Below are 57,671 nucleotides of genomic sequence, written 5' to 3'. Positions count from 1 at the left end.
TCAGACCCATGGGGGATGCTGGTGGGTCCGACACCTCTGACCGGGAGATGCTGAGATGCGCAATGACGAACTCGCCGCGGCCCAGGCGTACGTCCGACTGCTGGAGGCCACCCGCGCTGCGCTCGCGGATCCCGACGACGGCCCCTTGTACGTGCCCTTGCTCGCCTCTCCGATCGCCGAGGCGGACGGTGCGCTCCAGCAGGCCGGCCTCTGCGGCAACGAGTCCCGGTTCTTCGACCTGGTGAGCTCGCTGCAACCGGGCATGTCCGTCGGCGGTCGCTGAACCGGGCGGGCCTTGCGGGCGCCACCACGATCGCAGGGTGCTCGGCAGCCGGACGAGGCCGGCCGGGCTCGCACCGGCCGGCCCCTCGCGGGCTCTCTTCACCTCGCCGCCCCGATGCGCCACCATGCACCGAACGGCTCGTCAGGCCGGGCACTTCCACGATGAATTGATTCAACCGGCCAAGAGAACCCGACCAGCGCCTTGACTGGAAGCTCTTGGCAAACCTAGCGTACGGTCCAGATGAAACGATTCATACATCCGAACGGTCTCCGGTCGCTGGATGACTCTGCTTACGAGGTGTTCATGTCTGATGTGTCGGCCGTCAAGGCAGCTCTGAAGTCCCAGGTCATCGAGACGCCCTCGTGGGGGTACGGGAACTCCGGGACACGTTTCAAGGTGTTCGCACAACCGGGTGTGCCACGCGACCCGTTCGAGAAGATGGAGGACGCGGCGCAGGTGCACGCGTTCACGGGTGTGGCACCGAAGGTGTCGTTGCACATTCCGTGGGACAGGGTCGAGGACTACGCGGCCCTGACCCGGCACGCCGAGGGGCTCGGGCTGCGGATCGGGGCGATCAACTCCAACGTCTTCCAGGACGACGACTACAAGCTCGGTTCGGTCACCCACCCCGATCCGAAGGTGCGCCGGAAGGCCACCGACCATCTGCTGGAGTGCGTCGACATCATGGACGAGACCGGTTCCCCCGATCTCAAGCTCTGGTTCTCCGACGGCACGAACTACCCCGGGCAGGACGACATCACCGCTCGCCAGGACCGGCTCGCCGAAGCGCTGGCCGAGGTGTACGAGCGGCTGGGCGACGACCAGCGGATGCTGCTGGAGTACAAGCTCTTCGAGCCCGCTTTCTACGCGACCGACGTTCCCGACTGGGGCACGGCGTACGCCCACTGTCTGCGGCTCGGCCCGAAGGCCCAGGTGGTCGTGGACACCGGGCATCACGCGCCGGGCACCAACATCGAGTTCATCGTGGCCTCCCTGCTGCGCGCGGGGAAGCTCGGCGCCTTCGACTTCAACTCCCGCTTCTACGCGGACGACGACCTGATGGCGGGGGCCGCCGACCCGTTCCAGCTGTTCCGGATCATGCACGAGGTGGTCAGGAACGACGGTCTGAAGCCCGAGACGAACGTCAACTTCATGCTCGACCAGTGCCACAACATCGAGGCGAAGATCCCCGCCGTGATCCGGTCGGTCGCCAATGTGCAGGAAGCGACCGCCAAGGCATTGCTGGTCGACATGGCGGCGCTGGGTGCCGCACAGCGGTCCGGCGATGTGCTGGCCGCGAACGGCGCCCTGATGGACGCTTACAACACCGATGTGCGTCCGCTGCTGGCCGAGGTGCGCGAGGAGCTCGGCCTGGCGAGGGATCCGTTCGCCGCCTATCTGGCCTCGGGCAATCAGGAGCGGATCGCCGCCGCCCGGGTCGGTGGCGAGCAGGCCGGCTGGGGCGCCTGAGCCGCGGCCTCCCCTCTCCCCCGTACGACCATCGACCGATTCAGACGGCTCCCCGACCACGAAGGAAACTCATGACCTCCGCGACGCATCCCGAAGTCGCCGCACTCCTGGAACGCGCCCACCGGATCGGCTCCGACGCCCGGAACACCAACTACGCCGGTGGCAACACCTCGGTCAAGGCCAACGGCACCGACCCGGTCACGGGTGACGACACCGAACTGCTGTGGGTCAAGGGTTCCGGTGGTGATCTCGGCACGCTCACCGAGGCCGGCCTCGCCGTGCTGCGCCTGGACCGGGTGCGCGCCCTCAAGAAGGTGTACCCGGGGGTGGAACGCGAAGACGAGATGGTTGCCGCGTTCGACTACTGCCTGCACGGCAAGGGCGGTGCCGCCCCGTCCATCGACACGGCGATGCATGCCCTGGTCGAGGCCGCCCACGTCGACCATCTGCATCCGGACTCGGGGATCGCGCTGGCGTGCGCCACCGACGGCGAGAAGCTGACCGCGGAGTGTTTCGGCGACAAAGTGGCCTGGGTGGACTGGCGCAGGCCGGGGTTCCAGCTCGGTCTGGACATCGCCGCGGTCAAGGAGGCCAGCCCCCGGGCCGTCGGGGTGATCCTCGGCGGGCACGGCATCACGGCCTGGGGCGAGACGTCCGAGGAGTGCGAGCACAACGCCCTGTGGATGATCCGCACCGCCGAGACCTTCCTCCAGGAACGGGGCAGGGCCGAACCCTTCGGCCCCGAATGGGCGGGCCGTGAGCCGCTTCCCGAGGAGCGGCGCCGTGAGCGCGCGGCCGCGCTCGCCCCGCTGATCCGCGGTCTGGCCTCCACCGACCGTCCGCAGGTGGGGCACTTCACCGACACCGAGCCGGTGCTCGACTTCCTCGCCCGTGCCGAACACCCGAGGCTCGCCGCCCTTGGCACTTCCTGTCCGGACCACTTCCTTCGTACGAAGGTCAGGCCTCTCGTCCTCGACCTGCCCTCGGACGCCCCGCTGGACGAAGCGGCGGCGCGGCTCAAGGAACTGCACGGGGAGTACCGGGAGGCGTATCGCGCGTACTACGAGCGTCATGCCTCGCCGGACTCCCCCGCGATGCGCGGTGCGGATCCCGCGATCGTGCTGGTGCCCGGGGTCGGCATGTTCTCCTTCGGCAAGGACAAGCAGACGGCCAGGGTCGCCGGGGAGTTCTACCTCAATGCCATCAATGTGATGCGTGGTGCGGAGGCCGTCTCCTCGTACGCACCGATCGAGGAGTCCGAGAAGTTCCGGATCGAGTACTGGGAGCTGGAGGAGGCCAAGCTGCGCCGGATGCCGAGGGCCAAGCCGCTGGCCACCCGGGTGGCGCTGGTCACGGGCGCGGGGTCCGGCATCGGCAAGGCCATCGCGCACCGGCTGGTCGCGGAGGGAGCATGTGTCGTCGTCGCGGACATCGACGCGGCCAACGCCTCCTCGGTGGCGGAGGATCTCGGCGGGGCGGACAAGGCTCTCGCCGTGCCGGTCGATGTGACCAGTGAGGAGGAGATCGCCGCCGCGTTCCGGGCCGCCGCTCTCGCCTTCGGCGGTGTGGATCTCGTGGTGAACAACGCCGGGATCTCCATCTCGAAGCCGCTGCTCGAAACGACGGCCCGGGACTGGGACCTCCAGCACGACATCATGGCGCGCGGCTCGTTCCTGGTGTCGCGCGAGGCCGCTCGGATGATGACGGCGCAGAACCTCGGTGGCGACATCGTCTATATCGCGTCGAAGAACGCGGTGTTCGCGGGTCCGAACAACATCGCCTACTCGGCCACCAAGGCCGATCAGGCGCATCAGGTGCGGCTGCTCGCCGCCGAACTGGGCGAGCACGGCATCCGCGTCAACGGCATCAACCCCGACGGTGTGGTGCGGGGTTCGGGAATCTTCGCGGCCGGCTGGGGCGCCCAGCGCGCGGCGACGTACGGCATCGAGGAGGAGAAGCTCGGCGAGTTCTACGCCCAGCGGACCATTCTGAAGCGCGAGGTGCTCCCGGAGCATGTGGCCAACGCCGTCTTCGCGCTGACCGGCGGGGACCTCACGCACACGACCGGACTCCATGTTCCGGTCGACGCCGGCGTGGCGGCGGCCTTCCTCCGATGACTCCTGTCGCGGCGATGCCCTGGATGGATATGCCGAGGCGAGCCCGCGGGGTGCCTCGGTGTTCCGCGATCTCCCGGATGAGATGGTCATGTCTGTGACGTCACAGAGCGACGCGACCTTCGCCGCCGTGGACCTCGGTGCCACCAGCGGGCGGGTGATCACCGGCCTGGCCGGGCCGGAAGAGCTCACGCTGACCGAGGTGCACCGGTTCGCCAATACGCCGGTCCGGCTGCCGGACGGGCTGCGGTGGGACGTGCTCGCGCTGTACCAGGGAATGCTGGACGGTCTGCGGTCAGCCGCGCGCATCGGTCCGATCGCCTCGATCGGCATCGATACGTGGGCGGTCGACTACGGCCTTCTCGATGCCGACGGGGCCCTGCTCGGGCTGCCCTTCCACTACCGCGACAGCCGGAACGGAAGGGCGGCCGAGCAGGTGCTGGCGGTGTGCGGGGCGCAGGAGCTGTATGCCGTCGGAGGCTTGCAGCATCTGCCGTTCAACACCGTGTTCCAGCTGGCCGCTCACCGTACGAGTGCCCAGTGGGGTTCGGCACGGACGATGCTCCTCATCCCCGATCTGCTGACCAACTGGCTGACCGGCACGGTGGGCGCGGAGAGCACCAATGCCTCGACGACCGGCCTGTTCGACGCGTCGGCCGGTGCCTGGTCCGACGAGCTGATCGGGAGGCTGGGCCTGGAGCGTTCCTGGTTCCCGCCCTTGCGTGAGCCGGGTGACTCGGCGGGAACACTGCTGCCGCACGTCGCCGAGTACACGGGGCTGCCGGCCGGGACACCGGTGACGGCCGTGGCCTCGCACGACACGGCGTCGGCGGTCGCGGCGGTGCCCGCCACCGAGCCGGGGTTCGCCTATGTCTCCTGCGGTACGTGGTCGCTGGCCGGGCTGGAGCTGGCGGCTCCGGTACTGACGGAGGAGTCCCGCGCGGCCAACTTCACCAACGAGCGCGGGGTCGACGGCACCGTGCGCTATCTCCGCAACATCATGGGGATGTGGCTGCTGGAGGAGTGCCGCCGGACCTGGGGCCTGCGGGGCGACGCACCGGGGCTGGCCGAGCTGCTCGCGTCGGCGGCCCGGGCCCGGCCGTTCGCCGCGGTGATCGATCCCGACGACGAGGCGTTTCTCGCGCCGGGTGACATGCCGTCGCGGATCGATGCCCATCTCGTACGGACCGGGCAGGTCCCGCCCGACGGGCCGGGCGGCTATGTCCGGTGTGTCCTGGAGAGCCTGGCGCTGGCTCATCGCAGGACGCTGCGGCAGGCTGCCGCCCTCGCGGGGCGTGAGCTGAGCCGGATCCATCTTGTCGGCGGGGGTTCGCGCAACGAACTCCTCTGCCAGTGGACCGCCGATGCCACGGGGCTGCCCGTCACGGCCGGCCCGGCGGAGGCGACCGCGCTGGGCAACATCCTGTTGCAGGCGCGCGCCCATGGGCTGGCGGGCGACCTCATGTCCATGCGACAACTGGTGGCACGGACCCAGGAGTTGCGCCACTACACCCCGCAGGGCGACCGGCGGGCCTGGGACCGGGCGGCCGCGAGGCTGGACCCGGGCTGAGCCGGTGCGTCCCCTGCCCTCGTCGGAGGCCCGGGCATCCTTCGGAAGCCCGGGCCTTCGGCGGAACCGAAGGAAGGAAACTCATGACTGATGTCCTGCCCGCCACGCTCGACGGTGTGCTCGCCCGCACCGCGCGCCGTCGTTCCCGGATCGGTCTGGTGTCCGGCGGACTCGGTGCGTACTGGCCGCAGTTCCCCGGTCTTCTCGACCGGCTGCGGGAGTCGGCCCGCTTCGTGACCGGGCAGTTCGAGGAGATGGGCTGCGAGGTCGTCGACGCCGGTTTCATCTCCGATCCGCAGGAGGCGGCGACGGCCGCGGAACGGCTCCGCTCTGCCGACTGCGACATGGTTGTGACGTTTCTGACGACGTATCTGACCGCTTCGATGGTGCTGCCGATCGCCCAGCGCGCGCACGCTCCGGTGCTGGTCATCGATCTCCAGCCGACCGAGGCGATGGACCATCCGGACACCGATACGGGCAAGTGGCTGGCGTACTGCGGGCAGTGCCCGCTGCCGGAGGTCGCCAATGTGTTCCGGCGCGGCGGCATCCCTTTCCGCTCCGTCTCGGGCCATCTGCACGACGAGAACGCGTGGAACCGGATCCGCCGCTGGATCCGTGCCGCTCAGGTCCGCGCCGCGCTGCGCCACGGCCGGCACGGTCTGATGGGACACCTCTACCCCGGCATGCTCGACGTCTCCACCGACATGACGCTGGTCTCCACCCAGTTCGGCGGGCATGTCGAAGTCCTCGAATTCGACGACCTGCGGGTCCGGGTCGCCGCCGTCACGGATGAGGCGGCGGCCGAACGGGTCGCGCTCGCGCGTAGGGTCTTCACCCTCGACGACTCCGTCGACGAGAACGATCTCGCGTGGGCCGCCCGCGTGTCGGTCGGGCTGGACCGGCTCGTGGAGGACTTCGCACTCGGCAGTCTCGCCTACTACCACCGCGGTCTGGAGGGCGAGATCCACGAGCGGCTCGGCGCCGGCATGATCCTCGGCGCGTCGCTGCTGACCGCGCGCGGCATCCCGATGGCAGGTGAGTACGAGCTGCGCACCAGCCTCGCCATGCTGATCGCCGACACCATCGGCGCCGGAGGCTCCTTCACCGAGCTCCAGGCCCTCAATTTCCGGGACCGGGTGGTGGAGATGGGCCACGACGGCCCGGCCCACCTCGCCATCAGCGCCAAGGATCCCCTGTTGCGCGGACTCGGCGTCTACCACGGCAAGCGCGGCTGGGGCGTGAGCGTGGAATTCGACGTCAGGCACGGACCGGTCACCACGTTCGGCGTCGGGCAGGAGGCCGACGGGACCTTCACCTTCATCGCCTCCGAGGGCGAGGTGGTGCCAGGGCCACTGCTGGAGATCGGCAACACCACCTCGCGGGTCGACTTCGGTTTCGACCCGGGCGAGTGGACCGATGCCTGGTCCGCGACCGGCATCGGTCACCACTGGACGCTGTGCACCGGCCATCGCGCCAAGGACCTCAAGGCCGCGGCCGACCTGCTCGGCGTCCCGTTCCGCACGGTCGGCGGACCGAACGACCTCTGATTCCCGAACGCGGTCCGCCGCCCCGCCCGGTGCGCCTCAGTCCGTCGGTCCGGAGGTGGCGGCCAGGCCGAGTTCGCGGTCGCCGAGCGGGGCGAAGAAGAGTGCGACGTCGGCGTCGGTGACCCCGGCGAGATCCGCCGGGGTCCACCGCGGGTCGCGGTCCTTGTCGATGATCTGGGCGCGCACGCCCTCCACGAAGTCGGGCCTGGTGAAGGCGGTGCACGAAGTCCGGTACTCCTGGTCGAGTACCGCCTCCAGGCTGCCGAGCCGGCGCGCCCTGCGCAGGGCGGAGAGGGTCACCTTGAGCGAGGTGGGCGACTTGGTCAGGATGGTTTCGGCGGCCTGCTTGGCCGCAGGGACGCCGCTGTTGTCGAGCCGGTCGACGATCTCCTCCACCGAGGCCGCCCCGTAACAGGCGTCGATCCACTCACGGTGCGCGGCCAGTTCGCCGTCCGGCGCGGGTGCGGCGTACCGCAGCACCGTCTGCTCGATCCCGGCGGTCGTGCCGCAGCCGGCCAGGTCCGCGGTGAGCTCGGCGAGCCGCTGCGACGGTACGAAGTGGTCGGCGAGGCCGCACAGCAGCGCATCGCCCGCCCCGACCGCTTCCGCGGTGAGCGCCAGGTGGGTGCCCAGCTCGCCGGGCGCCGCACCGAGCAGACCGGTGCCGCCGACGTCGGGGACGAATCCGATGCCGGTCTCGGGCATGGCGATCCGGGAGCGTTCGGTGACGACACGGATGTCACCGTGGGCCGAGACTCCTACGCCGCCGCCCATCACGATGCCGTCCATGATCGCGATGTACGGCTTGGGGAATCGGGCGATGCGGGCGTTGAGCCGGTATTCGTCGCGCCAGAAGTCCATCGACTCGCTGCCGCCGGCCCGGGCGTCCTCGTAGATGGACCGGATGTCGCCGCCTGCGCAGAGACCCCGCTCGCCCGCCCCGGTGATCAGGACCGCGATGACCGAGTCGTCGTGCTCGGCGTCGGCGAGTGCTTCGGTGACGCGCGCCACCATGGCGTGATTCAGTGCGTTGAGGGCACGTGGACGGTTCAGCATGATGTGCCGGACACGTCCTTCGGTGTGCAGCAGAACTGGATCTTCGTGGTTCATGAATGCGCTCCGGTCAGCCCCTGTGCCGTATCGACCGCCGGTCGCGGACGATCTTCCGCTGCCATTCTGCGGGGCGGGGCCGGTGTCGGGACAGCAGGGGTCCGGGGTCCGCGCAACCCGCCCGATCCTGTCTTCCGGCCGGATTTAGCCGGGTTTCCGCTGTGGCAACCTGCCGGAAGCGGTTCGACAATTGAGTCACCCCGAACGGGCCGCGCCGCCCGGCAGCCCCGCCCGGCGACCTCCGGAGCAGGAATGACCGATCACGACCAGCAACCGAGCACTTCCGTCCCGCCTCGCCAGCTGATCGAGAAGTCGCACAACGGTGAGATCGCGACGGCTCAGCGCCTTGCCATGAATCGGATGGGCAGCTTCGACTGGGACGTGGAGGCGGGGACGCTCGACATGGACGATGCCGGGCTACTGGTGTTCGGTCTGGATCCGCGGACCTTCGATTCACGGCCCGAGACCGTGCTGGACCGCCTGGAACAGTCGGAACGGGCCCGTCTCGATGTGGCGATCGACGAGGCCGTCAAGAGTGGGCGCAGTTCGTACAGCGTCCATTTCCGGGTGCCGACGGACGACGGCAGGGAGCAGTGGACCCACATCCAGGCACGAATACTGCGCAGCGACGACGGCCGGGAGCACCGGATCGTCGGGGTGGTGCAGGATGCCACCGCGGAAGTCACCCATTCGGCCTTCGTGCTCGATCTGGAAAAGCGGCGACAGCGGCAGACCAGCATCGTTGAACGCACAACGAGGGCGCTGTCACGTGCGGTGACCGTCGACGACGTCACCGCGGCGCTCACCGGACCGGGCGGGCTCGCCCGACTCGGAGCGGACGGTCTCTCGCTGGGCCTGGTCGAGAACACCACACTGAGCGTCATCGCCCTGAGCGGCGATTCGGCGGAGGCGGTCGACGGACTCGGGGACGCCGGGCTGGACCGGCGGTTTCCTCTGGCGGACACCGTGCTCAGCGGCCGGCCACGCTTCCTGACCTCGGTCTCGGCTCTCACCCATCGCTACCCGGTGCTGGCCCCCTCCGCCGGCCGGCTGAAGTTCCGGGCCGCCGCCTATCTGCCGCTCGTCGCCCAGGCCCGTTCCCTCGGCACACTGGCGCTCTTCTACCGCGAGAGCACGTCCTTCAACGCGGACGAGCGCAATCTGTGTCTGGGGCTGGCTGCCATCGTGGCGCAGTCCCTCCAGCGCGCGAAGCTCTTCGACGAGGAGCGCGAATTCGCCACCGGGCTCCAGTCCGCGATGCTGCCGCGGCGGATCCAGGAGATCGAGGGCGGCGAGATCGCCGTGCGCTACCACGCCGCCTGGAGCGGCCGTCAGGTCGGCGGTGACTGGTACGACGTGATCGCGTTGCCCAAGGACCGGTTCGGGATCGTGGTCGGTGACGTACAGGGGCACGACACACACGCCGCCGCCATCATGGGCCAGTTGCGCATCGCCCTGCGCGCGTACGCCGGCGAGGGGCACTCGCCCTCCACGGTGCTGGCCCGGGCCTCGCGCTTCCTCGCCGAACTGGACACGGACCGCTTCGCGACCTGTACGTACGCCCAGGTCGATCTCGCGTCGGGCACAGTGCGGGTGGTTCGCGCCGGGCATTTCGGCCCGCTGATCCGGCACATGGACGGGCGGGTCGGCAGCCCCCAGGTGCGCGGCGGAATGCCGCTGGGCATCTCGACCGACTTCGATGACGAGGAGTTTCCGGAGACCCGGCTCGACCTGGTTCCGGGCGAGACGCTGGTTCTGTACACCGATGGGCTGGTGGAAGAGCCGGGTGCCGACATCGACACGGGGTTGCAGGCATTGATCCATGAGGTGAGTACGGGGCCGGCGAGCGCCCAGGCGCTGGCCGACCATCTCTCGGACCGGCTCTGGGAACGCTGGGGTTCGGGGGACGATGTGGCTCTGCTGGTCCTTCGGCGCAGCCCGGACCCCGGTTCGCCCAGGGCCCCGCGGCTGCACCAGTACGTCCACCAGGCGGACCCGGAGGGCCTGTCCGACGCCCGCAACATCGTGCGTCAGGCCCTGACCGACTGGGACATGGCCGAACTCGCCGACGATGCCGAACTGGTGACCGGCGAACTGCTGGTGAACGTCCTGCTGCACACGGAGGGCGGCGCGGTCCTCACGCTGGAGGTGCTGCCGGAGCCGGTCCGGCGGGTCCGCCTCTCCGTCCAGGACCGCTCAAGTGCCTGGCCGAGACGGCGCAGTCCGGGCGAAACCGCGACATCGGGCCGGGGGCTGCTGCTCCTGGATGCCGTCGCCACTCGCTGGGGCATCGAGCCTCGTGGCGAGGGCAAGGCGGTCTGGTGCGAGATCGGGCCCTCGGCGCCGACCGTCGTCACTGCCCGGCCGACCGCCCAGCAGGTGTGACGGCGTTCCGAAGGGCGCGCCGCCCCGCGCCCCGGACGTGCGGCGGCGCGGACGCGACCGATGGTCCCGGCACAGCCTGTGTCAGGACCACCGGCTCATTCGTCAGTGCTGTGCGGTACGACGCTTGCGTACGGACCACATGATGCCGCCGCCCGCCAGCAGCACGGCCACGGCCGCTCCGGCGATGACCGGGGTCGCGGACGAGGAACCCGTCTCCGCCAGGTCCGGCGAGCTCGGGCTCGGGGTGGCCGCGGCGGGCGCGGACGTCGAGGGCTTCTCGCTGGGCTCGGCGCTCGCGGTCGGCGCCTCGGTGGAGGGTGCCGACGACGGGGTGCCCTCGGACGGCGCGGGCGGCGGGGTGGTGGCGTCCTCGCACACGGGTGCCGACTTGGTCTCGTCGCGCGAGAAGTTGTCACCGTCGCCGGCCTTGACGACGAGGTGGACCGTGAGCTCCTTGTCGTGCTTGGGCAGCTCCAGCTTCTTGTGGAACTCCCTGCCGAAGGTCTCGGTGGGCAGGAGGTCCTTGCCGTCGACAGTGACGGTCACCTCGTTGGTGACCTTGCTGTTGTAGGCAGTCAGGTCAAGGCTCACCTCGGAGCAGGTCACGGCCCAGGTGGGGGTGTGAGCTGCGGCCGGGCCGGCGGTGAGCACCGCACCGGTCAGGCCGACGACCGCGGCGGCTGCGAGCGTTCCCGCAGCGCGCAACGATCTCCTGGGTATGGTCATGGATTCTTCCTCCGCATGTGTTTCATCGCCCGAATGGCGGTGGGGCGCAGAGTACTGCCCCCGCCGACACCCCACGCACCCGCCCCACGAAGCACCTGCGGCATCAACTGCTCACACATCACCACGGCTTCGGACATGACGGGCACACTGCGGATCGGAGGGTGAGCGGCGATGCCGTTGTCAGAGGCGGCAGTGCATGATGTGCAGCCCGACGAAGCCCCGTTCCGGGTGGTTGAATCCCTCCGGGAGCGTTCCGAGGATCTCGAATCCGAGCGAGCGGTAGAGCTTGACGGCGTGGACGTTCGTCTCCACCACTGCGTTGAACTGCATGGCTCGGAAGCCCGACGTGCGAGCCCAGTCCAGGGTGTACTCGCACAGGGCCCGGCCGACGCCTCGGCCCGAATGCTCGGGGTCGACCATGTAACTGGCACTCGCGATGTGCGAGCCATTGCCCATGTGGTTGGTGTTCATCTTGGCCGTGCCGAGGATCGTCCGGTCGTCGTCGACCGCGACGACCGTACGGTTGGGAGACTCCAGGAGCCACCAGGAGCGGGCCTCTCCTTCGCCGAGATCGAGTGGGTAGGTGAAGGTCTCGCCCGCGGCGACGATTTCGTGGAAGAAGGGCCAGACGGCGGGCCAGTCCTCGGTGGTTGCTTCCCTGATCAGCATGGGAGACAGAATGCCTGTGCCGTTCTGCTCCCGCGAGCCCTTTTCCTCCGTCCGGCGGCTGCCCACAGGGTTGCGCGTTGAGGGGCATCCTCCCCATCACTCACCGAACGTCGCACGCCTCGGCGGGGATTGCCGACGGTTCGTCTCCCTGCTTGTGCGCCTGCGCAGACCGATCCGGGCAAGCAGGCCAACCACGGGTTCCGCTGCGCCTGTCGGCGCATGGACGGGTCCGGGCCCCGGGCATGGACTCGGTGGGACAGAAGAGGGGACCCCGGGGACGAGGTCGGACTCCGGACCGGACCTGGAGCGGGACCGGGACTTGGACTGGGACCTGGCATCGGCATCGGCATCGGCATCGGCGCGAGGGTCCGGGGCGGGCGCACGCTCGCTTCCCGGAGACGGGATAGCACGCCGATCGCCGCCCGGTCGCGGTGCCGGCCGCACCTCCCTGGCGTTGTCCAGCTCCATGATCAGGTTCACCCGCCGCCACAAGAGCTCGTCCGGTTCATCGGCTCTCATCAGGTGCGCCATGGTCTCCCGCGCCCATACCGGACCGGTCGGCCCGAAGGCAGGCTCAGGTCGGAGCCTGGCGACGTACGCGCGTTCGTACGGATCATCGACCACCTCTGCCAACTGCACCGGGTCCAGCGTGTCCGCGAGCACGGCCACTCGGGCCCACGGATCCTCCGTGAGGCTCAGCAGCCGTTCGACCCGGCGTGAACGCCAGTTGCCCGCCCGGCAGTCGGCACCGCCCTCCAGCCGGTCGCGCAGCCAGCCCGGACTCCTGCCGGTCAGAAGCTGCGGTTCCCGGGCGGCGAACCCGGTGAGTTCGTCGGCGAGATAGAGCCAGACGATCGCCCGGTACCGGTTGAGGTAGAAGGTGATGGGCGTAAGGCATCCCGCGCGGGCGAACCTGGTGAAGCGGTCCGGGCTGATCCCGAGCCGCCGGGCGCCCTCTGCCGTCCCGACCGTGCGCACCCGCTCCCTCAGCGTCTCCGGGAACCCGTCCTGCGACCGGAGCCGCTCGATCTCGTCGCGGCCGACCATCGGCCGCCCACCGTCCCGCGGCACCATCAGGCGGATCAGCCCCAGATGCACGGCGATCGCGAACTCGCCGCGTTTCAAGCCGACTTCCTGCGCCGCCGTACCCACCGCCATCGCGCTTGCGGCGGGCACGCCCAACGCCGTGGCACCGGTGGTCTCCGTGCACACGTCTTCAGCAACAGCCATGATGCTCTCCCCCGTGAGGCTCGGTCACTCTCTGTGAGTACCGTAATCCGGAAGAGAGTCCATCCGCCCGGCCTGTGGATAACTCCCGCAGCCGGATCACCGGATCAGAGGCGGTCGGCCCCTTCGTCCGCCGACTGCCGCGCGGCGACACCCAGATGTTCACCGACCCTGTTGACCAGCAGTGTCATCTCGTAGGCGACCTGGCCGACGTCGGCCTCGGCCTCGCTCAGCACGCACAGACAGCTGCCGTCCCCCGCCGCCGTCACGAAGAGGAGTGCCTCGTCGAACTCCACCATGGTCTGCCGGGCCTTCCCGGCCCGGAAGTGGCGGCCCGATCCACGGGCCAGGCTGTGCAGTCCGGACGAGACCGCGGCGAGATGCTCGGCGTCCTCGCGGGCCAGCCCCGTACTCGCGCCGGTCACCAGTCCGTCGTTCGACAGCACCAGTGCGTGCCGTATGTATTCGACCCTGCTCGTCAGGTCGTCAAGGAGCCAGTCGAGTCCCCTGTCCAGCGCCATTCCCCGCTCCTCCCCGCTCATACGTTCCCCGTGCCCCGTTGCCGTAAGCCTTGCGCACTGGTCACTCGGGGGCAAGCACTCCTTCGTCATGTGGCTTGGTCCCGGCCCCATATCGGGCGATGGAGGAGCATCCGGCAGGGTCGGCTCACCGACTCCAAGGGCCTGGCGGTGTGCATCCGGCCGGCGTACTCGACCATGCGGAACAGAACTTCCCAGCCGGAGTCCCGGTCGCGCGCATCGCACAGGACGACGGGGGTGCCGAGATCTGGATCGAGCGCGCGGGACACCTCGCGTTCGCCGTGTGTGCGAGCGCCGGCGACTACGAAGGGGATACGGCGGCGTTCGAAGTATTGGCCGGCCGGGAAAAGATCTTCAAGCCGACGGGTGTCGGCGAGGACGACGGAAATTCCTCCGTACGCGGTGGCCTGGTCTCGCTGACGGCTCCGACCAGCGTGGTCTTTCCGACACCGGAGCCTCCGGCGACCATGTCTTCAGCACGAGAGCGTCACTCTCCACCGCCTCCCCGTATGTGTTGTCAGTGTGCTCGGTGATCATCAGTGCTGGGTGCAAATGACCATCGGACTCGGATGCCGTGAACCTCGGCATCGAGTGCCGAAACCCTCCGCAATCGCACAGCGGCTCCCCGCCCTGTGCAGGCCGACAGAACGGCAAAGAGGGATCCGTGCCGTGGGACGAGTCCGAATTCCTGGAGATGTGACAGGTCCATCTCATTCGCCGCCCGGATCGGTCCGCAATCCGCTCGTCCTCGCAAGGGGCGGTCTCTTTCCGGCGCCTACACTGAAGACTTCGGGTGCGAGGAATCGAGCCACGCGGACAGGGAGAGCAAGAGTGTCGAGAGCTGCCGACGGCGGTTTCGAGGATCCGCCCGCGGAGGTACTGGCGGAGGCCGCAGCGGCCTTCGGCCTGCTGGCGACGCCCGCGCGGCTGCACATCGTATGGGCCCTGTCCCAGGGTGAGAGCGATGTGACCGGACTCGCGGACCGGGTGGGCGGCACCCTCCCTTCGGTGAGCCAGCACCTGACGAAGCTCAAACTGGCGGGGCTCGTACGGTCCCGGCGCGAGGGCCGCCGCCAGGTGTACCTGGTCGACGATCCCGATGTGGTGACCGTCGTCCGGCTGATGGTCGGCCAGCTCACGGAGCGTGCCGGACACGCGCCCGCACAGTCCTCACGCCTCCGTGGGCTCGGTGCCTGAGAGCAGTGCCGCCGCAGGTCCCGGCAGCACCTACGACCCCGACGACCCGTCCGCCGTCGTCGTGCCGATGGCGGCCGCGACAGCCCGGCAGGGCGCCGCCCACGACACCACGGCTGCCGCACCGACCTCCCTCCAGGTGCTGCGCTCGCTGGACAGCGGACCGAGGGGGCTGCTGGAGGAACAGGCCGGTGACCGGCTGGCGCGGTACGGCGAGAACACGCTGCCGGCCTGGCGTCCGGTCTCCTGGCCTCGCCGTTTCCTGCGCAGTCTGCGCGATCCGTTCACCTCGGTCCTCCTGTGTCTGGGCCTGGTCTCGGCGGCGGTGGCCTCGTGGGGCACGGCGTGCGTGACGCTCGTGCTCGTGGTGGTCAGCTGCCTGCTGCGTTCCGCGGAGGAGCACCGGGCCGACCGGTCCACGGCCGCGCTGCGGGAGCTGGTGGCGACCACCGCGACCGTACTGCGCCGTACGGGTCCGGATGCCGCGCCGCACGCCCGTGAACTGCCCGTCGGGGAGCTGGTGCCGGGTGATGTGATCCGGCTCGGTCCGGGTGATCTCGTACCCGCCGATGTGCGGCTGTTGCGTGCCAGTGGCCTCACCGTTCATCAGTCGGCGCTCACCGGCGAATCGGTGCCGGTCGCGAAGCACCCCGTGGACACTCCGCCGGGGCTCCGCGCCGCAGGCGGCGGAAGCGGCGCCGAGGAAGGGCCGTTCGCCCGGCCGGAGCTGTGTTTCCAGGGCAGCAGTGTGGCGTCCGGCAGTGGTACGGCGGTGGTGACGGCGACAGGTGCGGAGACCAGGTTCGCGGCCGCGTACGACGGTTCGGCGCGCCGCCGCGGTACCAGTGCCTTCGACCGTTCGGTGCACGGCATCTCCTGGACGCTGATCCGCTTCATGCTGCTCACCCCGCCCCTGGTGCTGATGGCCAACGCGGCACTGCGTGGCCGGGGCCTGGAGACGCTGCCGTTCGCCGTCGCGGTCGCTGTCGGGCTGACTCCGGAAATGCTGCCGGTGATCGTGACGACGGCGCTGGCCAGGGGCGCTTCGCTGCTCGCCGGGAACCACGGGGTGATCGTCAAGCGGCTGCCCGCGCTGCACGACCTCGGTGCGATCGATGTGCTGTGCGTGGACAAGACCGGAACCCTGACCCAGGACCGGCCGGTCCTGGAGAGCTCGCTGAACGCGTCGGGCCTGCCCGGTCCCGAGGCACTCCACTGGGCCGCGGTCAACGCGCTGTGGACACTGCAACTGGCCGATCTGCCCGCCCCCGACGCACTCGACGAGGCGGTGCTGGACGCGGCCGAGGAGCGGGAGGAACCGTTGTCCGCGTACGACGGCGTCGCCGCGCTGCCGTTCGATCCGGTGCGCCGCCTCGCCACCGCGGTGGTCCGCCGCCCCGGGAAGCTCGGTGTGCACACGCTCGTGACCAAGGGCGCCGTCGAGGCGGTGCTCGAACGGTGCGCACTGGACGAGGCCGAACGGACCCGGCTGCGCGAACTCGCCGCCCGCGAGACCGCCAACGGTCTGCGGATGCTCGCCGTGGCCCGCGCCGAGCGCCCGGCCAGGCCGCGCCCGTACACCACGGCCGACGAGAGGGGGCTGACCTTTCTCGGCTTCGTCACTCTCCGGGACGCGCTCACACCGAGCGCGGCGGACGCCCTCGACGCGCTGAAGGACCGGGGCATCGCCGTCAAGGTCCTCACCGGCGACGATCCCGGCACCGTCGCCCGTACCTGCCGGGATCTCGGCCTCGACCCGGGCGAGGTCATGTCCGCGGACCGGATCGACGCGCTGCCGGACGAGGCGCTGGCAAAGGCCGCCGACCGGGTCACGGTCTTCGCCCGCTGCACACCGGAGCACAAGGCACGGATCGTGTCCGCGCTGCGCACGGCCGGGCGGACCACCGGGTTCCTCGGCGATGGGGTCAACGATCTGCCCGCGATGCACGCGGCGGACGTCGGCATCTGTCCGCGCAACGCGGTCGATGTGGCGAGGGAGACCGCGGACGTGGTCCTTGCCGAGAAGGACCTAGCGGCCATCGATCACGCGATCACCGCGGGCCGGCACTCCAGCGGGAACATCGCCACGTATCTGCGCATCACGCTCTCGTCGAACCTCGGCAACGTCATCGCGATGCTCGCCGCGGGGCTGATGCTGCCGTTCCTGCCGATGCTTCCGACGCAGGTCCTGGTGCAGAACCTGTGCTTCGACGTGGCGCAGCTCGCCTTCGCCTTCGACCGGCCCGCGTCCGAGGTGCTGCGGTGGCCCACGGTGCTGCGTCCGCGCGACTTCCTCCACTTCATCACGGGCTTCGGTCTGCTGAACGCCACCGCCGACCTGGCGACGTTCGCCGTGCTGGCCGTCGCTCTGCACGGTTCCGCGACGTCGGGCGGGCAGGACGCCTTCCACTCCGGGTGGTTCACCGAGAATCTGCTGACCCAGGCCCTGGTGATGCTGCTGCTCCGTACGGGCGGACGAGTCGCCGTCGGTCGTGGCGGCGGGCCGCTGCGGGTGGCCGCGTGCGGTCTCGCCGTGGTCGGTCTGCTGCTGCCGCTCACCCCGCTCGGTGGGCTGCTGGGCATGAGCGCGCTGCCGCCGCTCTATTACCTGTTGCTGGCGACGGTGCTGGCCCTGTACGCATACGGCCTGCGGGCGGCCCGGACCCGCTACGAGCGGAAGTGGAGCCGGTCATGACCCCGTCACCCATCGACCACCCGGAGGCACACGGCGAGGCCGGCACCGATCCCGGTGACGGGCCGGTTGTGCGTGCCCGTCGTGCCACGCTCGACGACGTGCCCGCATTGGTCCGTCTGCGCGGGCTGATGCTGGACGGGATGGGTGTGGAGACGGGCGGCCCCGACGCGCCGTGGCGGGCGGCCTCCGCGCAGTGGTTCGCCGAGCGGCTGCGCCGGCCCGGTGAGTTCGCCGCGTTCCTGGTCGACGATCCCGTGCTCGGCGTCGTCTCCAGCGCGGTCGGGACGTGTGACGCGCACGCCCCCGGCCCGGCGAACCTCAGCGGTCTGCAGGGGCACGTCTCCAATGTCAGTACCGATCCCCGGCGGCGCCGCCTGGGGCACGCCCGGGTCTGCCTCGAAGCCCTGCTCGGCTGGTTCCGCGAGGAGGCCGGGGTCACAGTGGTCAATCTGAACGCCACCGAGGACGGGGCCGCGTTGTACGAGTCGTACGGTTTCGCGGCTCCCCGTCACCCGGTGTTGCAGCTCCGGACGGCCGGGACGCCGCGCCGGGCGCCGTCGTCCCGCTGCTGATGGCCGGTCAGCCGTACGTGAGGTCGGCGCAGGGGTCGTCGTCGGCCGACCGGGCGTCGTCGGCGACGGCGGAAGGGACGGTTGAGGGGGTCGGCGCCCCGGCGGAGGCTGTGGGGTTCTGCGCGTAGTCGCTGCCCAGGATCACCTGGATTCCGGCGGTGCCGGACTCCGACGTCCGTGCGCCCGCGAAGAGCCGTGCGGTGGTTGCCGCCTGGTCCTTCAGGCCCGGCCCGTATTCGATGACGGTCGAGGTCCGGTCCTGGCTGCTCGCCGTGGCCGTGCTGGTGACGGTGAAGTCCCGGGAGCGCAGGAGTCCGGCCGCCTGGGCTGCGAGCCCCCTGACCGTGGTTCCGTTGTAGACGGCGACGCTGATTCCCTTGCCGGAGACCGGGGCGTCCGCCGTGGGGGACGCCTGGCGGCCGTCCTTCCCGTCGCCCTGGTCCGAGGACTTGCCCGATCCCTTGGCGCTGGCATCCTTGCCGTCGACCGTACGGTCGGCCTTCAGCGCGGCCCAGAGCGCGTCGGCGTCCGGTTCGACAATGGCGACGCGTGCCCCCTCGTAGCGCCAGGGGACGGTCACGAACTTGGTGTTGTGCAGGTCGATCTTCTTCATCGACATGGCGAACGACAGCAGCCGGTCGGCCGATCCGAGTCCGGGGTCGACGGTCATCGCGTCGGTTGCCGCGTTGGCCAGGGGCAGCAGCGTGGTGGGGTTCAGCCCCTGGGACTTGACCTTCTTGATGAGGGAGGCGACGAAGGCCTGCTGCCGCTTGATACGCCCTATGTCCGAGCCGTCGCCGATGCCGTGCCGCAGTCGGACGTAGTCGAGCGCCTGCTGACCGGAGACGGTCTGGGGGCCCTTCGTGAAGATCTTGGCCCCTCGGGTGGTCCGCTTCGGGCTGAGGTCGCGCTGGTAGATGTCCTGAGGCAGGCACACCGGGACGCCGCCGACGGCCGAGGTCAGTGACGAGAATCCGGCGAAGTCGATGACGACCGTGTGGTCGACGCGCAGGCCGGTGAGGTGTTCGACGGTGTTCTGGGTGCAGGCCGGGTTCCCCTCGGCCGTCTCCCCCACCGAGAACGCCCCGTTGAACATGACGCCGTGCTGCGGGGCGGTCCACTTGCCGTCGGGCCCCTTGCAGGCCGGGATGTCGACCAGCGCGTCACGCGGAATGGACACGGCGACCGAGTGCTTGTGATCGCCGTAGACATGGAGGAGGAACGCGGTGTCGGAGCGTCCCACCGCGCCCGTGCCGCCGCCGAGCCTGCTGTTGTCGCCCGACCGCGAGTCCGATCCGATGACCAGGACGTTCTGCCCCTGCGAGGAGCCGGGCGGCCGGTTGTCGGAGATACCGTCCGCGCTGAAGGTGTCGATGCTGCCACCGAGTTTGAGGTAGCCCCAGCCGACTCCGGCGACCAGCAGCACGAGGAACGACAGCCCGAACATGACTGTCCGGCGCAGGCGTCCGGCCCTTCCCCTGCCCGCTCCCGCTCCCGCTTTGCGACTTCCCGTCATCGGCCACCCCGTCCGTCCGGTTCCCATGAGGGAAGACGTGCTCCGCCGCCTCATGGTTGTACAGTTGCGCAATGTAGCAAGTATTGATGCTCGAACCGATCATCGGACCTGCCTACAGCCAGCTTGAAGCACTGTCCGCGAATGCCGAACGGAAACTCCGGCCAAAACACCGAAAGGAAGGGCGGGACGCACATGTTGCGCAACGGCCTCGAACCCTGGCACCTGTTGATCCTGGCGATCGTGGTGATCGTGCTGTTCGGCTCGAAGAAGCTGCCGGACACGGCCCGAGCCCTGGGCAAATCCATGCGGATCCTGAAGAGTGAGGCGAAGGCCATGAAGGAGACCGATGCGCAGGCGCCCCATATCGACCCACCCGCGTAGGGCACCGGCCCACCAACGTACGGCACGTCTCACGGACGTTCACTTCAAGGCTTGCGCAAGCAAGGGAACCATGGTCACGACGCCGTCGTTGACCGGGTGACGGCGAAAGCAGCGCCGTTCACCGAATCGCTGGACCACTGGATCAATGGAGGAAGTTCATGGGTGTGACCCTGGCCAAGGGCGGCAACGTCTCCTTGTCGAAGGAGGCACCCGGCCTGACCGCAGTGACGGTCGGCCTGGGCTGGGACGTACGGACGACGACGGGCGCGGACCACGACCTCGACGCGAGCGCACTGCTGTGCTCGGACGCGGGGAAGGTCCTCTCCGATCTGCACTTCGTCTTCTACAACAACCTCACGAGCCCGGACGGTTCGGTCCAGCACACCGGCGACAACCTGACCGGTGAGGGCGAGGGCGACGACGAGTCCATCAATGTGGAGCTGTCGACCGTACCGCCGGATGTGGCCAAGATCGTCTTTCCGGTCTCGATTCATGACGCGCAGAGCCGTGGGCAGAGCTTCGGCCAGGTCCGCAACGCGTTCATCCGCGTGGTGAACCGGGCGAACGGCGTCGAGCTGGCCCGTTACGACCTCAGCGAGGACGCGTCGACGGAGACCGCCATGGTCTTCGGCGAGCTGTACCGGCACGGCTCGGAGTGGAAGTTCCGTGCGGTCGGGCAGGGATACGCCTCCGGCCTGGCGGGAATCGCGTCCGACTACGGCGTCAACGTCTGACCGGGACGGACCCCGCGAATCACGGGCACGGGCCCTCCTTCCCCTCCGCGGGAGCGGGAAGCGGGGGCCCGTGCGGGCCGCGGCACTCGAACGCTCACCTCATTTCCCGACGTCTCGATCCGCTTCGCTCCGTCTCGCCCTGTCTGCAACTACGCGACCATGTCCGTATGACCGATGACCACACACACGTCCAGGAGTTCTTCACGGCGCGCGCGGCGGACTGGGACACCCGTTTCCCGGACGACGGGCCCGCCTACGCGGCAGCTGCCGACTCCCTCTCACTGAGCCCTGGGGACGCGGTGCTCGACGCCGGCTGCGGCACGGGGCGGGCGCTTCCCGCCCTGCGGGCGGCGGTCGGGCCGCAGGGCGCGGTCATCGGCGTGGACCTGACCGTGGCGATGCTGGAGGCGGCGGTACGGGCCGGGCGGGACCGGGACGGGGCGCTGTTGCTCGCCGATGTCGCCCGGCTGCCGCTGAGGTCGGCATCGTTGGACGCGGTGTTCGCGGCGGGGCTGATCTCCCACCTGTCGCGTCCGGGCCCGGACCTGGCGGAGCTGGCACGGGTGGTGCGACCGGGCGGACGACTGGCACTCTTCCATCCCATCGGGCGGGCGGCCCTCGCGGCACGTCACGGCCGCCGGATCACGGACGACGATCTGCGGGCCGAGCCCAGTCTCCGGCCGATGCTGGCACGTTCGGGCTGGCGGCTCGACGCGTACACCGATGAGGACGACCGCTTCCTCGCCCTCGCCGTACGGGCGTCCTGACGCCCCCGCCCTGTGTCGCCGGGCTCACTCCACCGGTGTTCCGGAGCGCAGGTTGTGCGGGATCGGACAGCCTCCGGCGCCCGGGACGGGGAACGTCCCCAGCCCGGATACCTCGTAGCCGTCCGGGTAGCCCTTGATCTCCGGGTTCTGCCGGGCGTAGTGCGGGGTGGAGCGCGGCGGCAGGAGCCGCACCGCGCGCGCCCTCAGCTTCAGCGCGCCGTGCGTGAGGTTGCGGGCCGCAGCACTCGGGCGTTCGTACCGGAACGACCGCAGCAGGGGGTCGTCGAGCAGCGTGAGGGCGACCTTCCGCGCGGCGGGGGCCAGCGGGCGCGGGTACCAGGAGCTCATCAGGTCCAGGGTGGCGTCGGCGACGCGGCGTCCCCCTTCGTCCCAGCCGAAGTGCTCGGCCTCATAGGTGTCGAGGACGCGTTCGAAGTCCTCGTACGTCTGCGGGAGTTCCTTGATGCCCATGTGCGCACCCAGGACCCGGTAGTAGGCGGCGCACGCCCGCAGTTCGTGGTCGGAGAGCCGGCGCCAGCCGAAGGAGTCGAGCCAGCGCTTCGGGGTGACGACGAAGGTGCACAGCACATAGCGCATCTCGTCGTTGCTGATGTCGTAGCTGCGGTGCATCTGGTTGATCCGGCGCAGTGCCGTACGCCCCGGGTCGCTGTCGAAACCGTGCTCCAGGACGGTGTCCAGGAGCAGCGCAGTGTCGTCGTAGCGTTTCTGCGAACGGTCCGTCAGTTCGGCTGTCTGCGCGAGGAGTCGGCCGATGCTGGGTACGGCATAGGTTCGGTACAGGGCCAGTTCGAGCGCTCGGGCGATGTCCCAGGGGAACTCGTGGGTTGCCATGATCCGATAGATTCGAAGGAAGTCCCGGTGCGGATCGAGACGCTGAATCTCCTTCAACCAGTCGTACCGCTTCACGGCGATTCCCCCTCGTGTCGGCCGAAGGCCCAACTCTACTTCGGCGGGCAACACCGCAAGCAGGAACGGCACGTCACGCGGTCACCGCTCTTCGGGAATGCGGCCCCCATGATCGGCACAGCCGGCGAGCCGGCCGGCCGGACCGTCATCGCGTCGGTCCGCGAGCGCGGCGGATCGCCGCAGTCAGTGGCCCGCACTCTGCGCGGACTCCCGGCCGGACGACGAGCCCGGTCCGACCTCGCACGCAGCTGCCGGCCGGTCTCGCGTGCAGCCGGCGTCCGGCTTTGTCAGGGCCTCGACGAGTGGGTTACTCACTCGTTAAGGTGCGCCGACGGACAACGACGACGGACGAGGAGAGTGCCGTGGCTGCGCCGATCGACACGGTCGCCGACGACGACGCGCTGTATGTGCTGACCGCGGTGCTGCTGACACCGGCGCAGTTCCCGAGCGTCCTCGGTGACGACTACCCGGCCGCTTGTGCGGCGCTCGCGCTCGAACCGTACAGCGAGGGTTACGGGCTGGTACTCGGCCAGGACGGGAGTGGCGCGCGGTGGACCGTCGTCGTCGAGGACGTGTCGCTGGTCGCCGTCGCGATCGCGGCCTGGGACTGCGGCATGGATTACGACCTCTCCCCCGACGACCGTTCGGTGGTCTGTGCGCTGCCCGGCTGGCCGCTCCCGGTGGCGGTCGCCGCTCCGGGCGTGGCTGCGCCGCACGATCCGCTGCCGGACCCGGAGGCCGAGGGAACCGAACCGGCGCCGCTGACACCGCCCGACACGGAGTCGTGGGGACCCGCTCAGCGGCGCATGGGCGCGGACGAGATAGCGCACCAGTGGACCGCGTGGCGCGAGCAGATCGACGACGAGACGGCCTTCGCCGACCCGCCGGGCACGGACAGCACCGGGGGCGAGGCCACGCCCGGATCCGGACCTGAACCTGCGTCTGGATCCGGACCTGAATCCGCGCCCGGGGCTGGACCTGGGTCTGAACCTGTGCCCGAGCCCGACCCCCGGCTTGATGCACCCGACCCTCACCCTGAAGCAGAGGTTCAGGGTGAGGGCGGCATCGAGACCGAAGCCGGTGGCGACCAGGCCGACGATGCCGCCGTGAGCCCGGTCACCGACTCGCCTTCCGGAGTGCACCCCGGCATCCGGCGGGCACTGGCCCAGGCGCACGACTACATCGATGCCCCGCCGCCGCCCGGCCGGGTCCGGTCCTCCTTCGCCACGGGCGAGGCACGGATGCTGCGCGCCGACGGGCCCGGCTGGTCCCTGGTCGCCCGCACCGACGACATCGCGTTCATCCTGTTGGACGAGGAGCCCGGCGAGGTGCTGCCGGTCGGGCGCGGAAGCGAACTGCCGGGGCTCCTGAAGGGTCTGGACGCGCTCGCGGTACGGCCGGCCTGAGTCCCGTCAGCGGCCTATTTCCTTGCGGGTGATCCTGCGGAGCCTGCGCCGCTGCCCCGGATCCAGCAGCAGATACGCGACGGCCGGAACTCCGATCAGGACAAGCAACGACAGCCAGAAACCGATGAACGGCATCAGGATGACCGCTACGACCACTCCCCCGATGGCGATCTTCGCGCTGTTCGACATCGTCCACGCCTCCTTCGCGGCCCGGAGCCGCTCCTGCTGTGAGAACGCATATGCCTGCCCATCGGTTCCAGCCACCCGGTGACTCACCTCAGCGGTTCGCCGACCTCGTGCATGTGCTGCAGCGCCTGCCGGTAGGACTCGATCAGTCCGGTCTCCGCGTACGGCATGCCCAGCGACTTGCAGTGGGCGCGCACCATGGGCTGCGCCAGGCGCAGGTGCGGTCGGGGCATGCTCGGGAAGAGATGGTGCTCGATCTGGTAGTTGAGCCCGCCGAGGAACCAGTCGGTGAGGATGCCGCCGCGTACGTTGCGCGAGGTGAGGACCTGGCGCTGGAGGTGGCCCCAGCGTTCGCCGTCGGGGTCCGGCATTTCCATGCCCTTGTGGTTCGGGGCGAAAGCCATGCCCAGGTGGAGGCCGAACAGCGCATGGTGCACAAGCGCGAAGACGACCGCCTTCCCCGGGGACAGCACGGTGAGCAGCAGTGCCGCGTAGAGGCCCAGGTGGGCGACCAGCAGCAGTGCCGCGAGGGCTCGTTCCCCGGCGGGCTGCCGACGCAGGTACTGGAATCCGGAGATCTTCAGCGCGATGCCTTCCAGGAGCAGCATCGGGAAGAAGAGCCGGGCCTGGTTGCGGGTGAGCCAGCGGGCGAAGCCCTCACGCTGGGCGGCCTGCTTCTGCGTCCAGACGAGGGCGCCCACGCCGACGTCCGGGTCCTTGTCTATGTGGTTGGGATTGGCGTGGTGGCGTACGTGTTTGTCGTTCCACCATGCCTCGTTCATTCCGAGCAGCAGGTTGGCGTGCACGAGGCCGACGGCGCGTCCCGCCCTGCGGTCGCCGGTTATCTGGGCGTGCCCGGCATCGTGTCCGACGAACGCGGTGCGCGACCAGAAGACCGCCAGGGGCAGCGCGAGGAGCAGGGTCCACCAGGTGTTACCGAGGAGGACCATGCCGGTGATCACGGCGCCCAGGGCGATCAGATTGACGGCGATGCCCGCGGCGTACCAGCCGGTCCGCCGCTCCAGGAGGCCCTGCCCCTTCACGGCCCGCAGCAGCGGCGCGAAGTCGCTGCCCTGGGCCGGACCGGTTCCGGTTCCGGTTCCGGCGGCGCCTGTCGCGCTCGCCTCTCCGTCACCGACCGCTCCGGAACTGCCCGCGCCGTCACGGATGCCTTCCGCTGCGGTGGCTGTGGCCTGGGGCATGACGTCTCCGGTCTCTGGAAAGCTGCGCTGACCTGTAGAAACGTACGGGGACCGGGTGGGCGGCAGCCATGGCGCCACCACCCGGGGTCTCCGGGGGTATACCCCCGCCCTCGATGGGGGTGCTGGCTACACCCGAGGGGCGGCCTTCCCCCTGGCCGACGCGCGGCAGGACTTCCCGACGGATCGAAATGTGTCCTGGATCACTGCGCCTTCCCTCACGAGTGAGGGCATCGGCGGGGTACCCTCGGCGACCCGACCCCCACTAGTCAAATTTGAGGAATTCGGCATCACTGTGCAAAGACTCCCTGCGGCAACGCTCCCCGAGATCTCCGCACTCTCCGCCTGCTCCGTGGTCTTCCTGCCCGGGGATCCCGCTCGCTCCGGCCGCATCGCCTTCTGGCATCCGGACGGCAGCGGCCCGCCGGACGGCCCCGGCTGCGTGGCGGAGTTGGCCGTCGTCGGCGCCGACGCACGGGTGTACGGCGTACCGGCACGGTTGCTCCCGGTCCGCGACGCGCTGCCGGTACTGACGCGTGCCCGGCTCTCGGCACATGCCTCCGACGCGGCCGCCTTCTGGGGTGCGGCCGCTCTCCTCGCTCTCCAACTCGCCGCCCGGGGACTGCTGCTGCCGGGGCTCACCGCCACGGACCACGACGCCTGGCGGGCCGGTCCGCTGACCGCGGACGACCAGTCGCGGATCCGGACGCTCGCCGCCTCGATGCCGCCCCTGGCCCACGCGGTTCCGCTCGACGGGTCCGCGGAGCCCGTTCTGCTGCCCGAGCCCGAACGGCTGCTGCGTGCGTTCCTCGACGCGGTGGCGGACGGTCTCCCCCGCACCCCCGCCGCCTCGTCGGCCGGCGGCGGCCCGGCCTTCACCGTCGACGAACCGCAGCATCTGCCCGGCCACCGGGCCTGGGCCACCGATGTCGCGGCCGGGCACGACGCGGGCGTCCGGCTCTCGCTCCGCGTGGAGGTGTCCGGGCTCACGGCGCCGGACGAGGACGGCGAGCGGTCCGCCGGCCCCTCCTTCCGTGTGGTCCTGCAGATCCACAGTGTCAGCGATCCGACGCTGGTCACCGATGCGGCCGAGGTCTGGGCAGGCGGTGCGGGCACCGCAGCGGCCTTCGGACCCCGTGTCCGGATGGACGTCCTGCCCGCGCTGCGCCGGGCTGCCCGCGCCTGGCCACCGCTGACCCCGCTGCTGTCCGCCGCCGTGCCCGACTCCGTGGAGCCGGACGACGACGAGCTCGCCGAACTCCTCGGCCCCGCCGGACGGGCACTGGCCGCGACCGGGGTCCAGGTGCACTGGCCCAAGGAGCTGGCCCGCAAGCTCACCGCCCGCGCCGTGATCGGGCCGCCCGACGACGAGGAGGACGGGGAGCGCGAGGGGGTCGTACGCACCGGTTCCGAGGCCCCGCCGCTCCTGTCGGCCGACGCACTGCTGGCGTTCGACTGGTGGTTCGCGCTGGGTGATCAGAAGCTCAGCCGCGCCGAGCTGGAACGCCTGGCCGAAGCCAACCGGCCGGTGGTGCGGCTGCGGGACCAGTGGGTGCTGATCGACCCCGAGGAGGCCCGGCGGGCCCGCGAGACCCGGGACCGAAAGGTTACACCGATCGATGCGCTGGGCGCGGTCCTGACCGGATCCACCGAGGTCGACGGGGAGCGGGTCGAGGTCCGGGCCACCGGCTGGCTGGAGCAGTTGCGCCGCCGACTGGCCGACCCGGACGCGGCCGGGCAGCAGGGCGAGCCGCAGCCGGTCGGACCGCCCGAGGCCCTCGCCGCCACCTTGCGCGACTATCAGCTGCGCGGTCTCAACTGGCTGCACACCATGACCTCGCTCGGGCTCGGGGGCTGTCTCGCGGACGACATGGGGCTGGGCAAGACCATCACGCTGATCGCGCTGCATCTGCACCGCCGGAGCATCGAATCGTCCGCCGGTCCGACGCTGGTGGTCTGCCCGACGTCGCTCATGGGCAACTGGCAGCGGGAGATCGAGAAGTTCGCGCCGGGTACTCCGGTGCGCCGCTTCCACGGCGCATCGCGCAGCCTCGCCGACCTGGCCGACGGCGAGTTCGTCCTCACCACGTACGGCACCATGCGGCTCGACGCGCCGAAGCTCGCGGAGGTCCGGTGGGGCATGGTGGTCGCGGACGAGGCGCAGCACGTGAAGAACCCGTACTCGGCGACGGCCAAGCAGCTACGGACGATCGGCGCGCGGGCCAGGGTGGCGCTCACCGGCACTCCGGTGGAGAACAACCTCTCCGAGCTGTGGGCGATCCTCGACTGGACGACTCCCGGTCTGCTGGGCCGGCTCGGCACGTTCCGCACCCGTTACGCGCGGACCGCGGAGGGTGGTGATCCGGCGGCCGCCGAGCGGCTCGCGGCGCTGGTCCGGCCGTTCCTGCTGCGACGGCGCAAGTCCGATCCAGGAATCGCGCCGGAGCTGCCGCCGAAGACCGAGACGGACCGCACGGTGTCGCTGACCGCGGAACAGACGGGTCTGTACGAGGCGGTGGTGCGCGAGACACTGGACGCGATCTCCGGTGCCGACGGCTTCGCCCGGCGCGGTCTCGTCGTCAAGCTGCTGACGGCGCTGAAGCAGATCTGCAACCACCCGGCGCAGTACCTGAAGGAGAACGAGCCCCGGATCGCGGACCGTTCGGGGAAGGTGGAGCTGCTGGACGAGCTGCTCGACACGATCCTGGCGGAGGAGGCGAGCGTGCTCGTCTTCACCCAGTACGTGCAGATGGCCCGGCTGCTCGAACAGCATCTGGCGGCGCGCGGGGTGCGTACGCAGTTCCTGCACGGCGGCACGCCCGTCGCGGAGCGCGAGGCGATGGTCAACCGCTTCCAGGCGGGCGAGGCACCGGTCTTCCTGCTGTCGTTGAAGGCGGCCGGTACGGGTCTCAACCTCACCAGGGCCGGTCATGTCGTGCACTTCGACCGCTGGTGGAATCCGGCGGTCGAGGCACAGGCCACCGACCGCGCGTACCGGATCGGCCAGACCCAGCCGGTGCAGGTGCACCGGCTGATCGCCGAGGGCACCGTCGAGGACCGGATCGCCGACATGCTGGTCCGCAAGCAGGGGCTCGCGGACGCGGTGCTCGGCTCCGGCGAGGCGGCGCTGACCGAACTGACCGATGCGGAACTGGCCGATCTGGTGGAGCTGCGAGGGGGCACACGATGAGCGACGGACACGACGGCGACCGCTACGACGGTTACGACGGCGGCGAGTACGGGAGCGACGGCCGGGGCGACGCCGCCCCGGGACAGGAGCGGACCTTCGCCGCGTTGCCGCCCGCGCACGGCCACGGCTTCGCCCGCTCCTGGTGGGGCCAGGCGTGGCTGAAGGCCCTGGAGGACACGGCGCTGGACGGCCGGCAACTGAAGAAGGGACGCAGGTTCGCCCGCGAGGGCCGGGTCGGTGCGGTCTCGGTGCGGCCCGGCCGGATCACCGCAGTGGTCCGGGACGGGGACTCGTCCACGTACCGCAGTGATGTGCTGCTCCAGGAGTTGAGCGAGGCGGACTGGGAGCGGTTCCTCGGCATGGCCGTCGAGCGGGCCGGGCACATCGCGGCGCTGCTGGACCGGGAGATGCCGCCGCATCTGGTGGAGGACGCGGCGGCAGCCGGGGTGGAGCTGCTGCCCGGGATCGGCGATCTGGATCCGGAGTGCACCTGTGAGGCGTGGGACCACTGCCCGCACACCGCCGCCCTGTGCTATCAGGTGGCGCGGCTGCTGGACCAGGACCCGTTCGTGCTGCTGCTGATGCGGGGGCGTGGTGAGCGGCGGCTGCTGGACGAGCTCCAGGTCCGGATCGCGGCCCGTGCCGAGGGGCACGCTCCGTCCGGTCCGGCCGACGGTTCAAGGTCCGTGGCGGCGAGGGCCGACGATCGGGGTGTACGGGCGGACGAGGCGTTCGCGGCCCGGGACATCCTGCCCCCGCTGCCCGGTCCTCCGCCGCTGCCCGCGGAGCCCGGCTCGGCGCCGTCCCTGGACACGGAGACCGAACCGCAGGCGGGCGTGGATCCGGCGGCGTTGGAGATGCTGGCGACGGACGGGGCTGCGCGCGCCCATCGGATGCTGTCCGAGGCGCTCGCGCCCGGCCACGGGAAGCAGCCGCCGCCGACCGCGTTGACCCCGCAGCAGGATGCCGTGCGGCTGGCCGCGGAGGCCCGGCCCGAGCCCTGGGTCACGAAGCGGCTGGCCGCTGGATCGGGGCGGCGAGGGGCGGAGCTCGACGCGGCGGTGCGGGCCTGGCGGTACGGCGGGGTGGCCGCACTGACCGTGCTCGAAGAGGACTGGACTCCCGATCCGGAACACCTGGCCAGGGCGCGGGCACAGCTCGCCGAGGCGTGGGAGGAGGGCGAGCGGCCCCGGCTGCGGGCGGCGGGCAATCGCTGGACCGCGGTGGAAAGCGGCGTGCAGCTCCGGTACGGACGGGACGGGCGCTGGTGGCCGTACCGCAAGGAGAGCGGGCGCTGGGTCCCGGCGGGTCCGGCGGACGACGATCCTGCGGCCGCGCTGGGTGCCTCGGGCGGGCCGGAGGACTGAGGCCCGCCCGTCCGGCAGGCAGGGCCGATCCACGACGGGCGGGGGCGTTGGACCTCCGCCTTTGCCCGTCGCCCCGTTCTGTCCTTGCGTTCAACCGGATGTAACCACGCGTTGAGGACGAGGGCGGAACCTGACGGCCGTCAGAGCTGTTCATGCCCCAGGAGGCCCCATGTCCGCGCGCGTTGTCCGTCGTTCCCTTGCCGTCGGTCTGCCGCTCGCCCTGCTCGGTACGGTGATCGCGACCGGGACGGCAACCGGCGCGCAGGACGACCGGCACCAGCGTCCGGAACGCACTGCACGGGTCACCGGCACCGCCGTGCTCGGCGACGTTCCGCTGGCCGGCTTCAGCAACGGGCTGCTGCCGGGCACGGTCGCGGACGACCGCGGGGTGCAGCTCGGCGGCATCGGCAGCGACATCTATCCCGCGGGCCGCCGGGGCGAGTTCTGGACCGTCACCGATCGCGGTCCCAATGGACAGATCAAGATCGACGGGAAGAAGCGACGTACCTTCCCGGTCCCCGGCTTCGACCCGGCGATCGTCAAGGTGCGGGTCAGCGGGAAGCACATCAAGGTCGTCGAGGCCATACCGATCACCACCCGGTCCGGGGCCGCGGTCACCGGTCTGTCGAACCAGCCGGGCCGCGACGAGGCCCCGTACACCTACGACGCGAAGGCCCCGCTCGCGTACAACCCGAACGGTCTGGACACCGAAGGCATCGTCCGCGCCGCCGACGGCAGCTTCTGGCTCGTCGACGAGTACGGTCCCTCCCTGGTGCACGTCTCCGCCCGCGGCCGGGTTCTCACCCGCTATGTGCCGGAGGGGCTCGGGCTGACGGGCGCCGACTATCCGGTGGTGGAGTCGCTGCCGGGCGTACTCCTGCACCGCAAGATCAACCGCGGGTTCGAGGGGCTGGCCCTCCTCCCGGGCGGCGATCTGGTGCTCGCGGTGCAGAGCCCGCTCTCACTGCCGGACCAGGACGCGGGCGAGGCCTCGCGCAATGTGCGGCTGCTGCGCTTCTCGACGAAGAAGCGCACGGTCACCGCGGAGTACGCCTACCGCTTCGACGCGGTGGATGTCGTGGACCCGGGCGAGGACGACACCTCCGAGCTGAAGATCTCCTCGGTCGTCGCGCTCGGCCGGCACGAGCTGCTGGTCGAGGAGCGCACGGACAAGGCGGCCCGACTGCACCGGGTGACGCTCCCGCACGGTTCCGGGATCCTGGGATCCGCCTGGGACGACCCGACGACGTCCCCCTCGTACGAGGAACTCACCGACCCCTCGGCGTCGGGTGTGCCGGTGCTCCGCAAGAGCCTGGTCGTCGACCTGGGCAAGGTCGCGGGCGTGCCCGGGAAGATCGAGGGTGTCGCGGTGACGGGCCGGAACACGCTCGCCCTCATCAACGACAACGACTTCGGGATGACCGACGGTGCCGAGGCGTTCGACGCGAACGGCCGTCTGGTCGACAGCGGCATCGAGACGTCGGTGACGGAGCTGAAGCTGGCCCGCCCGCTGCACGGCTGACCCGCATGCCCGCGCACGGACGGCGGCCATTGCAGCGGCCCGGCTTCGGGCGGAGCTGAACCGCGCGCCCGCGAACGGGCGCTTCCACCGCATCCGGCCCTCCGCAGCGATCGCTGCGGAGGGCCGGTTCCGTCAACCCGCCCTTTCCGTACGGAACTTCATTCCACGCGCACCGCACTGCCGCGCGTCCCGCTGATCCCAAGTCCCTGTTCCCGTACCGAGATCGGCGTACATTCCGGCGTTCCCCCTGTCCGCAGAGGCCATTTCCGCGCCTGCTGTCTTCCGCCGCCCGCGCGGCGCCCGTACGGTAGGGCGCGCGAGACACTCGGCCGCGCATCGGACAACATCTTCCGGTCATCGGACATCAGGGGAGCCGCGGGATGTCGGGGGAATCGGGCAGCGCACTCCCAGACGCTGTCTCCCGTACTCCGTCCCCTGTCCCCGGTGTCCGGGATCGCGGTGTCCGTCCCCGTGCCGCCGACGGCTTCCGCCGGGCTCCCGGCGTTGGGCATCGTCCGCGAACTCGGCTCGTCCGTCTCATACGCAGGGCCGGTCGCCGGTGTCCGGACGCCGATCGGGACCGTTGTGCCCGTGGTACTCGCCGCACCCACCCCCTCCCCCCACACACAGGAGTGTTCATGCACCGCAGAAGGATTCTCCAGGGCGCCGCGGCGACGGCGGCCGCCGCGCTGATCCCTGCCTCCACCCGCGCCGTGGCAGCGTCGGCCGCGGGCGACACCGACTATCCGCTCGCCCACTGGAATCCGGCCTCCACCTCCAACTGCACGGCGTCGAGCCGCCCTTCGGCCTATCCGGTCCAGTACGTGGTCATCCATGTCACCCAGGAGACGTACCCGAACACGATCGGGATCTTCCAGAATCCGGCGAAGCAGGTCTCCGCGCACTATCTGGTGCGCTCGGCCGACGGCTATGTCGCCCAGTGCGTCCGGGAGAAGAACATCGCCTGGCACGCGGGCAATTGGGACTACAACACGCGCAGCATCGGCATCGAGCACGAGGGCTGGGTGGACAAGCCTTCGTACTTCACCGACGCGATGTACGAGAAGTCGGCGCTGCTGACCGCTTCGGTGTGCGACCGCTACAACATCCCCAAGGACCGCGCGCACATCCTCGCCCACGCCCAGGTCCCCGGCACCGACCACACCGACCCCGGCCCGAACTGGGACTGGGTGCGGTACATCCGGCTCGTCAATCTGTACTCGGCGGGCTGACCCGCCCTCACCACCCGGGGCCGGCCACTCTCTTCACCGCGGTTGTCGCAGCGGCCTGCCGCGACGACGATGGGGTGTGCGGGAACCCCTGGACGGGAGGGTGAGTTGACGGATCCCTGGGTGGCACTGGCAGCCGATACGGACCTCGGTGCGCGGATCGGCCAACTGCGCCGCGCGCACGAGGCGTTCACCACGGCGGGCCGGCTTGAGCGGCCGGTGCGGCCGGTCGTCGGTGAGTCGTGGCGGCGCTCGGCGCGGGCCAGGGTCAGCCCGGACGGCGCGGCCCTGGTCGAGCTGGGCCCGGACGACCTCGGCCCGTACCGGGACGGGCATCCGCTGGCCCCCGCCATGCCGGTGATCCGTGAACTGATGGGCGTCTATGCGACGGACGGGGAACATCTCCTCGCGGTGTGCGACGCGCACGGCAGGCTGCTGTGGGTCGAAGGCCCCGCGGTGACCCGACGGGCCGCCGACCGGATGAACTTCGTGGAGGGCGCCCGCTGGTCCGAGGCGGCGGCGGGGACGAACGCGCCGGGGACGGCCATCGCCGTGGACCGTCCGGTGCAGGTCTTCGCCGCCGAGCACTTCCTGCGTCCGGTCCAGCAGTGGACCTGCGCGGCGGCGCCGCTGCACGACCCGCACACCGGACGGGTGCTGGGCGCCGTCGACATCACCGGCGGCGACCGGCTCGCGCATCCGCACAGCCTGGCGTTCGTGCAGGCGGTGGCCCGCGCCGCCGAGTCGCACCTCGCGCTGCTCCGCCCCTCGCCGGCCGCCGGAACCCTGCGGCTCAGCGCGCTCGGCCGGGACGAGGCGCTGCTGGTGGCGGGAGGCCGCAGGATCCGGCTCGGCAGACGGCACAGCGAGATCCTGACAACACTGGCCCGCCGTCCCGAGGGCCTCACCGGCGACGAGCTCCTCGTCGAGCTGTACGAGGACGAGTCGGTGACCCCGGTGACCCTGCGGGCCGAACTCTCCAGGCTGCGGCGGCTGCTCGGGCCGGAGCTCCTCCTGTCCCGCCCCTACCGGCTCGCCGCTCCGGTCGACGCCGACTTCGACACGGTGGCGCGCCGACTGGCTTCGGGCGCGGTGGCCGCGGCCCTCGCGGCCTACGCGGGCCCGCTGCTGCCTGGCTCGCGGGCGCCCTCCGTCAGCCGGCTGCGGCGCCGGCTCGACGAGCAGCTGCGGGCGGCGCTCGTCGCACGCGGCGATCCGGGGCTGCTGGCCGACTGGGCGTACAGCCCCTGGGGCGAGGACGACCTCCCGGTCTGGGAGGCGCTCGCCGCTGCCGTTCCCGCCGGGCAGCGCCCCGCCCTGCTCGCCAGGGTCCGGGCGCTGGACGCCGAGCAGCGGTAGCCGCTCCCGCGCGCGGCCCGTGCAACGGGGTTGCAACGTAGTGCTGCCTACCCTCGCGCCGAGGGCCGTCCAATGGCGGGCGGCACCGGATCCGGGAGGCCACAGAGATGACCCGTTACGCCGCGCCGGGTGCCGAGGGCGCCATCGTCTCGTACGAGTCCCGCTACGACCACTGGATCGGCGGCGCGTACGTACCGCCCGCCCGTGGTCAGTACTTCGAGAACCCCAGCCCCGTCAACGGCCGCCCCTTCACCGAGATCGCCCGCGGAACGGCCGAGGACGTCGAACTGGCCCTGGACGCGGCGCATGCCGCGGCGCCCGCCTGGGGTGCCACGGCGGCCGGTGAGCGCGCGGGGCTGCTCAACAGGATCGCCGACCGGATGGAGGCCCATCTGGAGGAACTCGCCGTCGCCGAGAGCTGGGACAACGGCAAGCCGGTGCGCGAGACCCTGGCCGCCGACATCCCTCTCGCCATCGACCATTTCCGGTACTTCGCCGGTGCGCTCCGCGCCCAGGAGGGTTCGCTGAGCGAGATCGACGAGGACACGGTCGCGTACCACTTCCATGAGCCGCTCGGCGTCGTCGCGCAGATCATCCCCTGGAACTTCCCGATCCTGATGGCCACGTGGAAGCTGGCCCCGGCGCTCGCGGCGGGCAACGCGGTGGTCCTGAAGCCGGCCGAGCAGACCCCGGCCTCCATCCACGTGTGGCTGAAGCTGGTCGCCGACCTGCTCCCGCCGGGCGTCGTCAACATCGTGAACGGCTTCGGGACGGAGGCCGGCAAGCCCCTCGCCTCCAGTCCGCGCGTCGCGAAGGTCGCCTTCACCGGTGAGACGACGACGGGGCGGCTGATCATGCAGTACGCCTCCGAGAACCTCAGGCCGGTGACCCTGGAACTCGGCGGCAAGTCGCCGAACATCTTCTTCGACGACGTGTGGAACGCGGACGACGACTTCCGCGACAAGGCCCTCGAAGGCTTCACCATGTTCGCCCTCAACCAGGGCGAGGTCTGCACCTGCCCGTCGCGCGCGCTGGTCCAGCGCGGGATGTACGGCGAATTCCTGGAGGCGGGCATCGCCCGCACCGAACGGATCGTGCCCGGACACCCGCTGGACACGGACACGATGATCGGCGCGCAGGCCTCCGACGAGCAGCTGAAGAAGATCCTCTCGTACCTGGACATCGGCCTGCAGGAGGGGGCGAAGGTCCTCACGGGCGGTGAGCGGATCGAGTACGACGGGGAGTTGGCGGGCGGCTTCTACGTCCAGCCGACCGTCTTCGAGGGCGACAACCGGATGCGGGTCTTCCAGGAGGAGATCTTCGGCCCGGTTGTGGCGGTCACGTCCTTCTCCGACTTCGACGACGCCATCGGGACCGCGAACGACACGCTGTACGGCCTCGGGGCCGGCGTATGGACCCGCGACATGAACACCGCGTACCGGGCGGGCCGCGCCATCCAGGCGGGCCGGGTCTGGACGAACTGCTACCACGCGTACCCGGCGCACGCGGCGTTCGGCGGCTACAAGCAGTCCGGGATCGGCCGGGAGAACCACAAGATGATGCTGGAGCACTACCAGCAGACGAAGAACATTCTTTGTTCATACAGCCCGAAGAAGCTTGGGTTCTTCTAGAAAACGAACTCGGTTGCCTGGAGGCTCCGTTACCCTCCAGGCAACCCTGCGCAGGAGTCGCCCTGCGCACCCGAAAGGGTGCCGCGCATCACCGTCCGACCTTTCGGGGATCGGCATCGCCCGCCTGCACAACCTCGTCCTCGCCGGACAGGAGAGGCGGAAGTCACCGCCGCTGACCGCAACTGCGTCAACCTCAGGATCAGTTACGGGACAAGCCTCAGGCGGTCTCGTCCGCCCAGGTATGGACCCATGCCTGGAGTTCCGGATCGGCCAGAGTGCGCAGCCACAGGTCGGCCTGGTCAGCCCCCTCTTCGGCCGGTCGAGGTCCCACGCCGAGCACGCGCATGCCTGCTCTCCAGGCCGACTCGACGCCGGTGACCGAGTCTTCCACAGCCATCGCGTCCTCCGGCCGCACGCCGCAGAGCCGGACCGCGGTGGCGTAGACGTCCGGATGGGGTTTCGGCAGCAGTCCGTCACCCGCGACAACGACATGGGCGAAGTGGCCGAGGAGGCCGACCCGGGCGAGGGTGGACTCGACCACGTCCAACGGGCAGTTGCTGGCGACCGCGAGCGGGATGTGGCGGGCGGCGAGGCGGACCAGTGCCGCCGCACCCGGCATGGTCACGGGGTCTTCGGCAACGAGCGCCGTGAAGTGTCTCAGAAGCGCATGCGCCATGTCGTCGGCGAGTTGCGGCTTCCCGGCCTCTCTGGCCATGAGGCCGCCGCACTCGGTGTAGCGCACGCCCTTGGCCCGCTCGGCGAAGCCGGGGCGGGGTTTCAGTCCGAACTCTCCGAAGACCCGGCTACGCGCGTCCTGCCAGTGCCGCTCGGTATCCACGAGGGTTCCGTCACAGTCGAAGACGATGGCGGCCGGGGACCAAGTGAAGATGTGACGAGGTGTCATTTGCCTGCCGTTCTCGAAGAGCGCGCCGCCCCGCTTCGTCGGTGCTCGCAGTTACGAGCAGGGGGCTGCGGAGAGGCCCGCTCGGCCGCAGAAGGTGCGCTGTCGAACGAGTCCTGCTCGACCACGCGTGAAGGCTGATGCTTCGCTTCCGGGTCCTCCAGCGGTGGACATCGTCCGATCCTCTCCGGATGAACCCAGAAACATCGTGATGACTACGTTATTTTCCCGAACAAGAGGGCGCAATCATCATTTCGAGTGTTTGACGGAACGCCCAACACCGAGTACTCGCGAAGCGCGCGCGACATCCAGCGACGGGTGAAATAGGCCTCCCATCCCCTCAACTCCGCTGGAATCAAGGGCATTTGGCCGAAGAAGCCGAGCCCCGCAGACCGGCGAACGCGCTCGACAGCACCGGCGAAGCGCGAATTTTCGCCATTGTCCGCACCCAATTACGGCCCAAGAACAATAATAATCTCCACGCATTAATGGCATGGAGCGCCGTCAGTGCGCCACGGCGCACGACTTTCCCGGATCAAAAAATGGGAACAGATGAACGAAGGTGAAACACGCATGCAAGACAGGGCACGCGCGACCCGAAAGTCTCTGCTGGAAGCCGCAGCACACCTTTTCGTTGCACAAGGGTACGCGCGGACAAGCATCAATGAGATCAGCGAACTTTCGGGGCGCACCAGCGGAGCCGTCTACTTCCACTACTCCAGCAAGGAAAGACTCGCACTGGCGGTCGTGCGCGAACAGTTCGCATCCTGGCCGTTGTTGGCTGACCGCTATGCCGCCCCCGGGGTCCCGCCGCTGGAGAAGCTGGTCGCCCTCAGCTTCGATATCGCCAAGGCGCTGCGCGACGACGTCATGACCCGGGCAGGCGCGCGTCTGTGGGCCGAGCGCCGCACCATCGACGTCGCCATACCCACTCCCTTCGCCGTCTGGACGGCTGCCGTCACGCGCCTTCTGGCCGAGGCACGCGACGAGGGCGAACTCGCTGACGACGTCGAGCCGTCGAGTACCGCCACGACCCTGGTGTGCACGTTCTTCGGGCTGTACGACCTCACCGAGGAGATGGCGGAGCACGAGGACCTCTCCGACCGGCTGCACCGGTGGTGGCTGCTGATCCTGAAGGCGTTGCAGGCACGCCCCGAGCCCGACGCCCTGGTGGCGCGGGCCCTGGCGCACCCCCGGCCGACGCCCACCGGATGACGTCCCGGCAGAACCGTCGGTCAGCGGGAGGGCCGGTCGGCCACGAAGCCGACGGCGTGCTCGCCGAGGCCGAGAGCGTCCTCGCGCGCTCGCGCCCAGGTTCTGCCGTGAGCAGTGGTACCGACACGGCCGCCGGCCTCGCCGCTGAGCTGTCGGCCATCCGGCGCAATGCCGAACCGGTCGATGTGCTCGCGCAGCATGTTGACGAACAACGCTGGTACAGGGACGGGACATGCGGCTGCGGCGGTGCTCCGTCGACTGCGGTCCGAGCTGGTGGCAGACCGTACAGCGGGCCCTTCGCCTGCTGTACGGAGGCCGCGATGACCAGATTTTTGCCGGGTCCGCCCGCTCCGGGGCCGCTGGGCACGTCACCGGCGTGTGCGGCGTGTTCCGAGTCCGCCCTGCACGATCGCTTCGTAATGCGTCAGCCGCACTATGACACCAGTGGGTGAAGGGTCTCGGAGCATGACCACGATCACTCTGCCGTCGGGCGGGCGTATCTCGCTGATGGAGTGACATCGGACAGTTGCGGCCGTGAGCGCCACGCGCGACCACCTGCTGTGATACGTACGCCCAGCCGGCTGCGGGATTCGGCGTCGCAACCGCGACCGTGTTCCGCTGCACATGCGGGTACGCATCACTCGCATGCAGTACGTCGAAACGCATGTGCAGATCACCGCCATCCCGCCAGGCAGGATCACGGACGAGGAGTGAACCGGGACAACTGCTGCCGCACCAAGGCGACCGAGTTCGAGTGGCAGCCCGACGGTCGACAGCTAAGACTGAGGCAGCGGTTTGGGATACGGACAACAGATCCCGATCCCGTGGCTTCCGGACCACTCGCTCCGGCCATCGAAACCGCGAGTACAGGGCACCGACCGTAATGGCGACGGCGCTCGAAAGTTCCTCAAGGAGCTCGCATGGAGGATCAACCCCTCGACGTCTTGACTCCCGGGCCGGATGAATCCGCAATCGGTACACGCAAGTACACCGGCCCGGAGACCGGCATCGAGAAGAGCCTCGCCGAAGTGCTGGCTGACGTCATGTGCGTGGAATGGGTGTCTGTCGACAGCCATTTCTTCGATGACCTCGGCGCCAACTCATTGGTAATGGCTCATTTCTGTGCACGCGTCAGGAAGCATGCAGACCTTCCCTCGGCGTCGATGAAGGACATCTACCGGTACCCGACGATCCGCAGTCTGGCGACGGGGCTCGCGAATGCCGCGCCCGTCGAGCCGTCGGTCCCGGTGCCGACCGGGGTGGTGGCGCCGGCCCGCACGGCGGTATACGCCCTCTGTGGAATCCTGCAGTTCCTGCTTTTCCTGGGGTACTCATTCCTCGCCGGACTTGTCGCCGACCGAGGCTATGCATGGGTCTCCGCCGGATCGGGTGTCATCGATATCTATCTGCGGTCGTTCGTCTTCGGAGGCGTCGGCCTCGTCGCTCTGTGCACCTTCCCCGTCGCGGCCAAATGGCTCCTCATCGGCCGGTGCAGACCAAGCGAGTTCCCGGTCTGGGGTCTGACCTATCTGCGCTTCTGGACCGTCAAGGTGCTGATCCACGCCAACCCGATGGTCCTCTTTGTCGGCAATCCCCTGTACGTGCTGTACCTGCGAGCGCTGGGCGCACGGATCGGCAGAGGCGTCACGATCCTCTCCCGCAACGTTCCGGTCTGCCCCGACCTGCTCACCGTCGGCGCCGGCACGGTGATCCGCAAGGACTCGTTCTTCCTCTGCTACCGGGCGCAGGCCGGCCGTATCCAGACCGGCCGGGTCACCCTGGGCCGGGACGTGTTCATCGGCGAGAAGACCGTGCTCGACATCGACGTGTCGATGGGCGACAGGGCTCAACTCGGCCACACATCCACGCTGTACAGCGGTCAGGCGGTCCCGGCCGGCCAGCGCTGGCACGGGTCCCCGGCACAGCCCACACAGCACGACTACCTGAGGATCGAGCCGGCCGAATGCGGCACGCTGCGCCGGGTCGGATTCGGTCTCATCACCGTGCTTCAGTTGCTATTCCTCTACGTGCCACTGATCGTCGGGGGCGCGTACATGCTGGCAACCCTGGTTCCGGCGCTGCACGACCGGCTGGGGCCGGGCACGGGAGGGCTCACGTCGCCGGATCTCGTCGTCGACGCGCTGGTCCTTTCCCTGCTGCTGTTCTTCGGCTTCGTCGTCGTGGGCCTGGCAGTGATGTTCACCGTTCCGCGCCTGCTGAACCTGGTCGTCAAGCCGGACAAGGTCTATCCGCTGTACGGGCTTCATTACTCGGCGCACCGGGCGATCGGGCGCATGACCAACATCAAGTTCTTCACATGGCTGTTCGGTGACAGCTCCTACATCGTCCACTACTTGCGCGGCATCGGATACGACTTGTCCCAGGTCGAGCAGACAGGGTCGAACTTCGGCACAGAAGTGCAGCACGAGACCCCGTTTCTGTGCTCGGTCGGGAGCGGGACGATGGTCGCCGACGGGCTCTCCGTCATCAACGCCGACTATTCGAGTTCGTCCTTCCGGGTGTCCCGGGCCTCGATCGGGTCGTACAACTTCCTCGGGAACAACATCGCCTATCCCTCGGGGGCCAGAACAGGCGAGAACTGTCTCCTCGCGACGAAGGTGATGGTTCCGCTCGAAGGCGAGGTGCGCGAGGGGGTGGGACTGCTCGGCTCGCCGTGCTTCGAGATTCCCCGGTCGGTCGAGCGCGACTCCCGGTTCGACCACCTGCGCACCGGCGACGAGTTGCGCCGCAGCCTCGCTGCGAAGAACCGCTACAACATCCGCTCGATGGTCTTCTTCCTCCTCGTGCGGTGGCTGCACTTCTTCGTGCTCACGGTTTTCGGCCTGGCGAACGCCGAACTGTACGACTCCTACGGGCATGTGATGATCGCCGCGTTCCTGGTGTTCAGTCTCGGATTCACCGCTGTCTACTTCGTACTGGTGGAGCGCGGCATCGCGGCATTCCGCAGGCTGCGACCGCAGGTGTGCTCCATCTATGAGCCCTACTTCTGGTGGCACGAGCGCCTCTGGAAGGTACCCGACACCTACCTCAACATCTTCAACGGAACGCCTTTCAAGAACGTGATCTGGCGAATGCTGGGGGTTCGGATCGGCAGCAGGGTCTTCGATGACGGCTGCTATATGACGGAGCGGACGCTCACCACCGTCGGAAACGACTGCACGCTCAATGCGGGAAGCAAGATCCAGTGCCACTCGCAGGAGGACGGCACCTTCAAATCCGATCGCAGCACGCTCGATGCCGGCTGCACCATCGGTGTGGGAGCCCACGTTCATTACGGCGTGACGATGGGCGCCGGCGCGGTGCTCGCACCCGACTCCTTCCTGATGAAGGGCGAAGAGGTCCCCCCGCACGCACGCTGGGGAGGAAACCCCGCCGCGGAGATGCGAGACGCCCCCCATCAGCCCGAGGCGCTGACGCGGAAGGGGTAGCGGCTCGGCCCTTGTCGGCGCGGCAAAGCACGGTAGCTGAGGCGATTGGAGAGAGACGGCCAGATGGGAACGCAAGTGAAGGCCGACCGGGAATTCTGGCGCGATGTGCTCGTCGCCGGAGGAATCACCGAAATCCCGCGGTGGACGCTCAATCCGGTGAAGGGCGTCGGCGAACACGAGGCGCCGATCCCGGACGACGTCGTGGCGGCGTTGGGCCGACTGGCCAAGGACCTGGCGGTGCCGCTCGACTCGGTGCTGCTGACAGCGCACGCCAAGGTGCTCGCCGCGCTCTCCGGCGAGCACCAGGTCTCGACCGGATATGTCGGTGCGGAGGGCGGCCGGCCGCTGCTCTGCCGGCTGACGACGGAGCCCGACTCGTGGCGGACTCTGCTGCTGGACGCGCATCGGGTCGCTTCGGATCTGCTGACGCACCGGAACTTCCCGGTCGACGAGCTCAGGCGCGAACTGGGCCTGGCCGAGCCGTCGATCGAGGTCGTGTTCGATCCGCACGGCATGGGCGGCGAAGTCACCGGTGACACCATGCTGTGGGTGGGGTTCTCGCAACGCGGCGGCCGCCTCGCGCTGCGGCTGCGGTACCGGACCGACGCACTCGACGAGGAATGCGCCGTCAGGATCGCCGGTTACCACCTCACCGCACTCGCGCTGATCGCCGCCGATCCGGACGCCGGGCACGAGCGGCAGAGCCTGCTCTCCGCCGAGGAACTCCACTTCCAGCTCGAAGAACTCGCCGGTCCGCACCGGGAACTGCCGGACCACCGGTTCCACGAACTGTTCGAGCAGCGGGCGGCGTCACACCCGGACGCCGTCGCCGCGGTGCACGGGGATCTGCAATTGACGTACCGAGAACTCAACGCGCGTGCCAACCGGGTGGGACGAGCCCTGCTGGGGCGGGGGCTGCGCCCTGAGGGTGTCGTCGCGGTGGTGACCGAGCGCAACCTGGACTGGATGGTCGCCGTCCTCGCGGTCTTCAAGGCCGGCGGCGTGTACCTGCCCATCGAGCCGCATTTCCCGGCCGACCGGCTCGCGACCATGCTCTCCCGTGCCGCATGCGAGCTCGTGCTGACCGAACCCGGCAGCACCGGCACTCTCGACCAGGCCCTCGGCCCACTGCCCGGGGTCCAGAAGCTCTTCGTCGGCACAGCCTACGAGGAAGACCATGCCGACGATGATCTGGCCGTCCACGTCGCACCGGACCAGCTCGCCTACATCTACTTCACTTCCGGCTCCACAGGTGAGCCCAAGGGCGCGATGTGCGAGCACGCGGGCATGCTGAACCACCTCTACGCCAAGATCGACGACCTGGAGATCGGCGAGGGACAGGTGGTCGCCCAGACGGCACCCCAATGCTTCGACATCTCGCTCTGGCAGCTGATGTCCGGGCTCCTGGTCGGGGGACGGACCCTGCTGGTGGAGCAGGAGGTGATCCTCAACGTCCAGCGGTTCGTCGACAAGATCATCGACGGCCGGGTCGCCGTCCTCCAGGTAGTGCCCTCCTACCTGGACGTGGTGGTGTCCTGGCTGAATCAGCACCCCCGCGAGCTACCGGACCTGCGGTGCGTGTCGGTCACGGGCGAGGCGCTGAAGAAGGAGCTCGTGCAGCGCTGGTTCGCCGCCCAGCCCGGGATCAAGCTGGTCAACGCCTACGGGCTGACCGAGACCTCGGACGACACCAACCACGAGGTCATGGACCGCGCGCCCGACGGAGACCGGGTCCTGCTGGGGCGCGCGGTCAACAACGTTCACGTCTACATCGTCGACGAGCACCTGATCCCGGTGCCGCTCGGAGCCCCCGGGCTGATCGTCTTCTCCGGCGTCTGCGTCGGCCGCGGATACGTCAACGACCCCGAGCTCACCCGGCAGGCCTACCTGGCCGATCCGCACCGTGAGGGCGCCCGGCTCTACCGGGGCGGCGACTACGGCCGCTGGACGCCCGGGGGAAGGCTGGAGTTCCTCGGCCGCCGCGACACCCAGGTGAAGATCCGCGGCTTCCGGATCGAGATCGGCGAGATCGAGAACGCCTTGTTGCAGGTGCCCGGTGTTCGCGACGGTGCGGTCGTGGTCGCCGAGCGGGCCGACCAGAGCAAGCGCCTGGTGGCGTTCTACTCCGGTCGGCGGCCGGTCGAGGTGGACGTGGTGCTGGACCGGCTCGGTGAGTCGCTGCCGGCGTACATGGTCCCGTCGGCCTTTCACTGGCGGGAGACTCTGCCGCTGACGGCCAACAGCAAGATCGACAGAAGGACTCTGCAGGCACTCGCCGGAGAACTCGATGTCATCCGGGACGACTTCCGCGCGCCGGTCACGCCGGCCGAGAAGCAGCTGGCGGCCGCATGGGCGAAGGTGCTCGGCATCCCGCAGAACCAGATCGGACGGCGGGACCACTTCTTCGACCGGGGCGGTACGTCGCTGTCGGCAGTGAAGCTGGCCATCGTCCTGGACCGCGCGGTGTCCCTCAAGGATGTCACCCGTCACCCGATCCTCGCCGATCTGGCAGGGCTGGTCGACGGCAGGCCCGGGCGGCGTGCCGGGCTGCTTCAGCCGCTGTCGGAATCGAACGGTGCGCAGAACTCCGCCCTGGTGTGCTTCCCCTACGCCGGCGGCAACGCGGTGAACTTCCAGCCGATGGCCAGGGCGCTGCCGGACGGTGGGCCGGCGGTCTACGCCGTCGAGCTGCCCGGTCACGACGTGGCCGCCGGGAGCGAGCCGCTCGCGCCGATGACGCAGGTGGTCGAGCAGGTCGTCGACGAGATCACCGGGCGTGGTCCGACCAGGGTCCTGCTGTGGGGCCACTCCTCGGGCGCCGCGTGGGCCGTGGAGACTGCCAGAAAGCTGCGGGAGCGCGGGGTGGACGTCCAACGGGTGTTCCTCGGCGCGCAACTGCTCGGTGACGCCGACGACCGGCGCGCCGCCATCGCCGAGCTGACGGGGCGGAGCGACGCCGAGATCGCCACGGACCTGAGCACGGACAGCGGCTGCAGCGCACTCGGTGAGCTGGGTGCGCAGCACGCCGAGCACGTCGGCGCCGCGTACCGGCACGACTGCGTGTCCGCTCACCGCTACTTCACCGATGCCCTGGAGAGCCCGCCCGCGCAGAAGCTGTCCGTGCCGGTCACCGTGGTCGTTGCCGCGGACGACCCGAGCACGGCGGAGTACCCGCGCCGGTACCTCGACTGGCAGCTTCTGGCCGAGCAGGTCGACCTGCACGAGCTCGCCGACGGCGGCCACTACTTCCTGCGTACCCGTCCGGCCGAGACAGCCAAGGCTGTTCTGCGGGCCACCGAGTTGTTCGCCTCTTCCTGAGTATCAGTCGAAAGGAGATCGAGATGTCGTCCACATCCACGGCGTCGCTGGTCGACGTGGAACTGGAATCCGGCAAACCCCCGCGCCTGAGGGCCGAGGCCACCGGAGACGCGCCCGCCTGGGCGGCCGAGCACCGGGAGACGCTGCGCGCAGTCGTCGCCGAACACGGTTCGGTCCTGGTCCGTGGCCTCGGGCTGCGTGACGCGGCCGAGACCGCAGCCGTCTTCTCGAAGCTGGCCACCGGTCTGATGACCGAGCAGGAGGCATTCGCGCCCCGGCAGACCTACTCCGACGGGGTGTACTCCTCATCGAAGTGGCCGCCGAACCAGCCAATGTGCATGCACCACGAACTGAGCTACACGCTGGAGTTCCCCGGCCTGATGATGTTCGCCTGTCTCAGCGCACCCACCGACGGCGGGGCGACCGCGGTGGCCGATTCACCGACCGTTCTCGGGGCACTGCCCACCGAGTTGACCGAGCGGTTCGAGCGCGAGGGCTGGCTGCTCACCCGAAGCTACAACGACGAGATCGGCGCGTCCGTCGCCGAGGCATTCGGCACCGACGACCGGGGCGCCGTCGAGCGCTACTGCCGCGCCAACGCGATCATGTTCGAGTGGCAGCCCGATGGTGGACTACGTACCAGACAGCACCGCAGCGCCGTGGTGCGCCATCCGGTCACCGGCCGACGCTGCTGGTTCAACCAGATCGCGTTCCTCAACGAGTGGACAATGGCCCCCGAGGTGCACGAGTACCTGGTGGACGTCTACGGCGCCGACGGGCTGCCGTTCAACACCCGCTTCGGCAACGGCGACCCGATCGGCGAGGATGTCGTGCAGCTGATCACCGGCGTCTACGAGGCGAACACCGCACGCGAACCGTGGCAGGCCGGCGACCTGATGGTCGTCGACAACGTCCGCACCGCGCACAGCAGGGAGCCCTTCGAGGGACCGCGTGAGGTGCTCGTCGCCATGGCCGATCCGGTGCGTCTGGAAGACTGCTCGCCGACCGTGAAGGTGACCACGCGATGACCACCGTCGATTCCACCCCGAGAGAGCCCGCAACGGTCGCACCGATCACCGTTCCACCGTTCGCGGTGATCTCCGGTGCCCAGGTCCAACGCACGCTGCACAGATGCGAGAAGCGGATCACGGAACTGGTCGAGGCCACCTACCGGGCGCACGGCGCCGGTGATTCGGTGAACCCGCCGTCGTACTTCCTGCGCTTCCCCGACCGCCCGTCCTCCCGGATCATCGCGCTGCCCGCCTCTATCGGCGGGAAGGCACGGGTGGACGGCCTGAAGTGGATCTCCAGCTTCCCGGACAACGTGACGGCAGGCATCCCCAGGGCGTCGGCGGTGCTGATCCTCAACGATCCCGACACCGGCTACCCGTTCGCCTGTCTGGAGAGTTCGATCATCAGCGCCACCCGGACGGCCGCGTCGGCGGCGTCGGCGGCCGACTGGCTCAGCCGCGACCGGCCGCGACCGACACGTGTCGGGTTCTTCGGGGCGGGTCTGATCGCCCGCTACATCCACACCTTCCTGGCCGGCACCGGCTGGTCGTTCGACGAGATCGGCGTACACGACCTGTCCGCCGAGAGCGCGGCAGGCTTCCGGTGCTACCTGGAGCAGTCGGAGACCGTCGGCCGGATCACCGTGCACGACAGCGCCGAGCAGTTGATCCGAAACAGCGACCTGGTCGTCTTCGCCACGGTCGCCGGTCAGCCGCACGTCAGTGACCTGTCCTGGTTCGCACACAATCCGCTGGTGCTGCACGTGTCGCTGCGCGACCTCGCGCCGGAGATCCTGCTCGCCTCGACCAACATCGTCGATGACGTCGAGCACTGCCTCAAGGCCGACACGTCCCCGCATCTGGCCGAGCAACTCACGGGCAACCGGGACTTCCTGCACGGCACGTTGGACGACGTGATGGCGGGACGGGTAAAGGTGCCGACGGACCGGCCGGTGGTGTTCTCGCCCTTCGGCCTCGGGGTGCTCGACCTCGCGGTGGGAAAGTACGTGTACACCGAAGTGGCCCGCTCCGGAGAGTTGCACGTCGTCGACGACTTCTTCCACGAAATGAGCCGCTACGGATGAGCCGGCCGGGAGTCGCAGGCGGCTCCTTCGAGGCTGAGCCCGGAAGAGCACACCAGTCACGTCGCAGCAAGTCCTGACGCACGAGACAGCGGCCGCTGACACAGGGCCCTGTCCCGCCGGTTGGAGACACGGTCTCGCCCGCACAGGCGAGGAGCCCGCCCTCGGCCGGACGACTCCGAAAGTGCCCTGCTCCAGACAGAGGAGACCATGGTGCCCGTCATTTCCACTCCCTACGGCTTCAACGAAGAGAACCTCTATGTCGACCTCCGGTCGATCTTCGGGCATTCGCTCTTCCTGAAGTGTGAAGGCTTCAACTTCGCCGGCTCGATCAAGTTGAAGGCCGCGACCGCGATGGTGGAAGCCGCTGAGCGGGATGGAATCCTGACACCGGAATCGATCCTGGTCGAGTCCTCGTCCGGAAACCTCGGCGTGGCGCTGAGTGTGATTGCGGCGAGCAAGGGCTACCGGTTCCTGTGTGTGACGGACTCCCGCGGCAATCTGTCGAACAGAATGATGATGGAGGCGTTGGGCAGCAAGGTGCACGTGCTCGCCGAACCGCGGGCAGACTCCGGATTTCTCGGCGCCCGGCTCGACTACCTCCGTGCGTTGTGCGCCTCCGACGACCGATATGTGTGGCTCAGCCAGTACACCAATCCGAGCAACTGGAAGGCGCACTACCGTACGACCGCGCCGGAGGTCGCCCGGCAGTTCCCGCGGCTGGACGTGCTGTTCGTCGGAGCCGGCACCACCGGGACCCTGATGGGCTGTGCGCGCTACTTCCGGGGATGGCACCGACCGGTGCGGATCATCGCGGTGGACAGCGTCGGCTCGGTGTCCTTCGGCGGTTCGCCGGGCCCCCGGATGATTCCCGGCCTGGGCATGAGCATGCGCCCGCCGCTGCTCGACGAGTCCTATGTCGACGAGGTGATTCTTGTCGAGGAGGCGGACACCATACGTGCCTGCCATCGTCTGGCCAGGCGCGGATTCCTGTTCGGCGGCTCCACCGGCACGGTAATCAGTGGCGCAACGGACTGGCTGGCCCGGCACGACGCGAGCGAACTCACCGCAGTGGCCGTCGGCCCGGACCTCGGCGAGCGCTACCTCGACACCATCTACCAGACCAACTGGCTGCAGGATCTCTATGGTGAGGACGTGCTCGACTCCGACAAGGAGGCCGCCCATTCCTGGGCAGCCGCCCCTCCTCCGACAACACGGTAGGGCCGTCGGCCGGGCGCGACGCTCGGGATCCCTGTATCGCCGACGCTTTTGAGGAGCGGTGTTGAGCCATTCGTGTTGTGATCGATGACGGAGGAGGCAACACAGTCGGAACGGGAGGAAACCATGGGTGCGAAACTGCGAGCGCGAGACATCATGTCCGGCGACGTGCAGTGTGTCGGCGCGCACCAGTCGCTGTTCGACGCGGCGAAGATGATGCGCGATCTCAACGTCGGTTGCCTACCCATCTGCGGCGACAACAACAGGCTCACAGGCTTGATCACCGACCGTGACATCGTCGTAAAATGCTGCGCCGAGGGCATCGACCCGGCAACCGTGCAGGCCGGATCACTCATGGCCAGGGTGCACTGGATCGATGCCGAAGCGGACGCGGGCGATGTCCTGACAACCATGGAGGAACACCAGATCAAGCGGTTGCCGGTGATCGATGTCCAGGGTGGCCACCGCCTGATCGGCATGATCACGGAGGCAAATCTCGCGAAGAACCTCAGCGACGAACAGATCGCCGAGTTCGCGAGCCGCGTGTACGCGAGCGCCGGGATGTCCGGCCGGTCCGGGGACTGAGGTCTCGCCGACCCCCACAGGCTCCGGCCCGGGGTGTGATCTGTGCTGTCCGACGGGGCCATGGAGTCCATCGTGTCGGTGTGCCGACCGGACTCGTCGGGTGCCGGATCCGAGCCGTTCTCACCACTCTTCGGCGTGGTCGTACAGAACGATCGCGGCCGTTCAGCCGTCGGCTTCCATGGCCTGGAGCAGCATCGGTAGCGAGGAGTGCAACTCACGCTGCCAGTACGGCCAGCCGTGGGTCCCCGGTCCGTAGAAGTTGGTGGTCACGTGCTTCCGCGCCCCTGCGTTCGAGCTCGCTCGCGAGAGCGTGGTTCTGCCTGTTGAAGTCCGCCTCCAGCGCGCTCGTGCTGCCCGGCGGGTCCAAGGGGCCGGTGGTGCCGTCACCGCACGACAGGTAGACGGGGATCGGCGTGAGGCGCCGGTGTTTCCGGATCGAGCCGGGTCAGCCCCGGTCCGGCAGGATCAGCAGTGCGTCCCCTACGGGGCGTTCACCGGCCGCGTCGGACGGGTTGTTGATCACTTCTCCGTCGACCACCATCGTGGTCGACCCGCCGCCGTCGAGGTTGACCGCGTCGCGCAGGCCGAGTGCCCTGGCCACGGCGGCGCTCTCGGGAATGCTCAGCCCGAGCGCATCCGTGCTGCGTCCGTCGGCGGTGACGAACACGGTCCTGCCGACGGTGTCCACCCCGGCGAGCGTGCGTGGATTGCGCTTGTGCACCCAGCCGTAATAGAAGCTCGCGTTGCCGGGCTGCACGGGCACCGAGGGGGACAGGAACCGGCCGCGTGGCCTTGGCTGCTCGCCGTCTCAGGGAGTGGATCTCATGGACAGCGCCGTCGTTCGTCCAGCTACCTGCAGTCACCGCACCGCCCTTCAAGTTCAGAAGTCCCCAGCCACTCGTTGGCAGGCGGCACTGAGATTTCTGCAGGTGGATGACCTCCGCCGCCGGACGCATGGCGGCGTAGTACACGCAGCCGAAGAAGGCGTACAGGTGAGGGCCACGGCCCGGTAGGGCCTTGACGGCGGCAAGCAGTCGGGCGCCTGAGCCGGGTTCGGCACGCGGTCGGGATCGGCTTCGTCGGCGTCACCGCGTCGTCCCGATCCACGAGTCCGATGACGGCAGGCCACTGTCGGCCCCGAGGAGCATGGTGCCCGTCCTGGACTCGACCAAGAGCCTGCACGCCGGCCAACCGCCCACGACGAGAAGCGGCGTCGGCGTATTCCGCCCGCGGAGATGGCCTACAGCGGTCAGTACTCCGTCAACCCGCTCGCCGGGGTCTCCTTCCGGGGGATTCGCGTGCAACTCCCGGCCGTTCCGGGCCTGGTCGCCCGGCTGTCGTGGCGGACCGACCGGTGCGCCGTGCAGCTGCTGCTCCTGCACACAGACGGCGCGGACGGTACACCCGGCGCAGAACAGACCATTGACTCCACTACCGCCATCAGCCAGCCGTCCCTACAACCGTCTGCTCTCCTGACGGGGCAGGGCGGGTGACCTGTCCCGCCGTGGAGTGGCGCTCGTGGGGAAGCTCGCAGTGCGGGTGTTCAGGATGGAGCCTGGGTGGAGGGGATGGGCGGAAGCCACGCGGGGGTGTTGTGGCGGAAGCTGTGACCGATGGGGGTGATCTCGGAGACATTGTCCAGGGCCGAGACACAGATTCCGAGGTACTCCTCACCGTCGGCCGCCGCCCCGAGCGGCGTGCTGCACACGGGGCAGGACCAGCGCTCCATCGTGGGCCAGGACCGGTACGAGCGGGGTGTCCCGGGTCCGGTCCAGCTGAAGGCGGTCCGACGGAATCCGACCCAGGCCATGAGCGGTCCGCCGGACAGGCGGGCGCAGTGGGGACAGGCGCATACGTGGGGGTCGTAGGGCTCTCCGGCCGCTTCGAACCGGATGTGTCCGCACAGGCATCCGCCGGTGGACACCTCTTGGGCGGGTGTCTCGTCGTTCGGCACGGGGGCTCCTCGTCAGGGTCGTTGCGCGTGTCGGCTCGCCACGGGCGGCAGTGGGGCGGGGTCCGGGGCGGGTGAGTGCGCCTCGGGGTCGGCAGCCTGGCACGCCCGTTCCGCGGCCGAGGCGCGACCGCACAGAATCGGGCCATTGCCGCCCCCGTGACGCCGCGTGGCGCCCACTGGATGGCGCAGTCGCTGCACGGGTCGGCAAGGGTTTCAGGTTGGCCGGAAACCCGCGGCGGATACGGCCGAAGGGGTGACCATCCATCGAACGGAGACGTTTCAGATGCCCCGCCCCCGCGCGCTCGGCATGAACGGCGGAATTCGCACAAAAATCCAGAATCCCCTCCGCCGTCACCCGTTACGGCGAGCCGTGAGCCACGTTTTTTAGTGCACCAGTGCCACACCGACGCCCAGACGGAGGACGCCATGCACCCCAGCCCCGCCCCCACGAACCGGCCTCCCGAAATCGAACGGCCCGGCCCGATCACGCTCGACTCCGACAGCATCCGTACCGCAGCAGGCCCGGATACGGGGTGGGACGCATGAGCGAGCCCGATGAATCAGCCCGCAAGGTGCCAGGACCGCGCACCATCCCTTCCAGGAACGGCGCAGCCACGACGCCCGGCCGGCCGGCAGGTGCTACGAGCGGCTCCTCCCCCAAGACCGAGCCCGCGGCCGATGTCTCCGCCCCGCAGATGCGGTACGTCGATGTGACCGGCAGCCGTGAAGCGGCCGGGCGTTCCATCCGGATGCGTGACATGGCCCGGCGCCTGCCCCAGTTGGTGCGTCGCTCACTGGCTCTGGCCTGGCAGGTCGACCGGCGGGCGACCATCGGGCTCCTGCTGTGCCAGGCCGTCGCCGGCGTGATGCAGGCCCTGGGCCTGGTCGCCATCGCCGGCACCTTGACGGCACTGCTGAGCAGCGGGGACGTCTACCACCGGCTTCTGGAGGCGTGGCCGTCGGTGGCGCTGCTGGCGGGTGCCTCCGGTGTGCGTGCGCTTCTCGGGATCACTGTCAGCTGGTTGTCCTCCCGGCTGGGCCCGCTGATGTCGCGGGAGGCCGAGCAGATGCTGCTCACCGGCTGTGCCGGGGTGGAGCTGTGCGCCTACGACGAGCCCGACTTCAACCGTGACCGCGAGGCTGCCGATCGCGGGGCTCAGGTCACCGGGGATCTGATCGACGAGGGCCAGGACCTGATCGCGTCGAGTGCCAGTTTCCTCGCCGGTGCCGTCGTGCTGGCCGGTGTGCACTGGGTCCTCCTCCCGCTCCTGGTGGCGGCCAGCCTTCCGCAGGCGCTGGCCCAGGTCAGTGCCGCCCGGGTGCGGTACCTGGCGAATCTGCGCAGCAACGGTGACAACCGGATGCTGTCGGTGCTGCGGTGGCACATCTTCACGAGGGAGGCTGCGGATCAGATCCGTGCCGGCACCATGGCCGCGTTCCTGTCCGGCCGGTACCGGCAGACGGTTGCCCGGATCAACCGTGAGGACCGGGCCGCGGCCGACACGGGTGCCCGTATGTCTCTGGTCGGGGCGCTGTGCGGTGGCGTGGGGTCCGCGGTGGTGTGGTCGGCGGTCGTGTGGTTGCTGGCCAACGGCCGTATCAGTGTCGGGCACGCGGGGACGGCCGTCTTCGCTCTTCAGACGGTCGGGCAGTCGGTCCGGGGGCTTGTGGCCGTCGGGGCGCGCGCCGTGCGCACCGGCCTGTACATGGACGACTGGAGTGGATTCCTGGACAAGGCTGGCGGGTTCCGCCTGCGCCGAGGTTCGCACCGTCCGGAGGCGCCGGAGAAGATCGAGATCAAATCGGTCACCCACCGTTACTCGGGCAAGGACGGCAACGCGCTGTCCGACGTGTCGCTGACCCTGCGCCGCGGTGAGGTCACCGCTCTGGTCGGATTCAACGGCTCGGGAAAGTCCACTCTGTCGAAGCTGGTCAGCGGCCTGTATCTGCCCACCGACGGGCAGGTGCTATGGGACGGCGTACCTACCGGCGACGCCGACCCCCAGGCGCTGTGGGAGCAGGTGGCCCTGGTTCCGCAGGACTACGCCCACTGGCCGCTGACCGTACGCGAGAACGTGACCCTGGGGCAGCCCACGGCTCGCGGTGACGTGGCAGTGCGTGAGGCGTGCGAGGCTTCCGGCGCCGATGAGGTCGTCGACGGGCTCGGTGCCGGGCTGGACACGCTCCTTGCCCGTGAATGGCTCAACGGGGAGGAGCTCAGCGGCGGTCAGTGGCAGCGCATCGCCCTGGCGAGGGCGTTCTTCCGGGAGGCCGGGCTACTGGTTCTTGACGAGCCGACCGCGAATCTCGATCCGCGCGCGGAGTTCCGGATTTTCCAGCGACTGCGCGACCTGGCCCGGGACCGGGTGGTGTTGCTGGTGACCCATCGCATCACCAATGTGCAGGTGGCCGACCGGATCGTCGTGCTCGATGAAGGCAGGGTGGTTCAGGAGGGCACCTACCAGCAGCTCGCCCAGCAGCCGGGGCTGTTCCAGCAGTTGCTGTCCTACCAGGTCTCGGCCGAGCCGGACGGCGAGAAGGACGGTACACGCACATGAGCCGGCCCAGTGCCCTCGCAGATGCCCGCGCCGGCAGGAACTCGCCCACCACCCCGCGCTCTTTCGACCACCCCGCCCTCTCCCGAGGTGATGACGTGCCACCTACCCGTTCCCACATTCGTACGACCGCCGAGGCGTATCTGGACCGGTATCCGGATGAGCGGGAGGCTCTGACCGGGTTGCTGTCCGTCCTGGACAGTATCGACGACCCGTGCAGTCGTGCCACGCTGCCCGGCCACGTCACCTGCAGCGCGGTCATCATCGACCGTGATCGACGCGTGCTGCACATCGGCCACAGGGGCACTGGGCTGCTCCTCGTCCCCGGCGGCCATGTCGAGGACGACCGGACGCTTCTGGCGGCGGCGCTGCGGGAAGGGTGCGAGGAGACCGGGATCCGCCCCGGGGATCTGTGCCTGACCCCGCAGTTCCTCGGAGCGCCGGTCGATATCGACGTCCACGACATCGCCGCCAACCCGGACACGGGCGAACCCGCCCACCGGCACTTCGACTTCCGGTTCGTCTTCTACCTCGCGGCCGGGCAGCCGCCGCCGCTCGTGCTCCAGGACGAGGAAGTCTCCGGCGCCCAGTGGCTTGCGTTCGCCGACGTCAAGTCCCCGACGCTGCGCACCAAGCTCCTGGATGCCGGGGCCGCCCATGGGCTCGACGGGTAGCCTCACCCCCTCAACGCATCCGTTCTGGTCCATGACGGGCACGGTCGCTATCTGCTGCATCTGAGGGATCAGCGTGACGGCATTTGGCAGCCAGGGGCATTCGCGCTCATGGGCGGCGGCCGCGAAATGGGTGACCGCTGCCTGGAGGCGACGATTCGGCGGGAGCTCGGCGAGGAAGCACCCGGCCTGAAAGTCGCGGACCTGGCGCCGTACGCCGTGGAGGAGGCGACAAGCCTCGACGGACTCGCCGTCCCCATCCAGGTCTACACAGGTCTCTGGAGCGGTGATCCCGACGCCGTTGGCCTGCAGGAAGGCGTGTTGCTGCGGTGGTTCGCCCCCGGCATGCTGGACCGGCTGCGTCTGAGCCCCGACCTCGGCGACCTGATCCGCCGGCACGTGGCCGAGCATCCCCCGGCAGGCGGGTCACCGACCAGTGTGAGTCTGCTGCGAGACGAGGCGCCGGAGGGAACCGAGCTCCACATCGTGGGTGTCCACCTCTACCTCGAGGACGAGCAGGGTCGGATCCTCCTCGGCCGGCGCCACCCCAACTCGAAGTACGCACCCAACCAATGGCACTTCTTGGCCGGGCACTGTGAGCGGGAGGAAGCGGTCAGCTGTCTGGCACGGGAAGCCGAGGAAGAAGCCGGGCTGATCGTCAAGTCCGGGGACGTCGAACTCGTCCACCTGGTCCACATGGTCGACTCACCGTCCGCGCGGCCCCGGATCGGTGTCTTCTTCCGGGCCCGCACCTGGTCCGGCACCCCGCAGGTCCTGGAGCCCGACCGGTGTGTGGAGTGGCGGTGGTGGAGTCCGGATGATCTCCCCGCCGAGATCGTTCCCTACACCCGAGCGGCCATCGACGGCATCGGCCATGGCCGCCTTTACACAGCGACCGGCTGGTGAGCACCGATGACAGCTCCGCAACCGATGTCCGGGTCTTGGCCCGAACAGTGCCCTGCCCCACCACCGTTGGCCCGGCATGACGCACTGTGGACGGCGGACTGTGCCGGAGCGCGGCAGGAGATGGTGGCGCGTCTTGAGGCATCGGGCGATCTCCGGCCCGGACCCGTGCGCGAGACGCTGCTGGTTCTGCGCCGCGAGGTGCTGATGCCACAGTCCTACATGCGGCGTTCCGCGGACGGCGAGAATCCGCGGCGCTGGGACTTGCTGGACTGGGAGGTGCCGCAGGACCGTGAGGAACTCCAGAAGGTGCTGTACGGCGGGGCCAGTGTGCTCGTCCAGCGCGACGGGGAGCCGCTTCTCGGCCGGGCGCGCGGATCTCGGTCGGGGGCGTCGATCACGTCGGTGTCCACGGTGACAGGCGTGACTGCCTCGCTGCTGGACGAGCTGGATCTCCGGCCCCGTCAGCGGGTGCTGGATGTCGGCACGGGCGCGGGAGTGACGGCCGCGGTGGCCTGCCAGGTCTGCGGCGACCAGGGGGTGGTCACTCTCGACCGGGACCGGCACCTCACGCAGGCGGCCGCGGCACGGCTGGCCGACCTCGGTTTCCGGCCGGAAGCGGTGTGCGGGGCGGGGGATGAGGGCTGTCCGGCCCGTGCACCGTTCGACCGGATCTTCGTGTCGTACGCGGTGGCAAGTGTGCCGCCCGCCCTCGTCGAGCAACTGGCGCCCGGGGGCCGTCTGCTGGTGCATGTCACCAGCGTCTCGCCCTCGTGGCCGGCCCTTGCCGTCGTCGAGCGCACCCTCGATGGTCATGTCCAGGCCGAGCTGCGGGCCGTGGAGTTCGCCCACCGGGCAGGCCACGGCCTGGAACAGATCTGGCCTACCGAGGGGTTCCGGCAGCGCATCACCGCCGAGCCGGCCACATGGACGCAGCGGAGCATGCTGCCTCCGCCCGCGGACACCGACCGGGGCCTGTGGCTGGCGGCCGATCATCTCCTCGGTGGCCCGGTGCGGGACTTCGGCGCCGAGAACCTCGTGATCGGTGCCCCCGGCTGCGGGTCGTGGCTGCGCGCGGAGCCGCTGCAAAGCGAGAACGTCTGCTGCACCGGCGCTGCCAACATCTCAGCGAGGGCCAGAGCAAACCGGACCACACTCTCCAACGAATTCTCAGAACCCAGAACGATCAACCATCTGACGGAATGGTGGCATTGGCCATATGGCGACCGGCACCGGGCACTGCAGACAAAACAGCCCGCCACTCTTTACGGCCCCGCCGAAATTCCGTAATGGCACCGTCCCGCCTTTTCACGAACGAGGAGCGATCTGTGGGATACACCCGGGCCGACTGGTCCGAGCACTACAGCGAGGGCCGTGGCTTCCGAGGACTCGGGGACGAGGAAAGGAGTTTGCTCGTCAAGCACGCGCCGGCCCCGAGGGCGGCCGCGCCCTGGATGCCTGCTCCGGCACTGGCGAGCTGGCGGCGTACCTTGCCTCGCTCGGGTACAGCGTCGACGGCGTCGACTTCGCCGAAGGCGCCCTGGAGCGGGCTCGGTCGGAGCATGCCGGCGTGGAGGGGGTGCGCTGGCTGTGCCTGGATATGGAACACGACGATCTGACCGACCTGGCCGAGGACGGGTACGACCTGATCACCCTCCGGCTGTCCATCGCCTTCGTCCGCGATCGTGCCAGAGTGCTTCACCGTCTGGCCGCCCTGCTGCGTGAGGAAGGCGTGCTCGTCGTCATCACGCCGATCACGGAGAACACCTCGTCAGAGCGGCGCCACATCGCACTGGACGAGAATGAACTCGCGGCCCTCACCGACGGGTTCGAGAACGTCGAGCGGTTCGACGCGGCGGGCCTGGCGGTGCTGGTCCTGCGCGGCACAGGCGGGTCCTTCAGCGCACAGGAGAAGCTGCGGCCCGCCCCGCAAGCGGTCCTCGGTGCCGCGGTCGTGGTCACCGACGCACACGGGCGGGTGCTGCTGGGCCGCTCGACCCGGGGAATGTGGGAACTGCCCGGCGGTTATGCAAAGTGTTCGTGGATGTCTCACCTCGCTCCTGCCGAGACTTCCTCTGAGCTGGGCGTTAGTTATGTTCATGGTGATCCCGATGTCTCAAAGGACCCATGGACTACTTCTTCACGTCACGCAGCAAGGTACGTCGTTTCTACGAGCCGATACCCGAGATGGGTCTGGACGGAGCTCAGTACACGAGCCGAGACAAGGCCCTGAAGGACGGCACCCCGTTCTTCCTCGGGCCGGACATGCGGCCCAGGGAGCCTCACTGTTCGTTCTTCTTCGAACTGGCCAAGACGCTTGAGGCGAAGTCCCTGCAGGACTACGCCTACGACTTCCTCGACCTGGACGACTTCCTGGCCAGGTTGGACCCGCCGGCCGACGTTTTGTCGGCTGATGAGGACGATCTGATCGCCTACCGCGACTACTGCACCGAGTACCGCGATGAACCGATGGGTCCGGCAACGTGGAAGCGCCGGCGGGCCACGATCAACCGCTTCTACGACTGGGCCGTCGACGAGGCGAAGGTACTCGATCGGCGCCCGTACTACCGCAAGAAGAACGGCAGGGACATTCTGTCCTGGGGTTCGACCACCCAGCTGGACGTGCGCCATCTGACCTTCGAGCAATGGTGGTTCCTGGACCGGGTGGGCCTTCGCGGACTGCTGCCCGACGGGTCGGCCGACCCCTCGTTCCGCTCCGGGCACGCGCTGCGGAACAGCTGCGGGGGCAACCTGGCCATCACGACCGGTCTTCGCCTGCGCGAGTTCAGCACCTTGTTCGACATCGAGGTCGGTCCTGCGCGTCGGGACGGATCCGCCTGCGAGGTCGAGCTGGAGGCGATCGCGAAATTCGGCCTGCCCAGGACCGTCGAGGTCCAGGACGCGATGCTGCGAGACCTGGACTGGTACCGGCGGACCGAGCGCGCCAGCTGCATCCGCAAGGCCGCACGGAACCTGCACCGCCAACGCGACGAGCTCTTCGTCGTCGACGACGTCAACCTGCGCACGATGAAAGTCAGCGGAATCCATGAGGGCCGCCGGCGGACCTACACCGTCAAGGCGATGAAGGCCCCGCTGCGACGGATCACGGTCATCGAGGGCGACCACGGGCTGGAGCCGATGGCACTGTTCGTCGGACGCAACGGGCGGATGATCAGCAGCCAGCGCTGGGAACAGGTCTTCGCCGCCGCCCACGTACGGACGCTACGGATCGCCGCCGAGTACGGCCTGCCTCTGGAGATGCCGAGCAGGGTCCGGATCCACGACCTGCGCCACA

44 protein-coding genes and 4 pseudogenes are annotated in these 57,671 nt (G+C 69.4%); 33 read left to right on the top strand and 15 right to left on the bottom strand.

The window, feature by feature from the left end; all coding sequences use genetic code 11:
* The first annotated feature begins 55 nt into the window (after positions 1–55).
* The 5 genes from EES42_RS34895 (at position 56) to EES42_RS34875 (ending at position 6,984) form a co-directional block, all read left to right on the top strand.
* Positions 56–283 carry a hypothetical protein gene (locus EES42_RS34895; RefSeq protein WP_124722282.1) on the top strand — a complete coding sequence of 76 codons (228 nt, stop codon included), beginning with the start codon at positions 56–58 and terminating at the stop codon, positions 281–283.
* Between the two features lie 303 nt (positions 284–586).
* Complete coding sequence (rhaI, locus tag EES42_RS34890) at positions 587–1,753, top strand: L-rhamnose isomerase (RefSeq protein ID WP_124722281.1); 1,167 nt, start codon at positions 587–589, stop codon at positions 1,751–1,753.
* Between the two features lie 71 nt (positions 1,754–1,824).
* The gene (locus EES42_RS34885; RefSeq protein ID WP_124722280.1) at positions 1,825–3,870 is read left to right on the top strand and encodes a bifunctional aldolase/short-chain dehydrogenase; all 2,046 of its coding nucleotides are present in this window, start codon (positions 1,825–1,827) and stop codon (positions 3,868–3,870) included.
* Between the two features lie 88 nt (positions 3,871–3,958).
* Complete coding sequence (locus EES42_RS34880) at positions 3,959–5,437, top strand: rhamnulokinase (protein ID WP_124722279.1); 1,479 nt, start codon at positions 3,959–3,961, stop codon at positions 5,435–5,437.
* Between the two features lie 83 nt (positions 5,438–5,520).
* Entirely contained in the window at positions 5,521–6,984 is a 1,464-nt protein-coding gene (locus EES42_RS34875) for an L-fucose/L-arabinose isomerase family protein (RefSeq protein ID WP_124722278.1), read from the top strand.
* Positions 6,985–7,020: 36 nt separating this feature from the next.
* On the opposite strand, the gene EES42_RS34870 is transcribed toward EES42_RS34875, so the two are convergent.
* On the bottom strand, positions 7,021–8,094 hold the full coding sequence (locus EES42_RS34870; protein WP_124722277.1) for an enoyl-CoA hydratase/isomerase family protein: 1,074 nt from the start codon (positions 8,092–8,094) through the stop codon (positions 7,021–7,023).
* 252 nt (positions 8,095–8,346) lie between these two features.
* On the opposite strand from EES42_RS34870, the gene EES42_RS34865 reads away from it, so the two are divergent.
* Positions 8,347–10,479, top strand: coding sequence for a SpoIIE family protein phosphatase (locus EES42_RS34865; protein ID WP_124722276.1), 2,133 nt, complete (start codon positions 8,347–8,349; stop codon positions 10,477–10,479).
* A 102-nt stretch (positions 10,480–10,581) separates the two neighbouring features.
* Here EES42_RS34865 and EES42_RS34860 read toward each other — a convergent pair whose 3' ends face one another.
* From EES42_RS34860 to EES42_RS46670, 5 genes and pseudogenes are all read right to left on the bottom strand, one after another.
* Positions 10,582–11,205, bottom strand: a complete 624-nt coding sequence (locus EES42_RS34860) for an LAETG motif-containing sortase-dependent surface protein (RefSeq protein ID WP_124722275.1) — start codon at positions 11,203–11,205, stop codon at positions 10,582–10,584.
* A gap of 180 nt (positions 11,206–11,385) precedes the next feature.
* On the bottom strand, positions 11,386–11,874 hold the full coding sequence (locus EES42_RS34855) for a GNAT family N-acetyltransferase (RefSeq protein WP_124722274.1): 489 nt from the start codon (positions 11,872–11,874) through the stop codon (positions 11,386–11,388).
* A 96-nt stretch (positions 11,875–11,970) separates the two neighbouring features.
* Entirely contained in the window at positions 11,971–13,104 is a 1,134-nt protein-coding gene (locus EES42_RS34850) for a DUF6397 family protein (protein WP_124722273.1), read from the bottom strand.
* Positions 13,105–13,208: 104 nt separating this feature from the next.
* Entirely contained in the window at positions 13,209–13,622 is a 414-nt protein-coding gene (locus EES42_RS34845; protein WP_124722272.1) for a roadblock/LC7 domain-containing protein, read from the bottom strand.
* A gap of 86 nt (positions 13,623–13,708) precedes the next feature.
* A pseudogene (locus EES42_RS46670) lies at positions 13,709–14,177 on the bottom strand (hypothetical protein).
* 294 nt (positions 14,178–14,471) lie between these two features.
* Here EES42_RS46670 and EES42_RS34835 point away from each other — a divergent pair.
* From EES42_RS34835 to EES42_RS34825, 3 genes are read left to right on the top strand one after another with little or no spacing between them, the layout of a single operon-like run.
* Positions 14,472–14,837, top strand: a complete 366-nt coding sequence (locus EES42_RS34835; protein ID WP_124722271.1) for an ArsR/SmtB family transcription factor — start codon at positions 14,472–14,474, stop codon at positions 14,835–14,837.
* Positions 14,821–17,529, top strand: a complete 2,709-nt coding sequence (gene mgtA / locus EES42_RS34830) for a magnesium-translocating P-type ATPase (RefSeq protein WP_241196790.1) — start codon at positions 14,821–14,823, stop codon at positions 17,527–17,529. The genes EES42_RS34835 and mgtA overlap by 17 nt, the downstream gene beginning before the upstream one ends.
* Positions 17,526–18,101 carry a GNAT family N-acetyltransferase gene (locus EES42_RS34825; protein ID WP_124722270.1) on the top strand — a complete coding sequence of 192 codons (576 nt, stop codon included), beginning with the start codon at positions 17,526–17,528 and terminating at the stop codon, positions 18,099–18,101. The genes mgtA and EES42_RS34825 overlap by 4 nt, the downstream gene beginning before the upstream one ends.
* A 7-nt stretch (positions 18,102–18,108) precedes the next feature.
* Here the strand turns inward: EES42_RS34825 and EES42_RS34820 are convergent, their stop codons facing one another.
* Positions 18,109–19,548, bottom strand: a complete 1,440-nt coding sequence (locus EES42_RS34820; RefSeq protein ID WP_124722269.1) for an LCP family protein — start codon at positions 19,546–19,548, stop codon at positions 18,109–18,111.
* 261 nt (positions 19,549–19,809) lie between these two features.
* Here EES42_RS34820 and tatA point away from each other — a divergent pair, with 261 nt between their 5' ends.
* From tatA to EES42_RS34805, 3 genes are all read left to right on the top strand, one after another.
* Positions 19,810–19,998, top strand: a complete 189-nt coding sequence (gene tatA, locus EES42_RS34815; RefSeq protein ID WP_124722585.1) for a Sec-independent protein translocase subunit TatA — start codon at positions 19,810–19,812, stop codon at positions 19,996–19,998.
* A 158-nt stretch (positions 19,999–20,156) separates the two neighbouring features.
* Positions 20,157–20,732, top strand: a complete 576-nt coding sequence (locus tag EES42_RS34810) for a TerD family protein (protein WP_124722268.1) — start codon at positions 20,157–20,159, stop codon at positions 20,730–20,732.
* 167 nt (positions 20,733–20,899) lie between these two features.
* On the top strand, positions 20,900–21,499 hold the full coding sequence (locus tag EES42_RS34805) for a class I SAM-dependent methyltransferase (protein ID WP_124722267.1): 600 nt from the start codon (positions 20,900–20,902) through the stop codon (positions 21,497–21,499).
* 24 nt (positions 21,500–21,523) lie between these two features.
* Here the strand turns inward: EES42_RS34805 and EES42_RS34800 are convergent, their stop codons facing one another.
* Positions 21,524–22,426, bottom strand: coding sequence for an oxygenase MpaB family protein (locus EES42_RS34800; RefSeq protein ID WP_124722266.1), 903 nt, complete (start codon positions 22,424–22,426; stop codon positions 21,524–21,526).
* A 362-nt stretch (positions 22,427–22,788) separates the two neighbouring features.
* On the opposite strand from EES42_RS34800, the gene EES42_RS34795 reads away from it, so the two are divergent.
* Positions 22,789–23,832 (top strand): hypothetical protein, encoded by a 1,044-nt coding sequence (locus EES42_RS34795; RefSeq protein WP_124722265.1) that lies wholly within the window; start codon positions 22,789–22,791, stop codon positions 23,830–23,832.
* A gap of 6 nt (positions 23,833–23,838) precedes the next feature.
* Here EES42_RS34795 and EES42_RS34790 read toward each other — a convergent pair whose 3' ends face one another.
* Together EES42_RS34790 and EES42_RS34785 are read right to left on the bottom strand one after the other, a co-directional pair.
* Entirely contained in the window at positions 23,839–24,021 is a 183-nt protein-coding gene (locus tag EES42_RS34790; protein WP_124722584.1) for a hypothetical protein, read from the bottom strand.
* An 83-nt stretch (positions 24,022–24,104) separates the two neighbouring features.
* On the bottom strand, positions 24,105–25,220 hold the full coding sequence (locus EES42_RS34785) for a fatty acid desaturase family protein (RefSeq protein WP_124722264.1): 1,116 nt from the start codon (positions 25,218–25,220) through the stop codon (positions 24,105–24,107).
* Between the two features lie 292 nt (positions 25,221–25,512).
* Here EES42_RS34785 and EES42_RS34780 point away from each other — a divergent pair, with 292 nt between their 5' ends.
* From EES42_RS34780 to EES42_RS34755, 6 genes are all read left to right on the top strand, one after another.
* Complete coding sequence (locus tag EES42_RS34780; RefSeq protein ID WP_124722263.1) at positions 25,513–28,407, top strand: DEAD/DEAH box helicase; 2,895 nt, start codon at positions 25,513–25,515, stop codon at positions 28,405–28,407.
* Positions 28,404–29,774: an SWIM zinc finger family protein gene (locus EES42_RS34775; protein WP_124722262.1), complete on the top strand. Its 1,371-nt coding sequence runs from the start codon at positions 28,404–28,406 to the stop codon at positions 29,772–29,774. Before EES42_RS34780 ends, EES42_RS34775 begins: the two co-directional genes overlap by 4 nt.
* A 169-nt stretch (positions 29,775–29,943) precedes the next feature.
* Positions 29,944–31,296, top strand: coding sequence for an esterase-like activity of phytase family protein (locus EES42_RS34770; RefSeq protein WP_124722261.1), 1,353 nt, complete (start codon positions 29,944–29,946; stop codon positions 31,294–31,296).
* Between the two features lie 638 nt (positions 31,297–31,934).
* The gene (locus EES42_RS34765) at positions 31,935–32,528 is read left to right on the top strand and encodes an N-acetylmuramoyl-L-alanine amidase (RefSeq protein ID WP_124722260.1); all 594 of its coding nucleotides are present in this window, start codon (positions 31,935–31,937) and stop codon (positions 32,526–32,528) included.
* 105 nt (positions 32,529–32,633) lie between these two features.
* Entirely contained in the window at positions 32,634–33,884 is a 1,251-nt protein-coding gene (locus tag EES42_RS34760) for a helix-turn-helix domain-containing protein (RefSeq protein ID WP_241196788.1), read from the top strand.
* A 107-nt stretch (positions 33,885–33,991) separates the two neighbouring features.
* The gene (locus tag EES42_RS34755; RefSeq protein ID WP_124722259.1) at positions 33,992–35,515 is read left to right on the top strand and encodes an acetaldehyde dehydrogenase ExaC; all 1,524 of its coding nucleotides are present in this window, start codon (positions 33,992–33,994) and stop codon (positions 35,513–35,515) included.
* Between the two features lie 217 nt (positions 35,516–35,732).
* On the opposite strand, the gene EES42_RS34750 is transcribed toward EES42_RS34755, so the two are convergent.
* Entirely contained in the window at positions 35,733–36,419 is a 687-nt protein-coding gene (locus EES42_RS34750; RefSeq protein WP_124722258.1) for an HAD family hydrolase, read from the bottom strand.
* A 570-nt stretch (positions 36,420–36,989) separates the two neighbouring features.
* On the opposite strand from EES42_RS34750, the gene EES42_RS34745 reads away from it, so the two are divergent.
* On the top strand, positions 36,990–37,631 hold the full coding sequence (locus tag EES42_RS34745; RefSeq protein ID WP_124722582.1) for a ScbR family autoregulator-binding transcription factor: 642 nt from the start codon (positions 36,990–36,992) through the stop codon (positions 37,629–37,631).
* A gap of 20 nt (positions 37,632–37,651) precedes the next feature.
* Here the strand turns inward: EES42_RS34745 and EES42_RS34740 are convergent, their stop codons facing one another.
* Positions 37,652–37,831, bottom strand: a complete 180-nt coding sequence (locus EES42_RS34740) for a hypothetical protein (RefSeq protein WP_124722257.1) — start codon at positions 37,829–37,831, stop codon at positions 37,652–37,654.
* A 720-nt stretch (positions 37,832–38,551) separates the two neighbouring features.
* Here EES42_RS34740 and EES42_RS34735 point away from each other — a divergent pair.
* The 6 genes from EES42_RS34735 (at position 38,552) to EES42_RS34710 (ending at position 48,293) form a co-directional block, all read left to right on the top strand.
* On the top strand, positions 38,552–41,080 hold the full coding sequence (locus tag EES42_RS34735; RefSeq protein ID WP_124722256.1) for a Pls/PosA family non-ribosomal peptide synthetase: 2,529 nt from the start codon (positions 38,552–38,554) through the stop codon (positions 41,078–41,080).
* Between the two features lie 63 nt (positions 41,081–41,143).
* Positions 41,144–44,398: a non-ribosomal peptide synthetase gene (locus EES42_RS34730; protein WP_124722255.1), complete on the top strand. Its 3,255-nt coding sequence runs from the start codon at positions 41,144–41,146 to the stop codon at positions 44,396–44,398.
* Positions 44,399–44,421: 23 nt separating this feature from the next.
* Positions 44,422–45,426: a TauD/TfdA family dioxygenase gene (locus tag EES42_RS34725; RefSeq protein ID WP_124722254.1), complete on the top strand. Its 1,005-nt coding sequence runs from the start codon at positions 44,422–44,424 to the stop codon at positions 45,424–45,426.
* Entirely contained in the window at positions 45,423–46,493 is a 1,071-nt protein-coding gene (sbnB, locus tag EES42_RS34720; RefSeq protein WP_124722253.1) for a 2,3-diaminopropionate biosynthesis protein SbnB, read from the top strand. Before EES42_RS34725 ends, sbnB begins: the two co-directional genes overlap by 4 nt.
* A gap of 210 nt (positions 46,494–46,703) precedes the next feature.
* Positions 46,704–47,711, top strand: coding sequence for a 2,3-diaminopropionate biosynthesis protein SbnA (sbnA, locus tag EES42_RS34715; RefSeq protein WP_124722581.1), 1,008 nt, complete (start codon positions 46,704–46,706; stop codon positions 47,709–47,711).
* 123 nt (positions 47,712–47,834) lie between these two features.
* Positions 47,835–48,293 (top strand): CBS domain-containing protein, encoded by a 459-nt coding sequence (locus tag EES42_RS34710; protein ID WP_124722252.1) that lies wholly within the window; start codon positions 47,835–47,837, stop codon positions 48,291–48,293.
* 162 nt (positions 48,294–48,455) lie between these two features.
* Here EES42_RS34710 and EES42_RS34705 read toward each other — a convergent pair.
* The 3 genes and pseudogenes from EES42_RS34705 to EES42_RS34690 all read right to left on the bottom strand — a co-directional run.
* Positions 48,456–48,702: pseudogene (locus tag EES42_RS34705) on the bottom strand (esterase family protein); the annotation flags it as partial.
* 36 nt (positions 48,703–48,738) lie between these two features.
* Positions 48,739–49,068: pseudogene (locus EES42_RS34700) on the bottom strand (phosphodiester glycosidase family protein); the annotation flags it as partial.
* A gap of 768 nt (positions 49,069–49,836) precedes the next feature.
* Positions 49,837–50,247 carry a GFA family protein gene (locus EES42_RS34690; protein ID WP_124722251.1) on the bottom strand — a complete coding sequence of 137 codons (411 nt, stop codon included), beginning with the start codon at positions 50,245–50,247 and terminating at the stop codon, positions 49,837–49,839.
* A gap of 695 nt (positions 50,248–50,942) precedes the next feature.
* Here EES42_RS34690 and EES42_RS34685 point away from each other — a divergent pair.
* From EES42_RS34685 to EES42_RS34665, 7 genes and pseudogenes are all read left to right on the top strand, one after another.
* Positions 50,943–52,805: an ABC transporter ATP-binding protein gene (locus EES42_RS34685; RefSeq protein ID WP_124722580.1), complete on the top strand. Its 1,863-nt coding sequence runs from the start codon at positions 50,943–50,945 to the stop codon at positions 52,803–52,805.
* A gap of 95 nt (positions 52,806–52,900) precedes the next feature.
* A complete protein-coding gene (locus tag EES42_RS47680; protein ID WP_346775437.1) occupies positions 52,901–53,476 on the top strand; it encodes an NUDIX hydrolase in 576 nt (191 codons plus the stop codon).
* A 15-nt stretch (positions 53,477–53,491) separates the two neighbouring features.
* Positions 53,492–53,851 (top strand): annotated as a pseudogene (locus EES42_RS47675) (NUDIX hydrolase); the annotation flags it as partial.
* 21 nt (positions 53,852–53,872) lie between these two features.
* Positions 53,873–54,379 carry an NUDIX hydrolase gene (locus EES42_RS47670; protein WP_346775441.1) on the top strand — a complete coding sequence of 169 codons (507 nt, stop codon included), beginning with the start codon at positions 53,873–53,875 and terminating at the stop codon, positions 54,377–54,379.
* 120 nt (positions 54,380–54,499) lie between these two features.
* Positions 54,500–55,666, top strand: a complete 1,167-nt coding sequence (locus EES42_RS34675) for a methyltransferase domain-containing protein (protein WP_241196787.1) — start codon at positions 54,500–54,502, stop codon at positions 55,664–55,666.
* Positions 55,596–56,609 carry a bifunctional class I SAM-dependent methyltransferase/NUDIX hydrolase gene (locus EES42_RS34670; RefSeq protein ID WP_206433757.1) on the top strand — a complete coding sequence of 338 codons (1,014 nt, stop codon included), beginning with the start codon at positions 55,596–55,598 and terminating at the stop codon, positions 56,607–56,609. Before EES42_RS34675 ends, EES42_RS34670 begins: the two co-directional genes overlap by 71 nt.
* Positions 56,504–57,671: site-specific integrase (locus EES42_RS34665; RefSeq protein ID WP_124722250.1), on the top strand; the 1,168-nt coding region annotated here is incomplete at its 3' end. The genes EES42_RS34670 and EES42_RS34665, both read left to right, overlap by 106 nt.

The sequence above is a fragment of the Streptomyces sp. ADI95-17 genome, assembly GCF_003846175.1.
GTDB lineage: Bacteria > Actinomycetota > Actinomycetes > Streptomycetales > Streptomycetaceae > Streptomyces > Streptomyces sanglieri.
Note: the sequence above shows the minus strand (reverse complement) of the source record. Positions and strands in the feature narration are given on the sequence as shown.

Excerpts from the sequence above, each read along its gene's own strand:
- EES42_RS34730 (WP_124722255.1), top strand. The coding sequence starts at position 41,144 with ATGGGAACGCAAGTGAAGGCCGACCGGGAATTCTGGCGCGATGTGCTC.
- tatA (WP_124722585.1), top strand. The coding sequence starts at position 19,810 with ATGTTGCGCAACGGCCTCGAACCCTGGCACCTGTTGATCCTGGCGATC.
- EES42_RS34775 (WP_124722262.1), top strand. The coding sequence starts at position 28,404 with ATGAGCGACGGACACGACGGCGACCGCTACGACGGTTACGACGGCGGC.
- EES42_RS34735 (WP_124722256.1), top strand. The coding sequence starts at position 38,552 with ATGGAGGATCAACCCCTCGACGTCTTGACTCCCGGGCCGGATGAATCC.
- EES42_RS34805 (WP_124722267.1), top strand. The coding sequence starts at position 20,900 with ATGACCGATGACCACACACACGTCCAGGAGTTCTTCACGGCGCGCGCG.
- rhaI (WP_124722281.1), top strand. The coding sequence starts at position 587 with ATGTCTGATGTGTCGGCCGTCAAGGCAGCTCTGAAGTCCCAGGTCATC.
- EES42_RS34750 (WP_124722258.1), bottom strand. The coding sequence starts at position 36,419 with ATGACACCTCGTCACATCTTCACTTGGTCCCCGGCCGCCATCGTCTTC.
- EES42_RS34675 (WP_241196787.1), top strand. The coding sequence starts at position 54,500 with ATGGTGGCGCGTCTTGAGGCATCGGGCGATCTCCGGCCCGGACCCGTG.
- EES42_RS34790 (WP_124722584.1), bottom strand. The coding sequence starts at position 24,021 with ATGTCGAACAGCGCGAAGATCGCCATCGGGGGAGTGGTCGTAGCGGTC.
- EES42_RS34875 (WP_124722278.1), top strand. The coding sequence starts at position 5,521 with ATGACTGATGTCCTGCCCGCCACGCTCGACGGTGTGCTCGCCCGCACC.
- EES42_RS34740 (WP_124722257.1), bottom strand. The coding sequence starts at position 37,831 with ATGCTGCGCGAGCACATCGACCGGTTCGGCATTGCGCCGGATGGCCGA.
- EES42_RS34880 (WP_124722279.1), top strand. The coding sequence starts at position 3,959 with ATGTCTGTGACGTCACAGAGCGACGCGACCTTCGCCGCCGTGGACCTC.
- EES42_RS34810 (WP_124722268.1), top strand. The coding sequence starts at position 20,157 with ATGGGTGTGACCCTGGCCAAGGGCGGCAACGTCTCCTTGTCGAAGGAG.
- EES42_RS34825 (WP_124722270.1), top strand. The coding sequence starts at position 17,526 with ATGACCCCGTCACCCATCGACCACCCGGAGGCACACGGCGAGGCCGGC.
- EES42_RS34845 (WP_124722272.1), bottom strand. The coding sequence starts at position 13,622 with ATGGCGCTGGACAGGGGACTCGACTGGCTCCTTGACGACCTGACGAGC.
- EES42_RS34850 (WP_124722273.1), bottom strand. The coding sequence starts at position 13,104 with ATGGCTGTTGCTGAAGACGTGTGCACGGAGACCACCGGTGCCACGGCG.
- EES42_RS34710 (WP_124722252.1), top strand. The coding sequence starts at position 47,835 with ATGGGTGCGAAACTGCGAGCGCGAGACATCATGTCCGGCGACGTGCAG.
- EES42_RS34770 (WP_124722261.1), top strand. The coding sequence starts at position 29,944 with ATGTCCGCGCGCGTTGTCCGTCGTTCCCTTGCCGTCGGTCTGCCGCTC.
- EES42_RS34870 (WP_124722277.1), bottom strand. The coding sequence starts at position 8,094 with ATGAACCACGAAGATCCAGTTCTGCTGCACACCGAAGGACGTGTCCGG.
- sbnB (WP_124722253.1), top strand. The coding sequence starts at position 45,423 with ATGACCACCGTCGATTCCACCCCGAGAGAGCCCGCAACGGTCGCACCG.
- EES42_RS34685 (WP_124722580.1), top strand. The coding sequence starts at position 50,943 with ATGCGGTACGTCGATGTGACCGGCAGCCGTGAAGCGGCCGGGCGTTCC.
- EES42_RS34860 (WP_124722275.1), bottom strand. The coding sequence starts at position 11,205 with ATGACCATACCCAGGAGATCGTTGCGCGCTGCGGGAACGCTCGCAGCC.
- EES42_RS34785 (WP_124722264.1), bottom strand. The coding sequence starts at position 25,220 with ATGCCCCAGGCCACAGCCACCGCAGCGGAAGGCATCCGTGACGGCGCG.
- EES42_RS34820 (WP_124722269.1), bottom strand. The coding sequence starts at position 19,548 with ATGTTCGGGCTGTCGTTCCTCGTGCTGCTGGTCGCCGGAGTCGGCTGG.
- EES42_RS34885 (WP_124722280.1), top strand. The coding sequence starts at position 1,825 with ATGACCTCCGCGACGCATCCCGAAGTCGCCGCACTCCTGGAACGCGCC.
- EES42_RS34895 (WP_124722282.1), top strand. The coding sequence starts at position 56 with ATGCGCAATGACGAACTCGCCGCGGCCCAGGCGTACGTCCGACTGCTG.
- EES42_RS34670 (WP_206433757.1), top strand. The coding sequence starts at position 55,596 with ATGGCGACCGGCACCGGGCACTGCAGACAAAACAGCCCGCCACTCTTT.
- EES42_RS34725 (WP_124722254.1), top strand. The coding sequence starts at position 44,422 with ATGTCGTCCACATCCACGGCGTCGCTGGTCGACGTGGAACTGGAATCC.
- EES42_RS34745 (WP_124722582.1), top strand. The coding sequence starts at position 36,990 with ATGCAAGACAGGGCACGCGCGACCCGAAAGTCTCTGCTGGAAGCCGCA.
- EES42_RS34855 (WP_124722274.1), bottom strand. The coding sequence starts at position 11,874 with ATGCTGATCAGGGAAGCAACCACCGAGGACTGGCCCGCCGTCTGGCCC.
- EES42_RS34765 (WP_124722260.1), top strand. The coding sequence starts at position 31,935 with ATGCACCGCAGAAGGATTCTCCAGGGCGCCGCGGCGACGGCGGCCGCC.
- EES42_RS34865 (WP_124722276.1), top strand. The coding sequence starts at position 8,347 with ATGACCGATCACGACCAGCAACCGAGCACTTCCGTCCCGCCTCGCCAG.
- EES42_RS34755 (WP_124722259.1), top strand. The coding sequence starts at position 33,992 with ATGACCCGTTACGCCGCGCCGGGTGCCGAGGGCGCCATCGTCTCGTAC.